This window comes from Paracoccus sp. 08 (assembly GCF_024105395.1).
GTDB lineage: Bacteria > Pseudomonadota > Alphaproteobacteria > Rhodobacterales > Rhodobacteraceae > Paracoccus > Paracoccus marcusii.
In genome coordinates, this window is the sequence record NZ_WEKR01000074.1 from 1 (window position 1) to 56805 (window position 56805).

Genomic DNA, 56805 nt, shown 5'->3' on the forward strand with positions numbered 1-56805 from the left:
AGCCTTTGGGCATCGGACACGTCCATGCCGCCATACTTGGCCTTGAGCTTGTAGAACGTCGCCCGGCTGAGACCATGCCGACGACAGACATCCGCCGTCGCCATTCCGTCGACGCAGTACGTCGACCCTGCTCCTTGATCATCCCAATGATCTGCGCCTCGGTGAAGCGGCTTTTTCTCATGTCGTCTGCTCCTTCGTGATGAAGCAAACTCTACATTAAACCGAGGGACGTTCCGGGGGGGCAGGTCACCGTGTTCTTTATGATCTTCCAGTTGTCATCCGAAATCTTGAGGAGTTTCTTCGACTCGCTGGGTCAAGGGGCTGGAAAATCCTGCTGCTGTTACTCATTCCGCGCAAGGAAGCCCGCGAGGGAATGCCGGCATACTATGAGGCCGCGATCCGCGTTTTCAAACACTACGGCCTAAGCGTGATTGAGCCCGACCAGGAATTTCGCTGTTCATCTGTTAGGGTTGACGAAACACATTATTCCGATCCAGCGCATTTTCATCGGAGACACGATATCACCGGCCTTATTGGCAGGATGACTGCCGAACGACTAGATACTGCTGCCAACCCAGAAGCTCACACCCATCTTGTATCGTCAGGAAAGCTCGAACTGATTGAACTTCCCTTGAACTCTACGTTTAAAAACTCGATCATGACGATACCGCTATCTGGAATGCCTCTTCGTATTCGCTTGCGTGGACACGGCGAAATTCGGTCGCATGTAACCCTGTGTCGGCCTGATACTTCGACTGGCATCCGAATGCGTCTGACACGAGGCGGCGACGTCAAGGCCGACACGCGGATATCTACAACTTGCAAACGGGACAAAACGCTGTTGAAGGCGCTGAATCTAGACGCTCGAACTGAATAGCCCCGATTTTCTTAGACGGCTTCGCGTCTCCTCATCTGCCGCCGTTCGAAGTCGGCAGGCGACAGCATCCCGTTCCTCGCATGCTTTCGCTTCGGATTGTAGAACATCTCGATGTAGTCGAACACGTCCTGTCTTGCGTCTTTGCGTGTCCGGTAGGTCCTGCGCCTGATCCTTTCGCGTTTGAGCAGATGGAAGAAGCTCTCGGCGACTGCGTTGTCATGACAGTTGCCGCGGCGGCTCATCGAATGCTCAAGATTGTGAGCACGCAGGAATGTGGCCCAATCCATGCTGGTGAATTGACAGCCTTGATCCGAATGGATTAGCACCTTGTTCTTCGGCTTTCGTCGCCAGACGGCTATCATCAGGGCCTGCAGAACGACATCTGTCGTCTGACCGCTCTGCATGGACCAGCTGACCACGCGCCGGGAGTAAAGATCGATGACCACCGCGAGGTAGACGAACCCTTCTTGCGTCCGGATATAGGTAATATCGGTCACCCAGACCTTGTCCGGGGCCTCGACGTCGAACTTCCGGTCAAGAGTATTATCGACCACGACCGATGGCTTGCCACCAAAGCTGCCGGGGCGGCGCCTGTAGCCGATCTGCGCCTTGATACCTGCAAGCTGAGCCAATCTGGCTACCCGGTTCGGACAGATGCTCTCGCCCTGTTCAACCAGATCGTCATGGAGCTTGCGATAGCCATAGATCTTGCCGCTCTCCGCCCAAGCCTTCTGCAGCAGCTCGGTCTGGCGCCTGTCTTCCTGCGCCCGTGCGCTCAGCGGTGCCTTCAGCCATGCATAGAACCCGCTCGGCTGGACGCGCAGGCAACGACACATCGTCCGCACAGAAGACTGTCCCCGATGCTCGGCCACGAACGCCGTCGCCAGCGGGCTTGAACCGATGGCGCCTCGCTGGCTCCACTCACCTTGCATCCCGAGCGAAATATGCGGTGGCTTTTTTTAAGATGTCACACTCCTCCGACACCCGGACCAGTTCACGCTTCAGCCGCCGGATCTCTGCATCCTTCTCCGTGTCACCCGACACTGCCTTCGTGAACTTGCGCTTCCACGCATAGAGCGAATGCGTGCTGACGCCGAGCCGAGCCGAAACCTCCTCGGCCGGATAGCCCCGCTCCGTGATCTGCGCTACCGCATCGCGCTTGAACTCGTCCATGAAATTACCTGCGCCCATCATGGCCTCCTTGCCTCAAAGTTAGCGAAGAAAGCGTCCAGGAAACATGAGGCTATTCACTCCGTTAAGCGTATAGTTTCCCGGACTATTTTCAGAACCTCCTCATTCCGCGAAAATGGGATCTTTGTTGAAAGGACGAAGAAATTCGACGTCGAGGAGTGACAGGGAACGATCCGTTGGTTCATTTCCCCGACGAGGGGCCGACAGCGACCACACGTTCAACATCGTGCCGAACCAAGCTCGGGACCGTGACCTTACTGCAGATCGACCGAACCAGAAATGGGCGGGCGATATCAGCTACGCCTGGTCCCCCGAGGGCTGGTTGTATTATCTTTGAGCTCTGCCAAGGAACTGCACACCGCATCGGCGACGTGCTGAACATGCGCTGGAGCAGTACTAACGGCGATGGGATTCTGGTGCACCAGAGCAGGACCGGCGCCGCGTTGTGGGTTCCGATGACCCTGCGATTGCAGGCGGCCTTGGACGCCACGCCACGCCCCGGGCTGGCGGAACGATCTGTGCCCATGGCAGCGACAGCTGACCACTGAAATGCTCGGCGGCATCAAAGGCTGTGCGGGATGCGATCGGCGCACAGGCCTATGACATTCACTGGCTTCGCTATCAGAGACCACGGAGCTGGCTGATGCCGGGTGCAGCGATGAACTGATCGCTTCGATAACCGGCCACAAATCTACGCCGATGATCGCGAAATATGAGGGCCCGGCGCGTCAGATCGCGCGGGTGAAAAAAAGGCCCAAATGGTGAGCGGAACGAATTAAGAGCAAACGAAAAATGTTGCGAGCGCCGTTGAAAAACAAAATGACAGTGATTCGTCAGACGTTCAGAATGGATACTTTATCCAGCAGAAAGGGCGTGGTAGGGGCGGCCGGACTCGAACCGGCACTCATTGCTGAAACGGATTTTGAATCCGTCGCGTCTACCATTCCGCCACGCCCCCGGACTGGTCCCGGCGCCCTTTCGGCGGCGGTCCGTTCGGACCGTTGGGCTTGGCGTAAATCCAGTCGCGACGATTTGCAAGGGGCGGCGTGCGCCCCCTGCCCCGCGGCCTCAGGCGCGACCCAACTTGACCAGTCGTGCGTCTCGAAGCTGCGCGAAGTCATCGCCCGCATGATACGACGACCGGGTCAGTGGCGTCGCCGACACCATCAGGAAACCCTTGCCATAGGCGGCCTTCTCATAGCCCGCAAATTCTTCGGGCGTGACGAAGCGGTCAACGCGATGGTGCTTGGGGCTGGGCTGCAGATACTGGCCGATGGTGATGAAGTCGATGTCAGCCGCGCGCATGTCGTCCATGACCTGCAGCACGCCTTGACGATCCTCTCCCAATCCGACCATGATGCCGGATTTGGTGAACATCGACGGGTCCAGTTCCTTGACCCGCTGCAGCAGACGCAGCGAATGGAAATAGCGGGCGCCGGGACGGACCTCCGGGTACAGGCCCGGCACCGTTTCAAGGTTGTGGTTGAACACATCGGGACGCGCCTCGACCACGGTCTCCAAGGCGCCAGGCTTTGACTTCAGAAAGTCGGGCACCAGCACTTCGATCGTGGAGGTCGGAGAGCGGTGGCGGATAGCCCGGATGGTCTGGGCAAAATGCTCGGCCCCGCCATCGTCCAGGTCGTCGCGATCGACGCTGGTGATCACGACGTGGTTCAGGCCCAGCTTCTGCACCGCATGGGCGACGCGGCCGGGTTCGAACGTGTCCAGCGCCTGCGGCTTACCCGTCGCGACGTTGCAGAAGGTGCAGCCGCGGGTACAGATCTCGCCCATGATCATCATGGTGGCGTGGCCCTGGCTCCAGCATTCGCCGACATTGGGACAGCCGGCCTCCTCGCAGACGGTCGACAGGCGGTTCTCGCGCAGCAGGTCGCGCGTCTGCTTGTACCCCGCAGAGGTGGGCGCCTTGACGCGAATCCAGTCCGGCTTCTTGGGCTGGGCCTGATCGGGTCGGTGCGCCTTTTCCGGGTGGCGCTGATCCGGGATCCTGAGGTCGCGCAAGGTCATGGTCCTTTCGGTCGCGGTTCGGGCAGAAATAGGGGCTTTGCAACGATTTGGCAACGCATCCCCTGCCCCTGCGTCCACATGGCTGCCTTGCGGTCAGCCCAGATCCAGCAGCGGTCGCGCCGCCGCGGTCAGCAGGCGGGCCAGATCGTCGAACCAGCCCTGCCCCGGAGTCGATGCGCGGCGCATCAGCATGACCTGCCGCGCGGGCTGGGGGTCGGGAAACCTGACGGCCGTCAGGCCGGGTGCCGCGGCCAGCTCCTGCCGGCGGGCGATCTCGGGCAGGAAGGTCAGGCCCATGCCCTGCGCGGCAAGGCGGCACAGGGTCGACAGCGACGCGGCCCCCAGGTCCAGCCGCGCCGCGCGACGGTTCAGCCCGCAGACCTCCAGGGCCTGGTCGCCAAGGCAATGCCCCTCGTCCAGCAACAGAAGCTGGCCGGGATCCAGCGCGTCCGGGGACAGCGGTCGGCTGCGCAGATCGGCGATTCGCGCCGCGCTGCCGGCTAGCAGAAAGCGGTCGGCGAACAGCGGTATGGCCTGCAGGCCCGGCCCTTCGGGCGGGCTGGCGACGACGATGGCATCGAGCCGCCCCGCCTGCAGTTCGTCCAGCAGGCGGTCGGTCTGCGCCTCGCGCAGATGCAGGTCGCGCCCGATGTCGCGCGCCCGCAAAAGGGGCAGCGCCTCGGGCAGCAGATAGGGCGCGACGGTGGGGATCATGCCCAGCATCAACCGGCCGCCCTGCCCCGGCTGCCGCAAGTCCTGTTCCAGATCGGTCATCGCGGCCATGACCCGTTGGGCGTGGTCCTGCAGCGCGCGGCCCTGCGGGGTCAGGAGGACACCCTGCGGGGTGCGTTCGACCAGACGGGCGCCGATCTCCTCCTCCAGCACTCGGATCTGCATGGACAGCGCGGGTTGCGTGACGTTGATCGATTCGGCAGCGCGTGTGAAATGGGTGTGCTGCGCCAAGGACAGGAAATAGCGCAGCTGGCGCAGGGTGATATTCATAAGGGGGCCTGATCAACGACGCGCGGTCAACGCCCACCATCTTATCGACCAGCCCCTGTCTGCGGCAATGACCTTCAGCCGATCAGCCGCGATCCCTTGCCGTAGGTTTCCTCATAGTGCCGCTCCAGCCGCATCAGGGCCAGCCGCAGGACGATCTTTCCAGACCGTGCGGACCAGCCAAGACGCCGTTCCGTCATCTCGATCCCCTCCAGAAAGCAGCACACCCGCAGGACGATGTCGCCCATGCCCGGGCCAAGGTCGCGCAGCGCGACGGCCACCCGGTCGCGCGCCGATTCCGATCCGCCGCGATAACCGCCGCCGCCGCGCGACACGTCGATCCCCGAGGTCATGAAGCCGTCCCAGTTCTGGGTGACGCGCGGACCCATCTGGGCCAGCTCGAAATCCTCGCGCAGGCGTTCACCCGCGGTGACCATGCCCGGCGTCAGGAAAGCCTGCCCGTCATGGTCACGCCGCCGCGCCAGCACCAGAAGCGGGCTTTCCGCGATGTTCACCCGGGTCTGGCGGCGGCGGCCATCCTCGGGATCGTCGATGACGCGATCCTCCCACACCCGGTGACGGTCACCGTGGTCGAAGGCCGCCTGGGCCTCGGCCATGCCGTGGACGGGCCGGGCGTCCTTGTGGACCGGGTGGGCGTCCGCAAACGACGATGGCCCCGGCACGGCGCTGCGCTGGCGGGGCGACCGCAGCATCTGGCGCAGGGCCTCGCGCCCTGCCGGTGCGATGACATAGCGCTGGATGCGCCCGCCGCCCCGCGTCTGCACGACCCATCCCTTCAGCGCCATCATCTCTGCCAGGGCGCGTTCCAGAACGGCGGTACGGATGTCGTCGCGCGTGACGATCGCCTTGTCCATGCCGGGGGCCGATGCCATGCACGCACCCGGCYCTGCCAGCCGGCGCAGCACGCGCAGGGCCTGACGCTCATCAGGCGCATTGGCCCCCTCGGGCCGCGGTGCCAGCGCGGCATCCACCAGCGGATCGTCGCGGCGCGCCTCGAACCGGCGGATACGGCGGAGGATGGTCGAGGCATGAACACCGGCCTCGCGCGCCAGGGCACGGATCGTCACCCCCTGGTCGACATGGCGCAGGTAAAGGCGCGCGTCCTCGCTCAGGTCGTCTTGCGCGCAGGTCTGCCCTTGCACCTGCGCACGGTGCTCCGCGATGCCCGTGTGGATTGCGAAATCACCGGTCAATATGGTCATGTCAGGTCCCTTGTCGTCCTCGGGCAGCCCGGCAGTAGACTACCCTGGGTTGAAATCTTTCCCTGTGGTTAACAGGGTGTTTCTGCACATAGCCGCAACATTCCCTAACAATTCCTAAAGAAACCTTGCTCCACCGCGCGCTGCGGCAGGGCTTTTGGCAACACACCTCAAGGTTGTGTGAAGGTGACCCCGTGGCAAACGCAAAGGATCAGCCCCATGACCGCAGTCTCGAACGTGATCGTTTTTCGCCCCCGCCCGACGAATCAGGGCCTGCGCCGTCCCGGAACGCTGATCCGGGCCGCCCGCGAAGGTCAGAAGACCTGGAAGCGCGATCGCGACCTGCCCCGCCTGCTGCGAAGCGACCGCTGCCCCGCGCCGGGCGCCGTCCTGTCCCGCCTGCGGGCCGAGGAGCAGATCCAGAACGACATGCGCGTGACCCAGGCCGCCGAATACGACCTGCGCCGCCACGTCCTGCTGGTCATCGCCATCCTGGCAGAGATGCGTGCCGCGATCGACGCCGCGCCGATGCCGGCCACGGCCATCGCGCTGTGACCATCAGCGCTTCTTGATCAGGGAACCCAGAACGCCCCGGACCAGCGCCTGCCCGGTCCGGGTCCCCAACTGCCGGGCAAGGCTCTTGCCAAAGGTCTGCACGATGCTGTCGGACCGCCCGCGCGGCGCAGCCTTCTCGCGTGCCGGCGCCTGATATGGTCGCCCCCGTCCCGCACCGGCGGGCATGTCGAACAACCCGTCGTCATCCTTCTTCACACTGGCCGCCTGGGCTGCGGCCTGGGTCTTGCGTGCCAGCATCTCGTGCGCGGAATCGCGATCCAGGGCGGTGTCGTATTTCGGCCCCATCGGGGACGTGGCCCTGATCGCCGCGCGCTCCTGGTCCGTGATCGGGCCGACCTGACTGAACGGCGGCCGGATCAGCGTCCGCTGCGCGATGCCCGGCACACCCTTCGGCTGCAAGAACGAGGTCACGGCCTCGCCCGTCCCCACCTGCTGGATCGTCTCGGCGATGTCGAAATCGGGGTTGGTTCGATAGTTCTGCGCCGCATCGCGCAAGGCTTTCTGATCCTTGGCGGTGAACGCCCGCAGCGCGTGCTGAACCCGGTTTCCCAATTGGCCAAGCACCGATTCGGGAATGTCGGCGGGGTTCTGGGTGACGAACCAGATGCTGACGCCTTTCGACCGGATCAATCGTGCCACCCGCTCGACCTTTTCGATCAGGGCCTTCGGCGCGTCGTCGAACAGCAGATGCGCCTCGTCAAAGAAGAACGCGACGCGGGGCTTGTCCGGATCGCCCACCTCGGGCAACTGCTCGAACAGCTCCGACAACAGCCACAGCAGGAATGTCGCGTACAGGCGAGGTGCGTTCATCAGGCGCTCTGCCGACAGGATGCTGATGACGCCGCGCCCGTCCGCGTCCTGACGGATGATATCGGTCAGGGCCAGCGCCGGCTCTCCGAACAGGTTCGCGCCGCCCTCGGTCTCCAGCACCATCAGCGCGCGCTGGATCGCACCTACGCTGGTGGTGCTGACATTGCCATAGCGCGTCGACAGGTCGGCGGCGTTCTGTCCGACCCAGACAAGCATCGACTGCAGGTCCTTGAGGTCCAGAAGCGGCAGCCCCTCCTCGTCGGCGACGCGGAAGGCGATCGCCATGACGCCCTCCTGCGCTTCCGTCAGGTCCAGCAGGCGCGACAGCAGCAGCGGTCCCATCTCGGCCGGCGTGGTGCGGACGGGATGGCCCTGTTGGCCCCAGACATCCCAGAACGTCACCGGATAGGATGCATAGGTCAGATCGATCCCGATCTGACCGGCCCTGGCAAGGAAAGGCTCGTGCAGCTTGCCTTGATCCGATCCTGCCTTGGCCAGCCCCGCCAGATCCCCCTTCACATCCGCCAGGAACACCGGAACGCCCGCCGCCGACAGGCTTTCGGCCAGGGTCTGCAGGGTGACGGTCTTGCCCGTCCCCGTCGCACCCGCGACCAGCCCGTGTCGGTTTGCCAGCTTCAGCAGCATCGTCTCGGGGGTCGCGTATTCGGCGCCGGCGCCGCCCACGAAGATCGTTCCCGCATCCAGGTCCAGAACCGAGGCCATCGCATCCCCCACGAACAAATTGCGCAACGCACGCCTTGAAAAGACAATTTTAACGCTTTCATGGCAAGGTGAAGTTGTCCGGATCGCAGCCGTGACCCGGACCTTCCTCCCTGTTGGACTGCCGCGCCCTCGGGCGCGGCTTTTTTTATGTGATCGGGGGAAAATCCATAGACCGTTGACGGATCACGCCAACGCGATTAGCGTGCGTCTCAATGATGACCGGCCAGTCCGGCAGGGAGAATAACGCAACGCGTCGGAGGCCGTGGTGGAAGCCACGGCCTTTCGCGTCAATTCATGATGCGTGTCCGGCCGGTTCGGTTCCCACGCAACTTCTTCAATGCGCAATCCTGTGCAATGTCCCGACCTCAAGGGTTGGTGACAACGCGTGTCGTGGCAGGGGACTGACAAGGCCCCGGCGCCGTGCTAGATCAGCCGCAATGCGTTGAGCAAAAGAAAGAAAGATTGATGTTCATCAGACATTCGCACGCGCTGTTGGCCGCCCTCGCCCTGATCACCGGGCCCGCATTCGCCCAGGACACCCCGGCGCCGGCCACGCCCGAAACCCCCGCGGCGGAAGCCCCCGCCGCCGATGCGCCCGCGACCGCCGCACCGGCCGCAGATGCCCCTGCCGCAGACGCGCCGGCCACCACACCTGCCGATGCAGAGACGCCAGCCGCGCCCGCCGATGCCCCCGCGGCCGAGAACGCGCCCGCGGGTCAGCCCGCGCGCGATCCGAACGGACCTGGTAGCTATTATGCCAAGTCTGAGCATGGCGATTGGACCATCCGCTGCATCCGCGCCGATCAGGGCAAGGATCCGTGCGAGATGTACAAGCTGCTGACCGATGCCGACGACAACCCGGTTGCCGAACTGACCATGGTTCCCCTGTCGAACGGCGACGTCGCCGCCGGCGCTACCCTTGTCGCACCGCTGGAGACGGATCTGATCGACGGCCTGGGCTTCCAGATCGGATCGGGCGAGATGCGCGGCTATCCGTTCAGCTTCTGCGCGCCGGTCGGCTGCGTCGCGCGTCTTGGCTTCACCAATCAGGAACTGGCAAGCATGAAGGCCGGCAGCACCGCGGCCGTGCAGTTGCTGCCCTTCGGCGGCGACCCGGATTCGCCGGTCCAGCTGAGCATGTCGCTGACCGGCTTCACCGCCGCGTTCGATGAACTGGCCGCCTATGCCGCCGCACCCGCGCCCGCCCCGGCCGCCGATGCCGANCCGGCAGAGGATGCCCCCGCCGAGGACGCTCCGGCCGAGTGATCGCCTCTGCCATCGCATGAACGGAAAAGGCCGCGTCCCCTGGACGCGGCCTTTTTCATGTGTCCCGCATGACGATCAGACGCGGCGCAGGGCGATGACCGCGTTCAGTCCGCCAAAGGCGAAGGCATTGGACAGCACGGCATCGACCCGCGCCTCACGGGCCTCGTTGGGAACGACGTCCAGCGCGCATTCCGGGTCGGCCTCCTGATAGCCGATCGTGGGCGCGATCACTCCGTCGCGCAGCGCCATGATGCAGGCCAGCAGTTCGACCGCGCCGGTGCCGCCGATCAGATGGCCGTGCATCGACTTGGTCGACGACATCATCAACCGGTCCGCGTGATGGCCAAAGGCATGGGCCACCGCCGCACATTCCGTCTTGTCATTCGCGGCAGTGCCCGTTCCGTGGGCATTGATATAGCCGATATCCTCGCGGTTCAGGCCGGCATCGACCATCGCCCCGGTGATCGCGCGCTCGGCGCCCTGGGCCGATGGCATGACGATGTCCTGCGCATCCGACGACATGGCAAAGCCCACGACCTCGGCCAGAATCTCGGCGCCACGCGCCCGGGCGTGTTCGAAATCCTCGAAGACGAAGACGCCCGCGCCTTCGCCCTGGACCATGCCGTTGCGGTTGGCGCTGAAGGGGCGGCAGGCGTCCTTGGACATCACGCGCAGCCCCTCCCATGCCTTGACGCCGCCAAAGCACAGCATTGCATCGGACCCGCCCGACAGCATGACGTCGGCCGCGCCCGACCGCACCATCTGGAACGCCAGGCCCATCGCGTGATTGCTGCTGGCGCAGGCGGTGGCGACGGTGAAGGCGGGGCCGCGCAGGCCGAACTCCATGCTGACATGGCTGGCCGCGGCATTGTTCATCAGCTTGGGGACCACGAAGGGATGGACGCGGTTCTTCCCCTCCTCATAGACGGCGCGATAGTTCTCGTCCCAGGTGTTCAGCCCACCGCCGGCCGTGCCCAGGATGACCCCCGACCGCAGGCCAAGCGCGCCCTGAAAGTGCAGGCCCGACTGCTCGACCGCCTGCTTGGCGGCCAGCAGGGTGAACTGGGTGAACTTGTCATAGAGCAGGATCTGCTGGCGGTTGAAATAGGTCTCGGGCGTCCAGTCGTGGACCTGTCCGCCGATCTGGATCGACAGGCGATCGACATCGCGAAAATCCAGCTGCGTGATCCCGCAGCGGCCCTCGCGGAACGCCTCCAGGGTGGTGGCGACATCGTGGCCAAGCGCGTTGATCGTGCCGGCGCCGGTGATCACCACACGGCGCAGCCCGCCGCGGCCGGTCGTCTCGGCCGCAGGCCGGATCGCGGGTGCCGCGCGGCCTGCGTCGATCAGCGCTTCGTCCACGGGGGCGGTCATTCCGCCTTTTCCGCGACCAGCCGATGCACCGCGGCGATGATCGTGCCCATGTTCGAGATGTCGAAGTCGGACTTCTCGGGCTCGTTCGCGTTGAACGGGATCGAAATGTCGAACTCTTCCTCGATGGCAAAGATTGATTCGACCAGGCCCAGGCTGTCGATGCCCAGTTCGGCGGGGGTCGCGTCATCGGTGATCTGGTCGGGTTCCAGCATCGCCTGCTCCGCGATGATGGCCCGAATGCGCTGCGTGATGTCGTCTGTCATGTCGCCTCCTGTTCAGCCCTTTTCCAACAGGCGTGTAACGGTTTCCTGAAGCTTGGACAGCTGTTGTGCGAAACGCGGCAGCCGCCGCATGGCCTTCTGGATCTCCAGCTGGGTCTCCATCTTGACCGCGGGGTTGCCCAGGATCACCCGGCCTGCCGGCACGCGGGTGAAGATCTTGGCGGCACCGCCCGCAATGACGTCGTCCCCGATCTGGATGTTGTCGTTGACGCCCACCTGCCCGGCCAGCACGACCCTGTCGCCGATCACCGATGATCCGGCCACGCCCACCTGGCTGCACAGCAGGCAGTCACGGCCCACGACGACGTTGTGGCCCAGCATCACCAGGTTGTCGATCTTGGTGCCGTCGCCCACGCGGGTCGACCGGATCGTGCCGCGGTCGATGGTGGCGTTCGCGCCGATCTCGACGTCATGACCCAGCTCGACCGCGCCAAGCGAATGGATGCGCGTCCAGTGCTGCTGGTTGACCGCGGCACGGGCGCCCAGGGTGCGGCGGATCTCCTCGATCCCCGACTCCTCGGGGGTGACGAAGGAAAACCCATCTCCGCCGATCGACGCGCCCGGCTGCACGATCAGACGGTCGCCGGCGGTCACGTCATGGCCGATCCGCACGCCCGGATGGATCAATGCCTGATCGCCGATGCGGGCGCCGCGACCGATGCTGACATGCGCCCCGATGCGGGCGCCCTGTCCGATCCGCGCATGCGCGCCGATGACGACAAAGGGCGCGATGGCCGCGCCGTCGCCGATCGTGGCCGTGGGGTCGATGACCGCGGTCGGATGGATGCCCGGCGCAATGTCCGGGCCGCGGTCGAAAGCCCGCGTCAGACCGGCCATGACCAGCCGCGGGCGGGGGGCAAAGATGGCGGCCTTCAGGCCATAAGCCTCGGGGTCCATCCCTTCGGCAAGGATGGCGATGCTGCCGGGCTTCAACGCCTCGGCGTATTTGGGCGCCATGGCCATGGCCAGCGTGCCGCCACCCGCGTCGACCGGACCGACCGCCGCGGGTTCCGCCGCACCCGTCACGCGGATCGACTGGTCGCCCCAGCATTGCGCGTCCAGAGCCCGCGCCAGCTCACCCATCGTCAGGACCATGGCCCCCCCTTTCGCGCAAGGACTTAGCCTGTTTGCAAGGCTGCTTCCAGTGCCCGCGTTCCGGGGCGGGTCACAACCCCGGGTTCAGGTCCGCGACCATGGCGGGCGCCGCCGCGCCAAAGCCCTGGGCCTGCAGCGCCTCCCAGATGCGGGCGTCGCGGCCATAGATGTCGTCGAACAGCCGGATGCGCCCATCCGGGCCAGGCCAGGCAGTGAAATAGACCAGATGCACGGGAACCGGCGGCGTCAGCTTCAGCCAGGTCTCGCGTTCCCGGTCGCGGGCGCGCTGGAACATCGCCGCCGGATCATCGGTCTGGCGCGACAGCAACGCACGGGCCAGATCGACCGGATCGCCGATGCGGATGCAGCCATTCGATTCCGCCCGCACCCGGTTCGCAAACAGGTGCTTGGACGGCGTGTCGTGCAGATAGATGTTCCAGGGGTTGGGGAAGATGAACTTGACCACGCCAAGGGCATTGTCGTCGCTTGGCTTCTGGCGCAGCCTGAACGGAAAGCTGGCGGCGCTATAGCGGCCAAAGTCGATGCCGTCCCGTGCCAGCACCCGCCCCGCGCCATCCACCACGTCCAGATGCGACAGCGCATGACGGTTTGCCTGCAGGCGGGGCAGATAGTCTCGAACGGCGATGGACCGCGGCACGTTCCAGCTGGGATTGACAACGACATTGGCCATCATCTCGGAAAATTCGGGCGTGCGCATCTCGGGCGTGTCCTTGCCCATGACGCTGCGGGTGCGGAACACCTCGGCCCCGTCTTCCACGATGGTCGTGCTGAATTCCGGGATGTTCACCCAGACATGGCGGTTGTCCAGATCCTCGGACGCCATCCAGCGCATCCGCTCCATCGCCACCAGGATCGCGCGCTGCCGCGCGTCCTGTCCGGTGCCGCCATCGCCGTTCAGCGCCGCGATGGTCCGCGGGCCCGCGACGCCGTCATCCGGCAGGCCGGCCGCACGCTGATAATCGGCGACCGCACGCGCAAGGGCATCGTCATACAGCGTGGCATCCGGCGCATCGGCGGCAAACCCGATGGCCACCAGGCGCGTGCGCAGGTCGGCGATCGCCGCGGCCCTTTGGCCGGGCCGCCAGACACCGGTCGCGATACGCGGCAGGCCTTGTGGGACCGCTAGGTCGGCCGGCCCGGACAGCGCCTGTTGCAGCGCAAGATAGGCCGGATGGTCCGGTCCGGCCCCGGCAAGGACCGCCGCAGGATCCGCCGCCGCCTCGAACCGCGCCAGCAGCGGGACCACCGCTGTCCGCACGGGCTGTCGCTTGATCTCGGGGTCGACGCGCGTCGGGTTCAGCACGCCGCCTGTCAGATCGCGCAGCAGGCGCGACAGGGCATGGGCATGGGCGATCTCGGCCGCAAGTCCTTCGGTCGCCGTCAGGCGATCGGGCTGGTATCGGGCAACGGGGATGCCATGGCGCGGGGCGTTCCCGATCGCGTCCCGCAAAGCGAGTCGCCGGGCCTCTCCCTCGGGGCCAAGGAAGATCGGGCGCAACCCGTTGCTGCCATAGAACGAGGCAAGATCGGCGTCGTCCGACACTGCCAGCGCCAAGGCCATCTGTTGCGGCGTGAAATCCAGCCGTGGCGCCGCGGCCACGCTCACGGCAGTGAGAGGTTCGCGTGCGCCGGACATAACAGGAAGCCAGCCGACGACCCCCGCCAGTGTCAGCGCCAGCACGCCCCGGACCATTCGAACCGCCATCTGAACCTCCGAAATTCTGCCCGTATTGTCCCACGACCGCCGTGCGCGCGCCACACCCCACGCATCTGTTTGTGCAGTGGAAAAGCAGTGGTTGCCAAAACGCCACAGCGCCGCCGCCGATGTGCAACATTACCCGTTTTAGGCGAAATCTTGCCGAAATTCGGGTTAGGATCGGCCATCCCGGCAGAATCCGTTTCGTCGCGCACGCGCTTTTGACATATTGTTAATCAGGTCGGGGATAAACCACGACAGGCCGCGACGTGTCGCCGGCTTAAAAAAACGAAGCAGGACAGGCGATCTGACATGACAATGGACATTATCTCCCGTCGCGGCATCTTGGGTGTGTTCGCGGCAACCAGCGTTGCGGCGACCCCGGTGATGGCGAATGCCTTCGGATTTTTGCGCGGCAACGCGGGCGACATGCGGCGGGTCAAGATGTACAACGGCCGGACCGGCGAGAGCATCGACACGGTCTATTGGGTCGACGGAAAATACATCCGCGAGGCCCTGAACGAGATCAACGTGTTCATGCGCGACTGGCGCACCGGCGAGGTGATCGGCATCGATCCGCGGATGATCGACGTTGCGGCCGCATCCTCGCGCCTGCTGCAGACCAACGAACCGTACATGATGCTGTCGGGATACCGCTCGCCCCGCACCAACGCGATGCTGCGGCGCCAGTCCAGCGGCGTGGCGCAGAACTCGCTGCACCTGACGGGCAAGGCGGCCGACCTGCGGCTGAAGTCGCGCTCGGTCGGGCAGATGTACCAGGCTGCCGTGGCCTGCCGCGCCGGTGGCGTTGGACGCTACAGCCGGTCGAACTTCGTGCACATGGATTGCGGTCCCGTCCGCACCTGGGGCAGCTGATTTCAGACGACCTTTTCGCAAGGCGCAAACGCCCTCTGCCACCCGCAGACGGCGTTTTCCGCATTTTTCGGGCTTGCCGCCGCAACGCTGGCTTGCGACGCTGGCCGGAACAACAAGACAAGATCGGACCTGCATGAGCCCCCTCGAGACGCGCCGTTTCAAAACCGCCAAGAAAATCCAGGCCGCAGCCATCGAACTGGCCGTCCGCGACGGTCTTCCCAATGTCACGACCGAGGCGATCGCCCGCCACGCGGGCATCAGCACGCGGACCTTCTTCAACTACTACCCCTACAAGGAGGCGGCCCTGATGGGTCCGCCGCCCGACTATCCGCCCGAGGCATCCGAGATCTTCATCGCCGGCAAGGGTCGCCTGATCGAGGATCTGGGCCTGCTGATCGAGGCGCATCTGGCCCGATATCTGAACGAACGAGAGCTGATCGGCGCGATGTTGGCCCTGTCCGACAAGGACCCCAAGCTGGAGGCGCTGCGCAACAGCGCCATGCTGGCGCGCCGCGCGCAGATGCGTACGCTGCTGCATCGGCGGATGCCCGGCTCGGACGAACGCGTGATAGAGATCCTGGCCGCCGCCATCATCGCCGCGACGAACGCCGCGACCAAGGATTGGGTGTCGGGCGCGCGCGAGGATTTCATCGCCGCAGCGCATGAGAACCTGTCGCTGATCCTGACGGCGGCGGAAATGCTGGACAAGCCCAGCTAGGGCGTTAGCAGCTTTCGGTACAGATCGTCCAGGAATGCCGCGCCCTCGGCCACGGGGTCGCGGCCGTCGCCTAGGACGGCGCGGACCTGCGTCTCGAAATCGGCATAGTGCTGGGTCATCGACCAGATCGAGAAGATCAGGTGGCGCGGCTCGACCCGCGCCAGCAGCCCTTGGTCCATCCAGCCTTCCAGAACCGCGACCGTCCGGTCGACGATCTGTCGCAGATCGCCGCCCAGAATTTCGGTCAGGTGCGGCGCACCCTGCAGGATCTCATGGGCGAACAGGCGGCTTTCACGGGGATAGTCCTGCGACATCGACAGCTTGGCCTGCACATAGCGCAGCACCTCGGCCAGCGGCTCTCCGTCGGGGTCGATCTGGCGCATCGGCGCAAGCCACATCTCCAGCAGGGTCGTCAGCAGCGCCTTGTGGATTTCGTCCTTGGAGCCGAAATAGTACAGCACGTTCGGCTTGGACAGGCCCGCCGCCCGCGCGATCTGGTCGATGGTCGCACCGCGCAGTCCGTTGGCCGAAAACGCCTCCAACGCCCCGTTCAGGATCAGCTCCCTGTTTTTCTGCTGAATCCGGGTCATCTGGGGCATGCTGGTCTCTGTCATCGAAGCTCCGGCTCTGGCATGATCCGATTTTGGGCAGATCGGTCGGAATTGTCATCCGGCTTGTCAGGACGCTTGACTGCCCCCTGCCCCGTGCTAGCCTGATCCTGACCGTTTGGTCAATAATCCGTGAGGACGATGCCCATGCCGCTTGACCGCAAGCCCGCCCCGAATGACCTGCGCGCCTTCTGGATGCCCTATACCGCGAACCGTCAGTTCAAGTCGGCGCCGCGGATGTTGGTTGCGTCCAAGGACATGCATTACACGGCCGCAGACGGTCGCCAGATCCTGGACGGGACGGCAGGCCTGTGGTGCTGCAACGCCGGCCACTGCCGCCCCAGGATCACCGAGGCCGTGCGGGCCCAGGTCGGAGAGCTGGATTATGCCCCCGCCTTCCAGATGGGCCATCCGCTGGCGTTCGAGCTGGCCAACCGCATCGTGGACATCGCGCCCGACGGGATGGACCATGTCTTCTACACGAATTCGGGCAGCGAGGCCGTCGATACCGCGCTGAAGATCGCGCTGGCCTATCACCGGGCGCGGGGCGACGCGGCCCGCACGCGGTTGATCGGGCGCGAGCGGGGCTATCACGGCGTGGGCTTCGGCGGAATCTCGGTCGGGGGCATCGTGAACAACCGCCGCCATTTCGGCACCTTGCTGGCGGGCGTCGACCACATGCCCCACACCCATCTGCCCGAGAACGTCTTCACCAAGGGGCAGCCGGAGCATGGCGCCAACCTGGCCGACGAGCTGGAGCGCATCGTGGCCCTGCACGGGGCCGAGACGATCGCCGCCGTCATCGTCGAGCCGATGGCCGGGTCGACCGGCGTCCTGATGCCGCCCAAGGGCTATCTGGAAAAGCTGCGCGCGATCACGAAAAAGCACGGCATCCTGCTGATCTTCGACGAGGTGATCACGGGTTTCGGGCGCCTGGGCAGCCCCTTCGCGGCCCAGCATTTCGGCGTTGTCCCCGACATGATCACCTGCGCCAAGGGCCTGACCAACGGCGTGATCCCGATGGGCGCGGTCCTGGCCACCGCGGAGATCTATGACGCGTTCATGCAGGGCCCCGAGCACATCATCGAACTGTTCCACGGCTATACCTATTCCGGGAACCCGATCAGCTGCGCGGCGGCCATCGCAACTCTGGATACCTACGCCGAAGAAGGTCTGTTGACGCGCGCCGCGTCGCTGGAAACCTATTGGCAAGAGGCGATCCACGGGCTGCGGGACCATCCGAACGTGATCGACATCCGCAACATGGGCCTGATCGGCGCCGTGGAGCTGGCGCCGATCGAGGGTCAGCCGGGCAAGCGCGCCTTCGACATCTTTGTGCGCGCGTTCGAGGCCGGCATCCTGATCCGCGTGACGGGCGACATCATCGCCATGTCGCCGCCCCTGATCATCAGCGAGGCGCAGATCGATCATCTGATCGGCACGCTTGGCGAGGTGCTGAAGACCGCCGCGTAAGCGGCCAAACCCATCCAGCCGACCCCGCGACAGAACGGGGCGGCCCGACAGGAAGGACTGCGAATGAGCGACGCAAGTGGCGTGATGACGGCTGCGAACATGACCGTCGATGGCGATCGGCTGTGGGATAGTCTGGACCAGATGGCCCAGATCGGCCCCGGCATCGCGGGGGGCTGCAATCGCCAGACCCTGACCGATGCCGATGCCGAGGGACGTAGCCTTTTCCAGCGCTGGTGCGAAGAAGCCGGCATGACGATGGGCGTCGACCGGATGGGCAGCATGTTCATGCGCCATGAGGGGGTCGAGCCCGATCTGGACCCCGTCTATATCGGCAGCCACCTGGACACGCAGCCGACCGGCGGGCGTTATGACGGGGTACTGGGCGTCCTTGCCGGGCTGGAGGTCATCCGGTCGATCCGGGACCTGGGCATCCGCACGCGCCGCCCCATCGTGGTGACGAACTGGACCAACGAGGAAGGCGCGCGTTTCGCGCCCGCCATGTTGGCGTCGGGCGTCTTTGCGGGCGTCTTGACAGAGGATTACGCCAACAGCCGGCAGGATGCCGATGGCAAGCGTTTCGGCGACGAGTTGGACAGGATCGGCTGGCGCGGAACCGAAGCGCCGGGCGACCGCAAGATCCACGCGATGTTCGAACTGCATATCGAACAGGGCCCGATCCTTGAGGCAGAGGGCAAGCAGATCGGCGTGGTCACCCATGGCCAGGGACTGTGGTGGCTGCAGGTGACGCTGACCGGCAAGGACGCCCATACGGGCAGCACGCCCATGGCGATGCGCGTGAATGCGGGCCTTGGCATGGCGCGGATCATAGAGGCGGTGCATTGCATCGCGATGGACCACCAGCCGGATGCGGTCGGTGCCGTCGGCCAAGCCAACCTTTTCCCGAACAGCCGCAATGTCATTCCGGGAAAGGCGGTGTTCTGCATTGATTTCCGGTCGCCCGATCTGGAGAAGCTGACGTCGATGCGGTCGAGGTTGGAAGCGGAGGCTGCTGAAATTGCCGCGGAACTGGGGCTGGGGATCGAGATCGAGCCGGTCGGGCATTTCGACCCGGTGACCTTTGATCCCGACCTGGTCGGCAAGGTGCGCGGCGCGGCCGAGAAGCTTGGCTATAGCCACATGGATATCGTGTCGGGCGCGGGGCATGACGCCTGCTGGATCGCCAAGGTTGCGCCGACAGTGATGATCATGTGCCCCTGCGAAGGCGGGCTGAGCCACAACGAGGCCGAGGCGATCACGCCGGACTGGGCGCGTGCGGGATGCGACGTGCTGCTGCACGCGGTGCTGGACGCCGCCGAGATCGTCCGCTGACGCGGACAGCGGCCGGGGGTTTCACCCCCGGACCCCCAGGGTATTTGGACAAAGAAGAAGAGGGATGCCATGAGCACGGTCATCAGGGGCGGAACCATCGTCACGGCGGATCTGAGCTATCAGGCCGACGTGCTGATCGAGGGGGGGCGTATTGCCGCGATCGGTCAGGGGCTGGTCGGTGACACCGTCCTGGACGCGGGCGGCTGCCTGGTCATGCCGGGCGGGATCGACCCGCACACGCATCTGGAGATGCCCTTCATGGGCACCTATTCGGCCGACGATTTCGAGAGCGGGACGCGGGCGGCACTGGCGGGAGGCACGACGATGGTCGTGGATTTCGCGCTGCCGTCGCCGGGCCAAGGACTGCTGGATGCGCTGCAGATGTGGGACAACAAGTCCGGGCGCGCGCATTGCGATTACAGCTATCACATGGCGGTCACGTGGTGGGGCCAGCAGGTGTTCGACGAGATGCAGGCGGTCGTGGACCGCGGCATCACCAGCTTCAAGCATTTCATGGCCTACAAGGGCGCGCTGATGGTGAATGACGACGAGTTGTTCGCGTCGTTCCGCCGGGTTGGAGATCTGGGCGGCGTGGCGATGGTCCATGCCGAGAACGGCGACGTGGTAGCCGAGCTGTCGGCGCGTCTGCTCGCCGAGGGGAACACCGGCCCGGAGGCCCACGCCTATTCCCGCCCGCCCCAGGTCGAGGGCGAGGCCACGAACCGCGCGATCATGGTGGCCGACATGGCAGGCGTGCCGCTGTACGTGGTCCATGTCAGCTGCGAGGACAGCCATGAGGCGATCCGCCGGGCGCGCGCCCAAGGCAAGCGGGTCTGGGGCGAGCCGCTGATCCAGCACCTGACGCTGGACGAATCCGAGTATTTCAACGCGGATTGGGATCATGCCGCACGCCGGGTCATGTCGCCGCCGTTCCGCAACAAGCAGCATCAGGACAGCCTGTGGGCCGGTCTGCAGTCGGGCAGCCTGTCGGTCGTGGCGACCGACCATTGCGCCTTCACAACCGATCAGAAACGTACCGGCATCGGCGATTTCACCAGGATCCCGAACGGCACCGGGGGTCTTGAGGATCGGATGCCGATGCTGTGGACGCATGGGGTCGGCACGGGGCGGCTGACGCCGAACGAGTTCGTGGCCGTCACCTCGACCAACATCGCCAAGATCCTGGGGATGTACCCGAAAAAGGGCGCGGTCCTGGTCGGCAGCGACGCGGACCTGGTGGTCTGGGACCCCGAGGCGACCAAGACGATCACCGCCTGCGCCCAGCAATCCGCGATTGATTACAACGTGTTCGAGGGGCAGACCGTCAAGGGCCTGCCGCGGTTCACCCTGACCCGCGGCGTCGTTGCCGTGACCGAGGGCAAGGTCGACAGCCGCGAGGGGCACGGCGAATTCGTGGCCCGCGAGCCGCGCGGTCAGGTGAACCGCGCGCTGTCCGCCTGGAAGGACCTGACCGCGCCGCGCCCGGTCCAGCGCGGCGGCATTCCCGCAAGCGGGGTGTGACTTGACCGTCATCGAGGCAAGCGGCGTCAGCCTGACCTTCCAGACCGCCGACGGGCCGGTGCACGCCCTCAAGGACGTGGACCTGTCCATCGCGCCCGGCGAATTCGTCAGCTTCATCGGGCCGTCGGGATGCGGCAAGACCACGTTCCTGCGCAGCATCGCCGCGCTGGAGACGCCCACCGACGGCACCCTGCGCGTCAACGGGATGGAGCCGGACGCGGCCCGACGGGCGCGCGCCTATGGGTACGTGTTCCAGGCGCCGGGGCTTTACCCGTGGCGGACGATCGCGGGGAACATCTCTCTGCCGCTGGAGATCATGGGGTTTTCAAAAGCTGATCGCGCGGAACGCATCGCCCGGGTCATGGACCTGGTCGAACTTTCGGGCTTTGGCGGCAAGTTTCCGTGGCAGCTGTCGGGCGGCATGCAGCAGCGCGCCAGCATCGCCCGCGCGCTGGCCTTCGACGCCGACATCCTGCTGATGGACGAACCCTTCGGCGCCTTGGACGAGATCGTGCGCGACCGCCTGAACGAGGCGCTGCTGGCCCTGTGGCGCAAGACCGGCAAGACCATCGGCTTTGTCACGCATTCGATCCCCGAGGCGGTCTATCTGTCGACCAAGATCGTCGTCATGTCGCCGCGTCCGGGCCGCATCACCCGCGTGATCGAAAGCACCCTGCCCCCGGACCGTCCGCTGGACATCCGCGACACCCCCAAATTCATCGCCCTGGCCCATGAGGTCCGCGAGGGGCTGCGCGACGGACACAGCCATGACTAGGGGACGGCTTGTGCCCGTGATGACGGTGCTGCTGGCCATCGTCGCCGTCTGGTACCTGGCCGCGATCCGCATGAACGCCCAGTGGGAGCGTGACCAGGCCGCCCGGGCCGAGGTGACGCTGACCCTGCCCGACCTTGTCGCGCGCACCCTGGTGCAGGAACGCCCCGTGCTGCCCGCCCCCCACCAGGTGGCTGTCGGCCTGTGGGAGGGGCTGGCCGGTCAGGCCATCACCTCGCGCCGCAGCCTGGTCTGGCATGCTTGGGTGACCCTGTCCGCGACGCTGGCAGGCTTTGCCATCGGCACCGGCGCGGGCATCCTGCTGGCGGTCGGCATCGTCCACAGCCGCAGCATGGACCAGTCGGTCATGCCCTGGGCCGTGGCCAGCCAGACCGTTCCGATCCTGGCCATCGCGCCGATGGTCATCGTGGTCCTGTCCAGCATGGGTGTCACGGGTCTTTTGCCCAAGGCGATCATCGCCGCATGGCTGTCGTTCTTTCCGGTGCTGGTCGGCATGGTCAAGGGCCTGCGCACCCCCGATGCGATGCAGCTGGACCAGATGCGCAGCTGGAGCGCCAGCAACGCCCAGGTCTTCTGGCGGCTGCGGCTGCCGTCGTCGCTGCCCTACCTGTTCGCCAGCCTCAAGGTCGCGATCGCCGCGGCGCTGGTCGGAACCATCGTGGGCGAACTGCCCGCCGGAGCGACCGCAGGGCTTGGCGCGCGCCTGCTGTCAGGCAGCTATTACGGCCAGACCGTCCAGATCTGGTCGGCGCTGTTCGTCGCGGCCCTGCTTGCCGCGGGCCTTGTGGCCATCGTCGGATGGCTGGAGCGACGCACCCTCAGCCGCATGGGGTTGGCACGATGACAGAGCTGCGCCTTGGTCGGACCTATTGGTTCCTGCAGAACATCCAGGTGGTCGCGGGGGGCATCGTCGCCTTGGTCGCCGCGCATTGGCTGGCGCCGACGGCCGCGCCGCTGGTGGCGGTATGGCTGATCGCGTGGCTGTTCAACACGTGGCTGGCCGGGTTCGACACGCCCGCCACGCGCGCCGTCGTGCCGATCATCTTTGGCGGCACGATCATCCTGCTGTGGGAGATGGCGGTCCGCGCCTATGCGATCCCGACCGTGATCCTGCCCGCACCCAGCCAGATCGCGGCCAGTTTCGCGGCCAATACCGGCATTCTGTGGACCGACTTCGTCCAGACGATCCTCAAGGGGGCGCTGACCGGATGGTTGATCGGGGCGGCGGCGGCGGTCCTCACCGCCATCGCCATCGACCGCAGCCCCTTCCTGCAGCGCGGGCTGCTGCCCATCGGCAATTTCGTCGCCGCCCTGCCCATCGTCGGCATCGCCCCGATCCTGGTGATGTGGTTCGGCTTCGACTGGCAGTCCAAGGCCGCGGTCGTGGTGGTGATGGTCTTCTTCCCGATTCTGGTGAACATGGTCGCGGGCCTGCGCGCCACCGATGCGATGCAGCGCGACCTGATGGCCAGCTGGGCCGCCCCCTATGGCGCGGCGCTGTGGAAGCTGCGCCTGCCCGCCGCGATGCCCTTTCTGTTCAACGGGTTGAAGATCACCACCACGCTGGCCCTGATCGGGGCGATCGTTGCCGAATTCTTCGGCAGCCCGACGCGCGGCATGGGTTTCCGCATCTCGACCGCGGTGGGGCGTCTGGACCTGCCGCTGGTCTGGGCCGAAATTGTCGTGGCGGCGCTGGCGGGAACGCTGTTCTATGGCATCGTTGCGCTGATCGAAAAGAAGGTGACGTTCTGGCACCCGTCGCAGCGCAACTAACCGGGGCCGCATCCCCATCCGGGGCGGATCCCACCAACAGGAGAGACGGGAAATGACACGACTGATGACCGGGGCTGCGGCCCTTGCGCTGATGGCCGGGGGCGCACAGGCGGGCGATCTGACGCTGCAGCTGAAATGGGTCACGCAGGCCCAGTTCGCGGGCTATTACGTCGCGCAGGAGAAGGGTTTCTACGAGGAAGAGGGCGTCAACCTGACGATCCTGCCGGGCGGTCCCGACATCGCCCCGACCCAGGTCCTGGCCGGCGGCGGCGCGGACGTTATCGTCGAGTGGATGCCCGCAGCGCTGGCCGCGCGCGAAAAGGGCCTGCCGATGGTGAACATCGCCCAGCCCTTCAAGGCGTCGGGCATGATGCTGACCTGTCTGAAGGAAAGCGGCATCAGCGATCCGGCGACCGATTTCGCGGGCAAGACCCTGGGCGTCTGGTTCGCGGGCAACGAATATCCGTTCCTGTCCTGGATGAACACGCTTGGCCTGTCGACCGAGGGCGGCCCCGAGGGTGTGACCGTGCTGAAGCAGGGCTTCAACGTCGATCCCCTGCTGCAGAAACAGGCGGCCTGCATCAGCACGATGACCTACAACGAGTACTGGCAGGTGATCGACGCCGGCATCGCCGAGGACGACCTGGTGACCTTCAAGTACGAGGACCAGGGCGTGGCCACCCTTGAGGACGGCCTCTATGTGCTGGAGGAGACGCTGGAGGACAGTGAGAAGGTGACCGACCTGGTGGGCTTTGTCCGCGCCAGCATGCGCGGCTGGCAATACGCGGCCGAGAACCCCGAGGAGGCCGCCCAGATCGTCCTGGACAACGACGAGACCGGCGCCCAGACCCTGGAGCATCAGACCCGCATGATGACCGAGATCGCCAAGCTGCTGGAAGGTTCGGACGGCACCCTGGCCGAGGCCGACTACCAGCGCACCGTCGATATCCTGCTGTCGGGCGGGTCCGACCCGGTGATCCAAGCCGCCCCCGAAGGGGCGTGGGTGTCGACCATCACGGACCGTGCTTTCGACTGAACGACGGGCGGGCTGCCCCATTTGGGCGGCCCGTCTTATTCCGCTGGCTGCGCCGCCGCGCGTCGCGCCTGTCTGCGGACGCGCCTGCGTCCGTCCCATGCCAGCAGTGTCGGCGTCAGGATCAGCGTGACCGCAGTCGCCACCACCAGCCCCCCTGCGATCCCCGTCGACAGCTGGATCCAGAACTGGCCCGAAGGCGCGCCCAGGAACAGGTCGCGGCCGGTGAAATCGATGGTCATGCCCAGCACCATCGGCACAAGGCCGATGACCGTCGTGCCGGCCGTCAACAGCACCGGACGCACCCGTTCCGACGCCGCACGCCGCGCCGCGCGGTCCGGGTCGTCGCCGGCCCCGCGATATTCGTTGTAGGCGTCGATCAGCACGATGTTGTTGTTCACCACGACGCCAGCCAGGGCCATGATGCCGATGCCGCTCATCACGATCGAGAACGCTTCCTGCCGGACCATCAGCCCCAGGAACACCCCCGAGATCGAGAACACGATCGCTGTCAGCACCAGCAGCGCCTGATAAAAGCTGTTCATCTGGATCAGCAGGATGGTGAACATCAGGAAGATCGCCGCGACGAACGCCCCCATCAGGAAGGTCATCGCCTCCTGCTGGTCCTCGATCTCTCCTCCGAACGTGACCTCGACGTCGTCGGGCAGATCGGCCTGATCGATGCTGGCCTGGATGAGCGCCAGCTCGGCCTGCAGCGTGGCGCCCGGGGCCAGGTCCGCGGTCAGGGTCTGGGTCTCTCTGGCGGCGATGCGGGTGATGGCAGAGGGTGCAGGCGCCGGGATCATCTGCACCATGTTGGAGATGGGCACCTGCGCGCCGGACGGACCGGCGACGCGCAGCGACGACAGGTTCTCCAGATTGCGCTGATCGGACGGATAGCGCAGGGCGATGTCGACCTCGTCATCGGCGAAATCGGGCAGGTAGGTGCCCAGGTTCACGCCGGTCGTCAGCAGCTGGACCGCGGTGCCGATGGTGTTCATGTCGATGCCGAAGCGCGCCGATTCCTCTCGGTCGACGACCAGCCGAATCTCGGGGTTGGGGCGGGGCGTGTCGTTGGCGATGTCCACAAACCGGCCCTGCGCCTGCATCAGCTGTTCGATCTTGGCCGAAGCCTGCTGCAGCGCCGGGCGGTTGGAGGCCGATATCTCGATCTGGACCGGGCGGGACGCACCGGGCCCGGATGCCGCGGCCTCGATCTGGATGCCCAGGCCCGGCACCTCCGCCGTGGCGGCGCGCAGCTGGTCGATCACCTCGGTCGAGGGGGCGCGGGTGCGCCAGTCGGTGAACTCGACCTGGATCTGGCCGATCACGTCGCTGGACAGGCTGGAGCGGACACGCTCCTCGACGCTGCCGATGGTGCGGGAATAGACGCGCTCGATGCCCTCGAAACCCAGGACCTGTTCCTCGATCAGGCGCACCAGTCGGTCGCTCTCCTGGACGGAGAGGTTGCCGTTCGCGGTGATCTGGACCTGCGCGCGCTCGGCGTCGGTCTCGGGAAAGAACTCGACCCCGCGGTTCAGGTGCGAATAGGCATAGAGGATCACCAGCACCGTCAGGATCGACAGCCCCAACGTGGCGCCGGGCCGTGCGATGGTCCAGATCGACAGGCGCGCCATCGCGCCCGACGTGTCGTCGGCATGTGGTTCGGGCGGCAGCGCCTGGCCCCCGCCCACCACGCTGCCCGTCACAGGCACGAAGACCAGCGCCATCAGCAGCGACATCAGCAGCGTGGCGATCATCGTGGCGGGCAGATAGAACATGAACTGTCCAGCCAGCCCCGGCCAGAACAGCAGCGGAAAGAACACCGCCAGCGTGGTCGCGGTGGACGAGGTGATCGGCCATGCCATCCGCTGCGCCGCCAGCAGGTAGGCCTCGGCCTTGCCATGACCCTTGGCGATTAGGCGTTCGCCCATCTCGACCACCACGATGGCGCCGTCGACCAGCATGCCGACCACGAGAATCAACGCGAACAGCACGATCACGTTCAGCGTGAAGCCAAGCGCCCAGATGATCAGGATGCCGCCCAGGAACGATCCCGGGATGGCCACCGCCACCAGCAGCGATGCACGCAAGCCCAGAAACAGCACGGTGACCAGCATCACCAACACCACCGCCGCGATCACGTTGTTCTGCAGGTCCGACAGAAGGGTGCGCATCTCCTTGGACTGGTCGTTCATGAAGACGACGCCAACCTGTTCGGGCCAGTCGGCGCGGGTCTGCGCCACCACGTCGCGGACCGCGGCGACGGTGTCGATCACGTTCGCGCCCACTGTCTTGCGCACGTCGATGGCCAGGGCGGGCTGTCCGTCGATGCGGGCAAAGCTGACCGGGTCTTTAAAGGTCTGACGCACCTCGGCCACGTCCTGGACGCGCAGCACGGTGGCCCCGTCGACCAGCACCGGGATCGACATGATCTCGTCCAGGCGGACGACAGTGCCGGGGATCGACACCCCGATGCGGCCCGCCCCGGTATCGAAGGACCCCGCCGCGATCAGCTGGTTGTTGGCCTGGATCGCCTGCGACAGCTGCCCCGGAGAGATGCCATAGGTCTCCAGCGCCAGCGGATCGATCAGGATCTCCAGCTGGTCCTCGCGCTCTCCGGTCAGGTCGGCCTGCAGGACGCCGCTGACGGTCTCGATCTCGTCGCTCAACGCGCGGCCAAGGCGGATCAGCTCGCGTTCCGGGACGGGGCCGGACAGCGCCACCGTCAGGATCGGGAACAGCGCCATGTCGATCTCGCGCACGAAGGGGCCGTCGGCCTCGGGCGGAATGTCCGGGCCCGCGTCGTCGACGGCATCCTTGACCGACTGCAACGCCTGCGCCTGATCGAAGCCGGGGCGGAACTCCAGCGTGACCGAGGCGAAACCCTCGCTGGCCACGGTCTCCATCCGCCGCAGCCCCTCCAGCGCGTTCACCTGCCGCTCGATCGGTTCGGCCAGCAGGGTGGCGGCATCCTCGGCGCTGACGCCGCTATAGGTGACGTTCACGATGAAGATCGGGATGTCGACTTCGGGCATCGATTCCTTGGGAATGGTGACATAGGCCGTAAAGCCCGCCAGCAGCAGGCCCACCATCACCATCATCACCGTGCGGGCGCGGGAAAAACCCGCCGCGATGATCCCGTTCATGGCCCGGCCACGGCGTCAGATGCCTGGGCCGTGTCCAGCAGCGCCGCCGCATTGGTCGCCCCGTCGCCCACGACATCGCGATAGGGTTCGGGCGTGTCGCTGACGCGGGCCTGCTGCCCGTCGCTCAGCGCGCCTTGAGAAATGGTGACGACCCGCGCGCGGTCCTCCAGCCCGGTAACCCAGATCGCCTCGGCGCGGGCCTGCACGATCTGGACCGGCGCGAAACGCAGGGTCTGGCCGTCTTCGGCCACAACGAACACGCCGATCCGCCCGGCGTCATCCAGCCGGATCAGCGCCGGCGACAGCCGATGCGCGCGCACCGCGTCCATCGCCAGCGATATCTGCGCGCTGAGGCCCGCGGGCACGGCATTGTCGGGGTTCGGAACCTCGACCTCGACGCGGAAGGTGCGCGTCTCGGCCGTGGCGACCGGCGCGATGAAGCGCACGCGGCCCTCGGCCTCGCGGCCGCCCTGGAACACGACCTGTGCGGACTGGCCAAGCGCGACCGAGGTGATCTCGGACTGGCGGACCTCGATCTGGGCGATCAGGGGATCGTTGCGCACGATCTCAAGGACCTCTCCGCCGGCATCCACGAAGCTGCCCAGTTCGGCCATGACGTTGCTGACGGTGCCGCTGATCGGGGCGGTCAGACGGGTGTTCTGCAGTTCCAACTGGGCCGCGCGCAGTTCGGCCCGGGCCGATTCCAGCTGTGCGAAGCGCGACTGCAGCYCCGCCTCCGAGGTCACGCCCCGTTCCCGCAACTGCCGCGCGGCGTCATAGTCGCGCTCGGCCGATCCCACGGCCGCCTCGGCGCGCGCCACGCCGGCTTCGCGGTCGTCGGCCGACAGCAGCGCCAATTGCTCGCCCTGTTCGGCAACGTGGCCCTGGCGCACGACCTCCTCGACGATCCCTGCGGTGCGCGCCCGCAGGATCGACGTCTGGTCCGGGACGACATTCCCGAACAGCACCGTCCGCGGCACGATCTCCTCGGCGACGGACATGCTGGCCGCGACATGGGGAACCGCCACCTCGACCGGGGCGGCCTCGGCGGGGGGTTCACGGTTCAGCATGCCGCCACCGATCCAGAAGGCCAGAAAGCCCAGGATCGCCAGAAAGGCGAGCGTCGAGGAGGACAGGTACCGCGTCATCGTCAATCCATGTCAGGGGCCCCGCCCCGGCCATGGCACCGGGCGGTCTTGTCATCCTAGATGGTTTCTTGGGACGCGCAGGTCAACAGTCGTGACCCTTGTCCCCTGCGTCAAGGCGTCCGCCCTTGGCCAAGACTCATGCCCGCCCCCGCGCGTTCCCCTGCCGGAACCACGGTCGGAGAGGATTGATGACACGATGCGCCGGAGTGATCCTGATCGCCTTGGCGCACCCTGCCTGGGCGGGCTGACCACCTTCTACACCACGAACGATCCGGCACCTGATTGCCGCGTGATCGACCGGTCGCCGCCGGACGAGGGCAGTTGGGCCGATCTCTCCTGCCCCGGCGTCGCCGGGTAGTCCTATCTGCTGCACCGGACCGACGGCTGCGAGGCAGTGACCTATGGCCATTGCCGATGGGCCGGGCATGCCGACATTCGGTGCCTTCAATCATGCGGGTCCCACCGTCAAATGGCGCATGGCACAGGTCGGCAGCCGGTCAGTCCCCGTCGCGGCCATCCAGCACTTTCACGTGGCCGATGCCGATGGCGGGNGGAGCACGCGATCCTGGTCGTCTCCAAGGTCGGTCAGCCGGACGACCGCGGCGCATGCATGATGGGCTGCGTGCCCGACCATGATGGTGCCGCAGCGAACAGACGCGCCCGCCGGATCGCCGATGGCACCGCGACCCATGATTGCGCCCATGACCGCACGGTGGTGGAGCCGTCTGCCGCCAAAGTTCCGCCGCGCTGACGGTTTCGGCCAAGGTCTGCACAAAACAGGTGACAGGGCATGCCTTATGCGTGTCAAATGGCACATAATGCAATCATGACGGGAGCTCCTGATGTCGGCATCTGGTCCCTACGGTCGTTGCGGGGTGCTGACCTTGGCGCTGCTGACGGCTGCCTGTGCATCGGCCCCGACCGGGCCGGCATCGACGATCGACGTCCAAGCCTCGGCGCCCGGTCCCGCCACCTGCCCTGCCACGACGGCGGACCAGCAGGCGGCCGGGGTGCGGGCGACCAACGCGCTCCGGCAGCGATCCGGCCTGCCCCCGGTGCAGGCGAACGATCTGCTGGCGCGCGCCGCGGCGCGGCATGCCTGCGACATGGCGCAACGCGGCCGCATGACCCATGCGGGCAGCCGCAGCTCGGGCCCGTCGCAGCGGGTCAAGGCGCTTGGCTATGCGCCCACCGTCACGGCAGAAAACATCGCCGCGGGGCCGTTCGGCCTGGATCGGGTGCTGGCGGAATGGAACGCCTCTGCGGGCCATGTCTCGAACATCATGATCCCGCAGGTCAGCAACTTCGGCATCGGGCAGGCGCTTGGCGCGGATGGGCGCACGCGTTACTGGGCGGCGGTCTATGCGGCGCCACGCGGCAGATAGGGGCGATGCCTGTCCTGACCGGAAAGACAGGTTAGCAAATTGAACAAATGACCTATATAAGGCTACGATAGTATCGGAGTCAGTATCATGTTTCGCCTGTCCCTCTGCGCCATCCTGGCGCTGTCCGCCTGCGCCGCCCCGAAGGACCCTTGCGCCGATCTGTGCATGAGCGCCTTTGTCGAGTACGAGCCAGGCTTCGAGCCCTGATCACCCCGAAACGGCGGTGATGCCGCCGACGTGTCTGTCTTTTTTCCTGCAAAGGCGTATCGTTTCCACCCGCCGGTCCCCGGCGGCTATTGGAGAAACGAACATGGCCAAGGGCATGGACAAACGCAAACGCGACGAAAAGAAGCCGAAGAAGCAGAAGCCCAAGACGAACGCTTCGGCGCCCAGCACCAAGGATGTCGTCTCGGCGGCCGTTGCTGCCAAGGGCAAATGACCATTGCAGTGTGTCTGACGGTGTCGGTGGCTGATCATAAACGCGCGTGACGCATGGGCACGCCCGTGATTCGGGATGGGGATCAGCGGAGCTGCACCCATCTCCGGTGGTCCATGTTCGCCGACCCCTGCCCCCTCATAGCGCCTCATCCCGCGACGATATCAATCGCCAGACGCGTAGGGCTGTGCCGATCATGAACAAAAGGCGGCCCAGATGGACCGCCTTTTTCACTCATGATCGCCTGCAGACCGCTTCAGATCATCCGCATTTGGAATGACCGCAGCTGGGGCAGGTCATGCAGCCCTCGACCATTCGCATCCCGTACTGACCGCAGCTGGAGCAGGCGGGGCCGCGCGGCGCCTCGCCCACGGCCATCACTTCGGCCTGCGGGTCGGACTTGAGGCCCAGCCCTTCGCCCGCCAGGAAGCCCGTCTCGATCAGGTGGCGTTCGATCACGCCGCCAATGGCCGCCAGGATCGAGGGGACATAGCGGCCCTGCATCCAGGCCCCGCCGCGCGGATCGAAGACCGCCTTCAGCTCCTCGACCACGAAGGACACGTCGCCCCCGCGGCGGAACACGGCCGAGACCATGCGCGTCAGCGCGACCGTCCAGGCATAATGCTCCATGTTCTTGGAGTTGATGAAGATCTCGAACGGGCGGCGGTGGTTGCCGTGGATGATGTCGTTGATCGTGATGTAGATCGCGTGCTCCGACCCCGGCCACTTCAGCTTGTATGTCGCGCCTTCCAGCGCCGCGGGACGGTCCAGCGGCTCGGTCAGATAGACGACATCCGCGCCCTTGTCGGCCTCCGGCGCCTTTTCGGTCGTCTCGCTGACAGACAGCACCGAGCCGGTCACATCGTTCGGACGATAGGTGGTGCAGCCTTTGCAGCCCAGATCCCAGGCCGCCATGTAGACGTCCTTGAACGCCTCGAAGCTGATATCCTCGGGGCAGTTGATGGTCTTCGAGATCGAGCTGTCGACCCATTCCTGCGCCGCGGCCTGCATGGCGACGTGGTCCTTGGGTGCCAGCGTCTGCGCGTTCACGAAGTAATCGGGCAGCGCCGCGTCGCCCTTCAGGTCGCGCCACATCTGCACGGCGTAATCGACGACCTCCTCCTCGGTCCGCGAACCGTCCTTCTGCAGGACCTTGCGCTTGTAGGCATAGGCGAAGACCGGCTCGATCCCCGACGACACGTTGCCCGCATAGAGGCTGATCGTGCCCGTCGGCGCGATCGAGGTCAGCAGGGCGTTGCGGATGCCGTGCTTGACGATCGCGTCGCGGACGTCGGCGTCCATCTTGGACATGAAGCCCGAGGCCAGGTATTTCTTGGCGTCGAACAGCGGGAAGGCGCCCTTCTCCTTGGCCAGATCGACGGATGCCAGATAGGCCGACCGTGCGATGGCCTTCATCCACACACGGGTCTGCGCGACCGCGTCATCGGCGCCGTAGCGCAGGCCCAGCATCAGCAGCGCGTCCGCCAGACCGGTCACGCCCAAGCCGATGCGACGCTTGTTGCGAGCCTCCTCGGCCTGTGCGTCCAGCGGGAATTTCGATGCGTCGACCACGTTGTCCATCATCCGGACCGCCGTGCGGACCAGATCGTCCAGGCCTTCGGGGTCCAGTTCGGCCGTTTCGGTGAACGGGTTCTTGACCAGCCGGGCCAGGTTGATCGAGCCCAGCAGGCAGGCGCCATAGGGCGGCAGGGGCTGCTCGCCGCAGGGATTGGTGGCCGCGATCGTCTCGACATAGGACAAGTTGTTAGCCTTGTTGATCCGGTCGATGAAGATCACGCCCGGCTCGGCGAAATCATAGGTCGCCTTCATGATCCGGTTCCACAGGTCCAGCGCCTGGACGGTGCTGTAGACCCGGCCCTCGAACTTCAGGTCCCAAGGCGCATCGGCGCGCACGGCATCCATGAAATCGTCGGTGATAAGCACCGACAGGTTGAACATGCGCAGGCGCGCGCTGTCCTGCTTGGCCACGATGAACTGTTCCACATCCGGGTGGTCGCAGCGCATCGTCGCCATCATCGCGCCACGGCGCGAGCCGGCCGACATGATGGTGCGACACATCGCGTCCCAGACATCCATGAAGGACAGCGGACCCGACGCATCGGCCGCCACGCCCTTGACCACCGCGCCCCGCGGGCGGATCGTGCTGAAGTCGTAGCCGATGCCGCCGCCCTGCTGCATGGTCAGCGCGGCCTCCTTCAGCATGTCGAAGATGCCGCCCATGCTGTCGGGGATGGTGCCCATGACGAAGCAGTTGAACAGCGTAACCGACCGGCCCGTTCCGGCACCGGCCAGGATGCGGCCCGCGGGCAGGTACTTGAAGTCCTCCAGCGCGGAATAGAACTTGTCCTCCCACTTGGCCGGGTCGCTTTCCACGCGCGCCAGGTCGCGCGCGACGCGACGCCAGCTGTCCTCGACCGACCCGTCGACGGCCTGCCCCTCGGAATCCTTCATCCGGTACTTCATGTCCCAGATCTGTTCTGCGATGGGGGCGGCAAAGCGGGTCATACGCTCATTCCTTGGTGGTTTGTTCAGGGTTGGACACCAGATATAGCGTCAAAACGCGGCTGGCAAGGTCTTGACAGGGGTCGGCCCGTCGGTTTCAGGCAGGTGTGACAAGACCACGAAAATCGGCTTCTATCGCAGAATAGCATGCTGCCGAAAGGGTCTTGCGGTCGTTTCCTGCGACGGGAATCGGGGGGTGCAGCCGGACGGTCACATGCCCGTGGCGTCTTGCCGCAAGAATCGACAGCAGGTGCGGCCCCAGATCCATGTCCGCCCACCATCCATAGAATCGCGGGTCCTGCCCCGGCGGCGCGTGATAGGCCGCGCTGACCGGCTGGATCGCCAGACCGGCGGGCAGGTCGTCGGCCAGAAACCCCTGGAACAGGGTCGGCTTGAACGGCAGGACGCGGCGTCCGTCGCTGGACGTGCCTTCGGGGAAAAACAGCAGGCGATGCCCGGCGCGGATGCGTTCGGCGAATTCCAGCGCCTGCGCACGAGCCAGTTTCGGGTCGCGTGTCACGAAATGCGTGTCGGTCACGCGGGTCAGGATGTTGATGCCGGGCCAGCGGGCGACCTCGGCCTTACTGACGAAGAAGACCGGCAGGGCGGCGTTCAGCGTCAGGATGTCCAGCCAACTGGAATGGTTCGCCACGACCGCGCCGGGGCCTCGCAGGGGCGTCCCCTCGCGCCGCCAGCGCAGGCCGATGCAGGCCAGGACCAGGCGGCAGACGATCTGGACATGCGGTCCGGACCAGGGACGGCGGCGGCCATGCACCATACGCTCGATCCCGCGCAGCGGCAGGATCAGCAGCACGCCCAGCATGAGCACCAGAACTGCCGGCACGCCGCGGCGGATCACCCGCAGCCAGTCGCGCAGCCCGCGCGGGGGGGCCGGCACAGGCGGTTCGGCATCGCGCCAGGTCGGGCTCATGTCGGCTGCCAGCGGCTTTCGTAGAACTGCTTGTGCTTGGCGGACATCGCGCCCGTGTCCATCAGCAGGAACACGTCAGTCGTGTTGAAGGCACGGTCGATGAACGCCCCCTCGCCCACCAGACCACCAAGGCGCAGATAGGCCTTGATCAGCGCGGGCATCCCGACCAGCGCCTCGCGCCGGTCCAGGCGGTCGGGGGCGATCAGGTCCATCGTCTGGAACCCGTCGGCCCGCGCCCGCGGGCGCAGCTCCGGCGGGGCCAGGTGATGGTGGTGCAGCCAGGACAGCGATGGCGCCAGCAGCGTCGGGTCTGTGCCGTGAAAGCTGGCCACGCCGAACAGGATCTGGATGCCGTGGTCCAGCACATAGTCGGCCAGCGCGTTCCACATCAGGAACATCGCCGCCCCGCCCCGGTGATCGGGATCGACACAGGATCGCCCCAGTTCCAGCAGCGGTCGGCCGCTGTCGCGCAGCGGGGCCAGGTCGTATTCGCCGTCGCAGTAGAACCGCCCGAAATCGGCCGCCACATCGCTGCGCAGCAGGCGATAGACGCCGACCACGTGATCCAGCGCCTCCGCATCGCGGCGCGTGTCGATTAGGCACAGGTGGTCGACGACGGGGTCGAACTCGTCCCGTTCCAGCCGGGCGTCGTGATCGACCAGCGGGCCTGTGCCGCCCAGCTCCTCGACGAACACGCGATAGCGCAGGCGCTGCGCGGCCATCAGGTCGCGGGGCGTCGTGGCAAGGCGGATCTGGAAAAAGGCAGGGTCGGCGCGGTTCACGATGGCCTCGGTGCTTGGGCTGCGGCCTGTCTAGGAAAGCCGCGCGGCCAATGCAACACGTGCGGCCCAAGTTCCGCTTGCATCGCGCAACCTTCAGTTGCATCGTCGCGCAAGCAATATCAGGAGTTTACATGTCGCCCATGCGCAGGATCTGCAACGCCACGCGGCGTCCGTCGATGACCTGCTTGCCGGCATCGGTAAAATTCACGGTGATGCGGTCGCCGATCCGGGACTGGACCTGCCCCTCGCCCCATTCGGGCGCGCCGGGATGACGCACGATCATGCCGGGTTCCAGGATATCGTTCACCGCGAAAACTCCATTTCTCTGCACTTTGGAAGGTAATCATACATGACGGTCGATACAACGCGGATCGCTGCGGGCGATCTGGCCGCCCTGCTGGGATCGCGGCTGTGCCATGATCTGGTGTCGCCCCTGGGGGCCATCGGCAACGGGGTCGAACTGCTGGAGATGTCGCCCGATTTTCCGGGCCTGGCCCAATCCCCTGAACTGCGCCTGATCTCCGAAGCGGTGGGCGCGGCACGCGCGCGCATCCAGGCCTATCGCATGGCGTTCGGCATGGCGCAGGGCGAACAGCGGATCGGCCTGGCCGAGTTGCGCCGTCTGCTGGACGGGATCGCCGCACAGGGCCGCCTGACAATCACCCTGGACGCCGCAGGCGATTTCGCGCGGCCCGAGATCCGCATGCTGGTGTTGGCGGTGATGTGCATGGAAAGCGCGATGCCCTGGGGCGGCCGGGTGATCGTGCTGCGTGACGGTCCGCAATGGCGGCTGGTCGCGGAATGCGACCGCAGCAAGGTCGATCCGACCCTGTGGGGCTGGCTGGACGGTCCGCAACCCCGCACCCTGGCCCCGTCCGAGGTGCATTTCGCCCTGCTGGCCGAGGCCGCGCGGGCCGAGAACCGCCCCCTGCGCCATGAATTCGACGACACCGGGGGCGAGATCGCGTTCTAGGCGCGGACCGTCCCGTCACCCGTGACCAGATATTTGAAGCTGGTCAACTGTTCCGCCCCCACCGGCCCGCGGGCATGCATCTTGCCCGTGGCGATGCCGATCTCGGCGCCCATGCCGAACTCTCCACCGTCCGCGAACTGGGTCGAGGCGTTGCGCATCAGGATCGCGCTGTCCAGCCCGGCAAAGAACCGCTCCGCGGTCGCGTCATCCTCGGTCAGGATCGATTCGGTGTGCTGGCTGCCATGGCGGCGGATATGGGCGATGGCCTCCTCGACCCCGTCCACCAGCTTGGCGGCGATGATCATGTCCAGGAACTCGCGCCCGAAATCGTCGGGCTTGGCCGGCACGGTGCCGGGGATGCGCGCCAGATCGCCATCGGCACGCACCTCGACCCCCGCCTCCAGCAGGTCGCGGATCAGGACGTCGCCATGGCGGTCATGGAACGCCCTGTCGATCAGCAGGCATTCGGCCGACCCGCAGACGCCTGTGCGCCGCGTCTTGGCGTTCAGCACCACGCGCCGCGCCTTTTCCAGATCGGCCGCGGCGTCGGCGTAGATGTGGCAGATCCCCTCCAGATGCGCAAAGACCGGCACGCGGGCCTGGTCCTGCACCAGCCCGACCAGCCCCTTGCCGCCGCGCGGGATGATCACGTCGATCAGCCCCTGCGCGCCCAGCATGGCGCTGACCGCCGCGCGGTCGCGCGTGGGCACCATCTGGATGGCGGTTTCCGGCAGGCCCGCCGCGCGAAGACCCTCGACCATGCAGGCATGGATCGCGCTGCTGGAATGCAGGCTTTCCGAACCGCCGCGCAGGATCACCGCATTTCCGGACTTCAACGCCAGCGCCCCCGCATCGGCGGTCACGTTCGGCCGGCTTTCATAGATGACCCCGATCACGCCGATGGGCGTGCGCACGCGGCGGATATGCAGCCCCGTGGGCCGGTCCCATTCCGCGATGACCTGCCCCACCGGATCATCCTGTTCGGCGACCTCGCGCAGGCTTTGCGCGATCGCGGCGATGCGTGCGCCGTCCAGACGCAGCCGGTCCAGCATCGCATCCGACAGCCCCTTTTCGCGCGCGAAGTCCAGATCACGGGCGTTGGCCGCCAGGATATCAGGGGTACGGGCGGTGATGGCGTCGGCGGCGGACAGCAGGGCCATGCGTTTCGGTCCGGCTGGCGTCTGCGCCAGAACCACCGCGGCCTCTCGGGCGGCGGCGCCAAGGGCGTCGATCAGTTGCCGGGCTTGGACCATGTCCGTCATCGCTTCCTCCGATACGCAAAATCGACGCCGTCTTAGCGTGATCCTGCCGAGAAGGGGAAGGGAAGAAATGGCGCGGTTGACGGGGCTCGAACCCGCGACCCCCGGCGTGACAGGCCGGTACTCTAACCAACTGAGCTACAACCGCACATTTCCTTCGGGCGAATGATGAGTTATGGCGCGGTTGACGGGGCTCGAACCCGCGACCCCCGGCGTGACAGGCCGGTACTCTAACCAACTGAGCTACAACCGCCCAACTCATCCCCCGGACGATCGCCCGCCGGAGTAGGCCGGGGTTTACGCAGACCGCCGCGCGGCGTCAAGGGCGCGTTGAACGAATTTTGCCACATTCGGGCAAATCTTTGAAATTACGGTGCAAAGAACGCGAAAGGGGCGCCCGATGGGCGCCCCGATGAACCAAGCAACTTGTAAACAAACCGGGTGGGATCAGTCGCGGACGGTTTCCATGTCGAATTCCGGCAGCGCTTCCAGTTCTTCTTGGCTGTAGTTGGTCGCCAGAACCGTGTCGTCGCCGAACATCGCCATGTGCAGGACATCGCGGTCCAGCAGCACGGTGTGCGTGCCCATGCCCAGGAAGCCGCCGATGTCGGCAATGTAGCCCATGACCTGACCATCCGGCGACATCACGATGTCGGACACAGTCGCGATCTCGTTCCAGTCACCCGGAACCGCATCGCCCGTTGCATCGGTCCATTCGGTGGTCGACGGCTGGTTGGTCGTATAGATCGCGCGGCCCTGCAGCCACGATGCGGTGATGCCGGGATTCTCTGCCGACAGCGTCACTTCCATGTCGCTCATGTCGGTCGCCATCTCGTCGGCGGGCATCGTCTCGGCAGGCATGGCATCCGCCGGCATGGTCTCTGCGGGCATCGTTTCTGCGGGCATCGTCTCGGCCGGCATGGCGTCGGTGGCCGGGGGCGTCGTCGCGTCCTGTGCGAACACCGGAGCCGCAAATGCCAGAGCAGCAGCCGTCGTCATCATGAGGGTTTTCATTCTAGATCTCCGCATCAATTCTTTGTTTCGATGACGTCTTTTCGTCATCTTCACGGCATCAACGCGGGCATTTCAAAGACCGTTCCCTAAACATTTGTCTGATCTAGTCACGTGATCGTGGGTGACTGATCCGTCCTCCGCGGACCGGTGCCGGAACTCCCGTGGTCATCGGCCCCGATATGGGCAGCCCCCGCAGCACGCGCACCGCCAGCCAGCCGAAGGCCTGCGCCTCCAGCATGTCGCCGTTCAGACCGATCGCCTCGACCGGCCGGACGGGCACGGGCAACGCTGCTGTCAGCGCATCCATGATGGCCGAATTGTGGCGCCCCCCGCCGCAGACCAGAACCTGCGCAGGCAGCGCGGGCAGCCACGCCATGCCTGCCGCAACCGATCCGGCCAGTGCCGACACCAGCGTCGCCGCCGCATCGGCATCGGACAGCGGGGCAACCGCGCGGGTCAGGCCAGCGAACTGATCGCGATCCAAGGATTTAGGGGCGGGTCGCCGGAACCACGGATCATCCAGGAACGCCGCGACGATGTCCTGATCGGCGGTGCCGCTGGCCGCCAGTGCGCCGCCTTCGTCCCGCGACTGACGGCGGCGCCGGCGCATCAGGTCGTTCAAGGGCGCGTTGGCAGGCCCCGTGTCGAAGGCGACGCAGGCACCGGCGGTCTCGGGTGCGGGGGCCGCGGGGTCCACCCAGCTGATGTTGCCGACGCCGCCCAGGNTCAGGAACGCCACGGGGGCCGCGGGCAGGCACCCCTGCCCCACGGCCCAGTTCGCGCAGGCCCAATGAAAGAACGGCACCAAAGGGGCGCCCTCGCCTCCCTGACGCACATCCTCGGACCGGAAATCCCAGACCACGGGGCGATCCGTCATGCGCGCCAGCGCCGCGCCGTCACCCGCCTGATGCGTGCCGCGCCCGCGCGGATCGTGGGCCAGCGTCTGGCCGTGAAACCCGATCAGCTGCGCATCTGGAAACTGCCGTGCCAAGTCGGCATGGGCCGCCTGGACCAGTTGCGCCAGCTCCGCCACCTCCGGCGCGTCGGGCCACAGGCCCAGCCCCGCATGAAGCACGGCCGATTCGTTGTCGCCGAACGCACGAAAGGCGCTGTCCCCAAAGCCGCCGATCCGCACCCCGTCGGTTTCGATCATCGCCGCGTCGACACCGTCCAGCGACGTGCCCGACATCATCCCCAAAGCCCGGATCATCGCTTTTCCTTCGCTGCTCCTGCCTGTATATCGCGCGGATACACAAGGATGAAGCCCATGACATACCAGCCCAAATCCGACTTCCTGCGCATCATGTCCGAACGCGGCTATCTGGCCGATTGCACGGATTACGCCGGGCTGGATCAGGCGCTGCTGGCGGGACCGATCACGGCCTATATCGGTTATGACGCGACGGCGGCCAGCCTGCATGTCGGGCACCTGCTGAACATCATGATGCTGCGCTGGTTCCAGAAGACCGGCAACAAGCCCCTGACCCTGATGGGCGGCGGCACGACCAAGGTCGGCGATCCGTCCTTCCGCAGCGACGAGCGCCCGCTTCTGGACGATGCCGCGATCCAGGCCAATATCGACGGGATGGGCCGGGTCTTCGCCCGCTATCTGGATTACGGCCCCGACGGGGCGGTCATGCTGAACAACGCCGAATGGCTGGACGGCCTGAACTACCTGACCTTCCTGCGCGACATCGGCCGGCATTTCAGCGTCAACCGAATGCTGTCCTTCGAATCGGTCAAGTCCCGGCTGGACCGGGAACAGTCGCTGAGCTTCCTGGAATTCAACTACATGATCCTGCAGGCCTACGACTTCCTGGAGCTGAACCGCCGCCACGGCTGTGTTCTGCAGATGGGCGGGTCGGACCAGTGGGGCAACATCGTCAACGGGATCGACCTGACGCGGCGGGTGGACGACCGGCAGGTCTGGGGCCTGACCTCTCCGCTGCTGACGACCAGCGACGGGCGCAAGATGGGCAAGTCGGCGGGCGGAGCGACCTGGCTGTCGGCGGACATGCTGTCGCCCTATGAGTTCTGGCAGTTCTGGCGCAACACAACCGATGCCGATGTGGGCCGGTTCCTGAAGCTGTACACCGAACTGCCGGTGGACGAATGCGACCGCATGGGCGCGCTGCAGGGGTCCGAGATCAACGAGGCCAAGGTCCGTCTGGCCAACGAAGTGACGACCCTGTTGCATGGCGCCGATGCCGCCGCCAGCGCCGAGGCGACCGCGCGCAGCGTCTTTCAGGACGGCGGCGCGGGCGGCGATCTGGAGGTCGCGGTGCTGCCCGCCGATCAGGCGCAAGGCGTCACCATCGCGCAGGCCCTAGTCCAGTCGGGCATCGTCGCCAGCGGCAAGGAGGTCAAGCGTCTGGTAGCCGAAGGCGGCCTGCGCGCCGACAACGCGCCTGTCACCGATCCGCAGATGCCGTTGGACCAGGCTGCACTGGAGCGCGGCATCAAGATCTCGGTCGGCAAGAAAAAGCATCGGATACTGCGCATCGGCTGAGTTGTCCGCATTGCATGGCTGCCCTGCACCCGCCCTGACCTTGCGTCAGGGCGGTTTCATTTTGATTGGGCAGACAATATCTGACGGTCACGGGAGGAAACGCCCTGATCGGAGAATGACAATGTCGAACCAGACCCAGAAGCCGCTGAGCATCGCGGACCGCAAGCGCAGCCAGCAGGCCGATGCCGCACTGGATCAGATGTACGGATACTATGCCCGCGAAGACGGCACCCGTCCCGTTGTCAGCGAACTGGACGCCCAGAAAGCTGCATAACACCGGAAAGATCGCCGAAAGCAAGGGGCCTAGGTGGCCCCTTTTTTCATGTCCGAAGCGCGAAAGAACCGAGGACATTGCTTCGGAAGCCCGCGCCACGTTGCTTCGTAAATAAAATAGTTCCTGCGCATCGCGATTTCTCTGCAAATTGAAAGTGCGAACTGACGACCCGAAAAGCTGTCAACATGACAACGGCACGTTGAAGATTTTCACTGAGTGACAATCCGATGCCACGACTCCCGCATAATACATCGTCTGGTAAGGTGATTGTTTGCGTCAGGCCCGTACTCAGCTCGGCGTCCCTTAAGGCAAATGGGTCAGCGGTACTAGCTGGATAGCCCGGCTCAAAGGACAATCAGGTCAGCATGAACATCCCAGCAACAGATTGGCAGCAACGTCTGGTCTGCAGTACATACTGGTCGCTCCGGCATTCCATCGTACAAAGACAACGTAACGTGCGCCGTCTCTTTGGAGCACCAGCTTTTGGGTACCCTGCAAGGCGTGGTCTACCTACGTTTTCTGGACCGCCTGACGCTGGAGTTTTCGGCCTTGGTCATGACGGCGGGCTGGTGACGCCGCCGGGAAAGTATAACGCGCTTGGGACATTGTATCCAATGGCGCTGTGGGGTTGATCGTCATTGTAGTTTCTAAGCCAATCCTCCAAGTTTTTGGTCGCGTCCGCAAGGCTCATGAACCAGTGTACGTTCAGGCATTCAGCCCTGAGTTTGCTGTTGAAAGCCTCGATGAAGCCGTTGTCTGTCAGCTTTCCTGGCCGGGAGAAGTCGAACATTACGCCCGGGCATAGGCCCAGGCCTCTAGGCTCCAGTCTCGTTAATTTTCAAAGCCAGAAGATGACAGTTGCGGCGAGAGCGATGGCGGAGAGAAAGCCCTTCGGGCACTTGTCGTGGCAGGTCGCGACGCGGCGCCCGTCCTTGAGCGTGCCGGACATGATCTCGATACGATTGCGCCGCTGGTAGCGGCGTTCGCGTCCGTGACGGCATGCAACTGGTGTTCATGCCACCCTTCGTCCGCCCAATCAGCCTGCCACGCCCCCCTTTTTTCAACCGCAGGCTTGAAGCTGTGCGGTGCGCCTTGAGATAGGTGGCGTCAATCATCACTGTCTTCCGGTCGGCGGCTTCGGAACCTCCATCATCCGGGCGAAAACACCGATGTCGCTCCAGCGCTTCCATCGGTTGTAGAGGGTCTTCGGTGGACCACACTCTGGCGGCGCATCGGACCAACGCAAGCCATTACGATTGATGAAGATTATCCCGCTCAAGACCCGCCGATCATCGACCCGTGGGCGGCCATGGCTCTTTGGAAAGAACGGCCGCAGCCGCGCCATCTGCTCGTCACTCAGCCAAAAAAGATTGCTCAGCATGCCCCCATCAGTTCGGGAGCGTGAAACACGCCGGCAAGGGGGTCGCAACCCGATTAATGGGTCATGACCATAGGCGTCATGGTTCTGATGGTCACGCAGGCCAATGCGGCCCCGTTGGCGGCCTATGTGATGGACGCGCGCACAGGCAAGGCGATCTATCAGCAGAATGCGGACACTAGGCTGCACCCCGCGTCCTTGACCAAGATGATGTCGCTCTACATGACGTTCAGCGCCGTCGAACGCGGCGATGTCCGGCTGGACAGCAAGTTCAAGATTTCCAGAAATGCCGCGAACGAGCCGCCGTCCAAGCTGGGTCTGCGCCCTGGCCAAGAGATCGAGTTGCGGTATCTGATCCGCGCGGCAGCGGTCAAATCGGCCAATGACGTCGCAACAGCGATCGGTGAGAACCTGGCCGGGTCGGAGGAGGCGTTTACCCAGCAGATGACCCAGATGGCGCGCGCGCTCGGCATGAACAACACCCAGTTCCGCAACGCACACGGCCTGACCAGCGAGGGGCATTACTCCACCGCCCATGACATGAGCATTCTGGGGCGGCACCTGTTCTACGATTTTCCGCAATACTACAATCTGTTCTCGCGCCGCTCTGCCGATGCAGGCATTGCGCGGGTCTCGGCCACCAATCGGCGTTTTCTGGATGCCTATGACGGGGCCGACGGGATCAAGACCGGATACACCCGCGCGGCTGGCTTCAATCTGACCGCCTCGGCCCGACGCGGAAACAAGCGGTTGATCGCGACCGTCGTCGGCGGAACCTCCACTGCGCAGCGCAATCAGACTGTTGCCAAGCTGCTGGACGACAACTTTCCCCGCATTCCCGATCGTGTGCGTGAAACCCCTCCGCAAGCTCCCCTGGTTCGGACTGTCTCACGCCGCGCACAGGTGACCGCCAGCTCCGCCGCGACCCGGCCTGAGCCGCACCGGATGGTCCTTCAGGCATCCCAAGCGCCGATTGCCCGTCCGGTCGGTCTCGCAGGCGCGCCTGAAAAAGATGTGAAGTCTCGCTCTGAGTGGCTGACCCTGGGCAGCAGTCCGCGACCTGACAGCCGCGCAGATGTCGGAACGGTCGCAGCGAATACGACCTCCGCTGCAGATATGCAGGCAAAGGGGCGACCTTCGGCGCTGGCCTTGGCCGCATCGTCCCGCCCGGGTGCGAACCCGCGGGCGCAGAGCGCGGTCCTCGCATCGGCGAATGACGGCGACGGCTGATCGCAGGGATCGTCAGAAATCCGCTTTGAGTTTTCTGCTGATCCCCAGGCAGAGCAACGTGATGGCTCCGCACCAAAGCCCCAAAAACAGGCTTTGAGTTGGAAAGTCGATGCCCGCATCGATCAGGACGTCTGTGATGCCGGGCCCGATGGCAGTCGAGATGACCATGATCGTGGTGGCCATAGACCGGATCGCGCCCAGATGCGCAGTGCCATAGAGCACCGGAAACAGCACTCCCCAGAGCGAGCTGGCCATGCCTTGGGCGATGCCCACCACCCCAAGAGCCACATACCAGACCCACACCTCATCGGCAGGCCCGATCAGGGCGACGCCAAGCCCCATGGGCACCACCAAAAGCGGCAATAGGCGCAGAGGACCGAACCGGTCTGCTAGCCAACCCGAGGTGAACGCGGCGATAACAGTGGCCACACCGAACGCGGTAAAGCCTTGGGCCATTTCCGGCAGGGTCCACCCCTTCACGTCCGCGATATGCGCCTGGTGGAAAAAGATGACCGTCGAAATGAAGCCGGGTGTCAGCAACACCGGCAGCAGAGCCGGAAGCAGCCAGTGCCGCGCGGCATCCCGGCGGCGCCATTGGCGGCCCATGAGGCCGGGTCGGGCAATCTGGGCCTGATGTCCCACTGGGTTCCGTCCCTCGGTCAGCAGCAAAAGCAGCAAGGGGATCACGATCAGGCACAGGACGCCGGCGACGACCAACCAAGTGCTGCGCCAGCCGATGCCGCCGATCAGCATCACCACCAGCAGGGGAACGAAGATCTCTCCGGCGGGGTGGCCCAGATTCGTCAGGGACACGGCCTGGCCGCGGCGGGCCTCGAGCCAGCGCCCCATCGCCGTCATCGCCATGTGGCTGAACATTCCCTGCCCGCAGAACCGCAGCAGGAAGAGGGCGACGACCAGAACCGCGACCGATGGAGCCCAGGCAAGAGCGACGGCGGCGACGGCGAACATCAGCGTAACGGCCGGGGCCAGCCGCGACAGGGGCACCGTATCAGCCAGTGAACCGCGCCAGAACATCAGCGCCGCCGCCGACAAGGTGGCAACGGTGTAGAGGCCGCCCCAACTGCCATCCGTCAGACCGTGACGATCCTTGATGAAGTCTGCAAACAGCGAGATGAACCACGTCTGCCCGAACGCCGACGTGAAGGTCAGAAGAAAGCCCGCAGCCAACCACCGCGCATTGTCGCGCACAAACTGGATCATTCTGCCTCTGCCTTCTTTGTCGAATTTGCATGACCTGCAAGAGTGGCTTCTGTCACGGCCTGTCTTGAGAATGCAATTGGCCATGCGATCCTTACTGGCGGCAGGGTCGATCCGTTAGGAACGTCCGGGATGATGCGGCAGCCTATCGGCTCATCCGCCGGATCATCCTCTGATAAACTCTGTATAACAGTCGGACCGTCTCTATCGAGACCCTTCGGTGCAGGGCATTGGACCGCGTATGATCTCAATAGCCGAGTGCCAGAACCGGCGGGTTCTCAAGGTCCGTAGCGATATGCCCCGGCGGCCATGGCCACTTGCGGTCTGGTGCCGTCCGCAGACCGATCTGAAACGCGCAGTGATCCCACCCGTCGTGGCGGCCGCCGCAGATACATCATACATTCTATGAACAAAAAGGAGCCTTGCTTGCCTGGCACGCCACGCATGGTCAAAATCGTCTACGTCACCGACCGCACCTTTCTGAAACCAACCCTCGTGTTCATCTGGAGCCTGCTGCAGCACCTCCAGGGACCTGCCGAACTGCACCTCTGGGGCGATGGCCTCACGCCTGAAGACTGGGCGAATGTCGAGGCGGTCACTGCCGGACACACGGATCTTACTCTGGTCTGCAAGGATATCGGCGACGGATACCTGGAAGGCGCACACGGACCGACGGATTACATCTCTGCGGCTACGATGGGCCGCCTGTTCATCCCGCGGCTGATCGACGGCTATGTCCTCTATATCGACGGCGATACGCTGGTCACGGGCGACGTTAGCCCCTTGTTCCAGGTTGATCTGAAAGACGCCTATGCTGGCGCGGTTCGTGATTATCACATCACGCATTGGCTTTTCGAGCCGGAAAAAACGACGGTGGACAGGGCTGCACGGCTGATGGAGATACGGCAGTTCATGGATCCGGCGCGTGTCGAGGACTATTTCAACGCGGGCATCCTTCTCCTGAATTGCGATGCGCTTCGGGCGCATCCCGCTCTGTTGGCACGGATAGAAGACGTCATCGCGGCATCAGCCTGCACGCATGGAGATCAGGATCACCTGAATGCCCTGTTCGCGACCGATTTGCTGCAACTCGATCCGGCGTGGAACGCCTCTTGGGGGCGCATCCGCCGGCACCGGGAGCTTATCACCCGATCCGGATTGGCCATTGAAGGAGCGGTCCCGGGTCGCCCTGTCATTCTGCATTATCATGGCCCGAAAAAACCGTGGCGCGACCGTCGATGGGACGTCTGGTCGTCGCGCGGCCGTGCAACGCTGCTTTATCGGCGTGCCATGCAACACTTTGTGCGGCAGTATCCCCACCTGAAGCCACACTGATGACTGTTGGAATGGGTCGCCACCCTGCAGGAGCAGATTATTCCGGGAGTTCTACTGACATGTCCGAGCACCATCAGACTAAGGTCGAGTCGAACCAACGCGCGCTTCTGGTCGGACATTTCTCGACCGTCGGCGACGTGGAGGTCCTGCGACAGACGGAACGTCAGTTGCAGGAATTGGGGATGGCCTATGACGTCACGCCCTATACTGACGCTCGGCAGTCGGTCGACAGCACCTGGCTGAACCGCTTTACCCTTGACCCCGCGCGTTACACACACCTCTTCGTCATATGTGGTCCGTTTACCCCGGCTATGGCCGTGCAACACGAAAGCATCTTCGGTCGCTTCAAGCACTGCGTGCATGTTGGCGTGAACCTGACGATGGTCGAACCATTATCCGCCTTCAACCCGTTCGAGGTCCTGCTGGAGCGGGACAGCGACAGAACCGTGCGCGCCGACCTGAGTTTCCGCGAGGCGCCGGCCCGCATTGCCGTTGTCGGCCTGTGCCTGACCGGATTCCAGCGAGAGTATGGCGATCGCCACCGGGGCGCATTGGCCGAGGAAAAACTGCGCCGGCTTATCGAGAAATCGGGCGTGGCGGTCATCGAGATGGACACGTCCGTTCCGGCTGCCACGAACCGGTTCGGCCTGTCGAACGCGGCGCAGTTCGAATCCATCTGCAGTCGGCTGGACGTCATGCTGACCACACGGCTGCACGGCATGGTGCTAGCCCTGAAAAACGGTATCCCGACCATCGCAATCGATCCTGTTTCCGGCGGCGACAAGGTGACCAGCCAAGCGCATAAGCTGGGGTGGCACGCGGTATTCGATCCGGATCAGGTCACCGATACAAAACTGCAATCGACGCTCGAGTGGTGCCTGTCGGAAACTGGACGGGCAGACGCACGGCTCGTGCGCGACAGGGCCATCGCATCATTGGACGGCTTCGACGATGAATTTGCTGCTGCGCTTGAGGCTCGTCCCGATCCCGGTCTGCGCCATGACCTGATACCGAAAGTCGGGCGAGTGCGCGCCCTGCGAAAGCGGTTCAAGGCGTGGAAGCGGCGCAGACGGGCGCGGAGTGGCAGGTGAGAAGTCACTTGTCTGGCAGGTTGGCCCTTCATCAAGAAGTATAGCCGGTTTGCCTCGGTAGTTTCTGCTCAGCCTTGTCTGAACGGCGACTATCGGTCGACAACCTGTGCTGCACCTGCATTCGCTGCGGTAGTTATGACCGACGGATATGGGCTCTTCACGTCGATGCTGCCTGGCAGTCCAGAGGCTGCTTTTCAGAGATATGGTGATCGCGGGCACCGCGATCGCTGATCCAGTGGACAGCCGCGCCTCCGCTTCACTCTGGCACGGCTGACGATCTTTCATTTCTTTTTCCGCCTGCCATCCGGCCGGCGATCTGAACACGGGCTCTGGTGCCGCTGCGCGTCAGCCTCCACGGAGAAATCCGGTTCCTCCCACGCGCGAGGCGCGCGGGTCCCTCCCAATTTCACCGCTCCGGCCCCGTGTTCAGATCACCGTCCGGCCGCAGGTCGGGCTGCGCCCACCCTGCCTTGCCCTTCGGATGACATGAGGTCATCCAAAGCGAAAAGCAGAGATAGCTTCGCCACTGGCGGAACAGGAAGGAGCGCGCGGAGATATGGGGCCACCAAAAAGGCAAAGCCGTGACGAAAACGGCAATTTTGCCTAGTGTTCACAAAAAAGGAAAAATGGTGCACCCGGAGCGATTCGAACGCCCGACCCCCAGATTCGTAGTCTGGTGCTCTATCCAGCTGAGCTACGGGTGCAACATGCGGTGGGAATTAGCGGCCACGCCGGGGGGATGCAAGGGCGAAAAGACAAAAAGATGACTCCTTTTTGGCAAATCGTCCTTCAGCGCGCCGCAGCATCGGCGCGGGCCGACAGATCGGCCATCCCGCGGGGGATGTGGATGCAGAACTGGCTGCCCTCGGCATCGCTGCGCAGCAGGATCAGCCGGCCCCCGTGCCCACGCACCAGATCGGCCGCGATCGTCAGACCCAAACCCGTGCCCCCGCGGCGCGTGCTGCCTGTGAAGGGCTTGAACAGGTATTCGCGCGCCTTGTCCGGCAGGCCCGGTCCCGAATCGCACACCTTGATCCACCAATCGCTCTCTGCCTCGCCGGCGCCGATCTCGACCGTGCCGGGGCCGCCGGTCGCCTCGATCGCCTGGCGGGCATTGCGGGCCAGGTTGGCCAGCACGCGGTACAGCTGGTCGCGATCGGCGCGGATCACCAGGCTGGGGGGAATGTCGGTCAGGAACTCGACCCGCCCTGCCGCCTCCCCTGCCAGGGTTTCGGCCTCGATCACCTCGGCAGCCAGCTGCGCCAGGTTGAAGCGTGACAGCGTCGGCGCAGGCTCCTCGGCCTTGCCGAAGGCCAGCGTCGTCTCGCACAGGTTCACGGCGCGGGTGATCGAATTGACCAGCTTGGGCGCGGCTCGGCGCACCTTGGGGTCGGCGCTGTCCTCCAGACGGTCGGCAAAGATCTGCGCCGTGGTCAGGATGTTGCGCAGGTCGTGGCTGATCTTTGCGATCGCCTGGCCCAGCTGTGCCATCCGCTCCTTCTGCTTGAGGGAGGACGTCACGGTCTGCTGCATCGACTGCAGGGCGGTCTCGGCCTCGCGGAGTTCCGCCAGGCGCGCGTCGGGGATGATGATGTGGCGGCTGTCCTCGGGCGCGCTGGCATAGGCGGACATGTGGGTGATCACGCGGCGGATCGGCACGAGGATCATCCGTTGCGCGGCTGTGAACAGCAGGACCGCCGTCAGGATCGAGAACGCGGCCGATACCGCCAGCAGGCGCAGGCCGTAGTCGATCATCGCCTGACGCAGCGGCGCGGTCTCCATGGTGATCTCGATCAGCTGGCCCGCCTGGTTCACCGGTGCGCCGATGACGCGGATCACGCGATTCTGTCGGTCGGCCAACGCCCGCAGCGAATCGCCGATCGTGTGCAGCACACCTTCGGACCGCAGATCATACGTCGCGGCGATCGGGCCCGGGATGGGCGACGACAGGACCAACTGGCGCACGTCGTTGCGCCGCAGCACGACGTTGAAGACGCCGGCCGTCTGCAGCAGCTCGGCCTCCAGATCCAGAGCGATCGATTCGTCGGTGGCCAGCAGGGCCAGACTGGCGATCTGCGCCCTTTCCAGCCGGCTCTCCAGATAGTCCAGCCGGAAGCCCGCCAAGGATGGCAGCAGGATGAACAGCTCTGCCAAGATGACGAACATGGTTGTCAGCGCGGCGAATCGGCCAGAGATCGTGTTCAGTCGCATCGTGTCCGGGTTATGGTGTCGCGGGCCGGACTTGTCAGCCAAGCGATTGCGGGTTTGCACATCAAACGAATGTGATCGTGACCCGGTTCCCGGACCGATTGGCCCGTGATTTACCGGTTTAGATGGTTGACGTGGGCCTGCGGGTCCACTATCCAGCGGGCTTCGAACAACCGGCGTCGTGGCGCAGGGCAGTCTTCTGCAATCTGCCCCGTCCCGATCCGCCCCGCAAGAACCGACCCGGAGACTGATCATGAAGCGCACCTTCCAACCGTCGAACCTCGTTCGTGCGCGCCGTCACGGCTTCCGCGCCCGCATGGCCACCAAAGGCGGCCGTCTGGTGCTGAACCGCCGCCGCGCCAAGGGCCGCAAGCGTCTGTCGGCCTGATCATTCGTGATCCTGCCGGCGGTCACGACCGCCACGTAAAGGCTTTCGACATGCCGCCTCTGCCCCATCCTGCTGAAGTTCAGCCCAAGGATGTCGGCACGGCGGCATTTCGCATGCCGCCCGTCCTGCAGAAACGCGCCGATTTCCTGGCCGCTGCCCGTGCGCGGCGTCAGGGAATGCCGGGCTTCCTGTTGCAAGCCCGCAGGCGGGACGATGACGGCCCGGCACGGATCGGTTTCACCTGCTCCAAGAAGATCGGCAATGCCGTAGCCCGCAATCGCGCCAAGCGGCGCCTGCGCGAGGTCGCCCGCCTTGGGTTGGGCTATCTGGGCCACGCCGGATGGGACTATGTCTTGGTCGGTCGCCCCGAAGCGACCATCGCCCGAGCCTTTGCCGATCTGCAGGGCGATTTCGCCCGCGCCATGGCCAAGATCCACGCATGAGCCCGCTGGCGCGCCTTGTCGCGCTGCCGGTGCGCGGCTATCGGCTGCTGGTCTCTCCTTGGGTCGGGCATGGCTGTCGGTTCCAACCGACCTGTTCGGCCTATGCGCTGGATGCGCTGGCCCGCCACGGCGCCCTGCGCGGCAGCTGGCTGGCCCTGCGGCGCATCGGGCGCTGTCATCCCTGGGGCGGGCACGGCTATGACCCGGTGCCCGGCGCCGATCCCGACCATGAAAGGGCCCGCGATGCTGGACGACGCTGACACCACCGAGATTCACCCCCTGTTCGCGGGCGCCCCCCAGGGGACCGAGTTCCGCAAGCTGCGCAAGCGGCTGGTCCGCGAGACCCGCGCCGCGATCGAGGATTACGCGATGGTCCGCCCCGGCGACCGTTGGCTGGTGTGCCTGTCGGGCGGCAAGGACAGCTATACCCTGCTGGCGATCCTGCACGAGCTGCAGTGGCGCGGGCTGCTGCCGGTCGAGCTGCTGGCCTGCAACCTTGACCAGGGACAGCCCAACTTTCCGGCCACGGTGCTGCCCGAGTTCCTCAAGGCGCGCGGCGTGCCGCACCGGATCGAATACCAGGACACCTATTCCATCGTGAAGGAGAAGGTCCCGGCCGGCCGCACCTATTGCGCGCTGTGTTCGCGTCTGCGCCGAGGCAACCTGTACCGCATCGCGCGCGAGGAGGGCTGTTCCGCCGTCGTGTTGGGCCATCACCGCGACGACATGCTGGAGACGTTCTTCATGAACCTGTTCCATGGCGGCCGCCTGGCCACCATGCCGCCGAAGCTGCTGAACGAGGATGGCGACCTGACCGTCCTGCGCCCGCTGGCCTATGTGGCCGAGGACGATTGCGACCGCTTTTCGCGGGCGATGAACTATCCCATCATCCCCTGCGATCTGTGCGGAAGCCAGGAGGGGCTGCAGCGCGTCCAGGTTAAACGCATGCTGGACGAATGGGAGGCGCGGACGCCCGGGCGACGGCAGGTGATGTTCCGGTCGCTGATGAATGTCCGGCCGTCGCACCTGCTGGATACTGAACTATTCGATTTTTCCGCGATTTTCCCGCCCGAACAGGGTGATAAGCCCGCCCTTCCGCCGATCCTGCGCGATCTGGCCGGGGAACATTAACGGTACGACAAGCAATTTGATCTATTCCTGACCCCGGTGATTCCGTGAAAGGTCCGGTATGTCAAAGAATGCGAACCGCTTGTTCTCGCCCCTCCGCAGGCTGCTTGGCGGCGCCAAGCGGGGTCAGGACCTGTCCCGCAGCCTGCTGCTGATGCGGCTGGAGAACACCGAAGCCCTGGGCAACATCCTGGACAAGGCCGCGATGGGGCATCTTATGGTGCAGCTGTCGATGACCCTGGGTGGCGCGGTGCGTCCCTATGATCCGGTGCAGGTGCTGGCGCCGGGCCTGTTCGCCTTCGTGCTGCGCGACCGGACCGACCGCGACGCGCTGCAGGTCGCGCGCAGGCTGCACCAGCAGGGACAGACGCCCGTCGCCCTGTCGGGCCAGCAGGTCACCCCGGTGATGACCGGCGTTCTGATCCATGCAACGACCCCCGACCTGCCCTCGATCACCGCGCTGGTCGACAATGCCCGCCAGCGGATGAACCTGGTCGAGGATTGCGCCCTGGGCCAGCTGCGCCTCTATCCCTACGACCCTGCCCTGTCCGGGCCGGGGCTGATCGCGACCGTCAGCGACGCGGTGGTCGCGGCGCAGATGGAGGCATGGTTCCAGCCGCAGGTGTGCTGCAATTCCGGCCAGATCACCGGGTTCGAGGCACTGGCCCGCTGGAACCACCCGACCCGCGGCATCCTTGCCCCGGGGGTGTTCCTGCCGCACATGTCGCCTGCCGATCACAACACCCTGACGCTGTTCATGCTGGCGCAGTCCATGGCCGCGCTGAAGACCTGGGACAAGGCCGGGTTCGACGTGCCGACCGTGTCGATCAACATCTCGAACTGCGAACTGTCGGACCGCGGTTTTGCCGACTGCCTGCTGTGGGAGCTGGATCGCCACGAGATCTCTCCACGCCGCCTGGTGGTCGAGGTGCTGGAAAGCGTCGGTCCCGTCACCAGCAGCGGAGAGACCCGCGAGAACCTGCGCAAGCTGGCCGAGGCCGGCTGCCAGATCGACCTAGACGATTTCGGCACTGGCTATGCCAGCCTGGACGCGATCCGACAGTTCGGCATCAATCGCATCAAGATCGACCGCAGCTTTGTCACTGCCTGCGACATCGACAACGGCCAGCAGCGGATGATCCTGGCGATCCTGGCCCTGGCCGAGCGGTTGGGCATCGCGGCCCTGGCCGAAGGGGTTGAAACCCGCGAGGAATATGCGTTCCTAGCGCAGATGGGCTGCGACGAAGTCCAGGGCTATGCCATCGCCCGGCCCATGCCGCTGACGAAAAGTCTCGACTTCCTGGCCGGCCACGCGGACGCCGCGGCGCGCCTTCCCACGATCGGCCTGCGCGGCTGACACCCGCCCCATGGACCCGCGCCCCGCGGTCGCACGCGCGGGGCGTTTCGGCGAATTCCCTTGCATTCCTGCGTCAAATGGCAAATCCGCTTGACCTTTGGGGGTGCGTTCTGTTGAACCGCCCAGACTGACGCGATGACGGTGGTGACGGAATGGAAGACAACAACCGCAATTTGATCCTGGCAACGGTCCTGTCGTTTCTGGTGATCCTGGTATGGTATACGGTCTTCGCCCCCGAACCCGTCTCCGACCAGCCCTCGGGGCAGCCGCTGACGGAACAGGTCGTGGGCGACCAGCCGCTGGCCACCCCCGGAACGGGAGCGGCCACGACGGCCCCCGCCGACCTGGCGGCCGAGCCGGATGCCGCAGAACCCGCCGGCCGGGTCGCGATCCAGTCGTCGGCGCTGTCGGGGTCCATCTCGCTGGCCGGCGGTCGCATCGACGACCTTTTGCTGACGCGCTATCAGGAAACCCGCGACGAGGGGTCTCCGGACGTGCGGCTGCTGACGCCGTCCAGCGCGACGGCCGATGACAGCATTCCCGTCGACAGCGCCCAGTACAAACCCTATTACGCCGTCTATGGCTGGACCCCCGGTCCGGGCGTGGATGCAAGCCTGGTTCCGAACCCCGCGACCGTCTGGACGCTGGAATCGGGCGAGACGCTGTCCCCCGGTCAGCCGGTGACGCTGGCATGGGACAACGGCGCGGGCCAGATCTTCCGCCGGACCTTCGCGCTGGACGACAACTACCTGTTCACCGTCGGCCAGAGCCTGCAGAACAACGGCGATGCCGCGTTCTCGGCCGCGCCCTACGGCATCATCGCGCGCCATGGCCGCCCCGACACCCAGAACAACTTCATCCTGCACGAGGGCGTTGTCGGCATGGTCGACGGCACCCTGGTCGAGATGAAATACGACGACGTCGCCGAACTGGACCCGATCGACCGCGAAGGCCGGGCCGAGGTCTATAACGTCACCGGCAACGGCTGGATCGGCTTCACCGACAAGTACTGGATGTCCTCGCTGGCCCCCGCGCCCGGCCAGGCCTTCACCGCGGTCGTGAAATACGCCGACGGCGCCGACATCTATCAGACCGAGGCCCGCTTCCCGATGCAGACCGTGGAGCCCGGCACCCAGCTGAGCGCGGACAGCTACCTGTTCGCCGGCGCCAAGGTCTGGGAGGTCATCCGCGGCTATGAGGAGACCCCCGGCATCCAGCGCTTCGTCGATTCGATCGACTGGGGCTGGTTCTACTTCCTGACCAAGCCGATCTTCCAGCTGCTGCACTGGCTGCACGGCATAATCGGCAACATGGGCTGGGCGATCATCGCGCTAACCTTCGTGCTGAAGACGCTGGTCTTCCCGCTGGCCCGCAAGTCCTACATCTCGATGGCGAAGATGAAGGAACTGCAGCCGCAGATGGAGGAGATCAAGAACCGCACCGGCGACGACCGGATGAAGTTTCAGAAGGAAGTGATGGAGCTGTATAAGCGGGAAAAGGTGAACCCGGCCGCGGGCTGCCTGCCGATCCTGCTGCAGATCCCGATCTTCTTCTCGCTCTATAAGGTGATCTTCGTCACCATCGAACTGCGCCATGCGCCGTGGTTCGGCTGGATCCAGGATCTGTCCGCGCCCGACCCGTCCAGCCTGCTGAACCTCTATGGCCTGCTGCCGTACGGCGTGCCGGCGCAGGGGACGCTGCTGCACTCGGTCACGCTGCCCGCGCTGGCGATCGCCCTGGGCATCAGCATGTGGATGCAGCAGCGTCTGAACCCGGCCCCCACGGACGCCGCGCAGAAGATGATCTTTGCTTGGATGCCGTGGATCTTCATGTTCATGCTGGGCGGCTTCGCCTCGGGTCTGGTGCTGTACTGGATCACCAACAACGTGATCACGATCCTGCAGCAGTACACGATCATGTCGATGCACGGGCACCGTCCGGACCTGTTCGGCAACATCAAGTCGTCGATGCCCACGCGCAAGCGTCCCGGCAACAAGCCCGGCGCAGGAAAGTGACCGCGCATCTGGCCCTGATCCGCCGCCATCCGATCAAGTCGGTCGGCGGAGAGGGGCTGGAGCAGGTCACCCTGCAGGCCGGCCATCGCCTGCCCGGCGATCGTGAATGGGCGGTGCTGACAGAGGCGGGGGAACGCCACGCTTTGGCCCACCAGACCGACGGGCAGCCGGATCGCTGGCTGCCCAAATCCTGCTTCCTGCGCGGCGTCGTCTCGGCCGATCTGCAGGCCATCGTTGGCGGGTGGCGGGACGGCATGCTGCACCTGTCCCATCCGCGGGCTGGCACGCTGGTGCTGGACCCCGCCACGCGGGGACAGCAGTTGATCGACTGGTTGCGCCCGCTTTGGCCGACCGATGCCCCTGCCCCCACCCGGCTGGTGCATGGTGCGGCCGTCTGGACCGACCAGAAGCGGCCCCTTTTGTCCATCCTGTCCCTGTCCAGCCTGGCCCATCTGGAGGCCCAATGCGGCCAGGCCCTCGGCACGCATCGGTGGCGCGGCAACCTGTGGGTCGATGGCTGGGCGCCCCTTGCGGAACGCGACCTGATCGGCCGCACCATCCGCATCGGCGCGGCAGAACTGCGGGTGACCGACCATGTCGGCCGCTGCGACGCCACCAGCGCTGATACCGACAGCGGGACGCGCGACATCGACATGGTCCAGACGCTGGACCGGCTTTACGGCCACACCGATTTCGGCATCTTCGCCGAGGTTGTCACCGGCGGTCCGGTCCGCCTGCAAGATCAGGTCCACGCATGAAAGTCGCCTTTCCCACCGCCCCCGATCCCGAAGCCTCCAAGGCAGAGCAGGCTCGCCTGCTGTTTGCGGGGCCGGTCGATTTCGTCAAGGGCGTCGTCCACATGGACGGCCTGCCGCCACCGAACCGTCCCGAAGTCTGCTTTGCGGGCCGATCGAACGTGGGCAAGTCCAGCCTGATCAACGCGCTGACCGGCCGCAAGGGGCTGGCCCGCGCGTCGAACACGCCGGGCCGCACGCAAGAGATCAACTATTTCGCCTTGGGCGAGCACTCCTATCTGGTCGACCTTCCGGGTTATGGCTTTGCCAAGGCCCCCGTCGCCGTCGTCGCGAAATGGCAGGCGCTGCTGAAATCCTATCTGGCCGGGCGTCAGACCCTGCGCCGCGCGTTCTGCCTGATCGATTCGCGCCATGGCGTGAAGGATGTCGACCACGAGATCATGACCCTGCTGGACCGGTCCGCGGTGCCGTTCCAGGTGGTGATGACCAAGACCGACAAGCTGGGCCCGAACGCCCTGGCCCCGGTCCTGGACCAGGTGCGCGAAGCGTTGCAGAAACACCCTGCCGCCTATCCGGAACTGGTCGTCACCAGCTCCGAAAAGAACCAGGGCATCGCCACGCTGCGCGCGATCATCGCCGGGCTGGACTGATCGGCGCATGCGTCCTAGGGTCCGCCCCGTCAGATCGGGGCCCCAAGGATGAGAACACAGAACATGAACCGTGACTGGATCGCCACCGCACGCACCCTATCCGAAGCCCTGCCCTACCTGCAGCGCTATTCCGGGGCGGTCGTCGTGGTCAAGTTCGGCGGAAACGCCATGGGCGACGACGAGGCGATGGCCGAATTCGCCCGCGACGTCGTGCTGATGAAGCAGGTCGGCATGAACCCGGTCGTCTGCCATGGCGGCGGGCCGATGATCAACGACCTGCTGGGTCGCCTTGGCATCGAGAGCCGCTTTGTCCGCGGCAAGCGCGTCACCACCAAGGAGACCGTCGAGGTTGTCGAGATGGTGCTGTCCGGCTTGGTCAACAAGCGCATCGTCCAGGCGATCAATGACGCAGGGGGCCGCGCGGTCGGCATCTCGGGCAAGGACGACGACATGATGGTGTGCGAGGCCGACGACCCGGAACTGGGTTTCGTCGGTCGCCCGGTCGAGATGAACGTCCAGATCATTCGCGACCTGTATACCGCCGGGATGATCCCGGTCATCGCCCCCGTCGCCACCGGCATGGAGGATAACGAGACCTTCAACGTCAACGGCGACACCGCGGCGGGGGCCATCGCCGGCGCGCTCAAGGCCGACCGCCTGCTGCTTTTGACCGATGTCGCGGGCGTCAAGGACGCGACCGGCCAGGTGGTCACGCAGCTGCATCCCGACCAGGTCCGCGCGATGATCGCCGACGGCCAGATCGCCGGCGGCATGATCCCCAAGACCGAGACCGCGCTGAAGGCGTTGGACGACGGGGTGCGTGCGGTGGTGATCCTGGACGGACGCGTGCCCAACGCCTGCCTGCTGGAGCTGTTCACCGAACACGGCGCCGGATCGCTGATCCGGACCACCGAACCGCGCGTGACCCCGCGCGGCCTGCGTCAGGTC

The 56805-nt window shown here is 65.4% G+C and carries 49 protein-coding genes, 4 tRNA genes and 5 pseudogenes (1 of these 58 only partly in view); 30 read left to right on the forward strand and 28 right to left on the reverse strand.

From position 1 onward, the window contains the following. Both GBO37_RS19815 and GBO37_RS19820 read right to left on the reverse strand, forming a co-directional pair. A pseudogene (locus tag GBO37_RS19815) lies at window positions 1–181 on the reverse strand (transposase); the annotation flags it as partial. A 707-nt stretch (window positions 182–888) separates the two neighbouring features. After that, window positions 889–2068, reverse strand: a pseudogene (locus tag GBO37_RS19820) (IS3 family transposase). A 202-nt stretch (window positions 2069–2270) separates the two neighbouring features. On the opposite strand from GBO37_RS19820, the pseudogene GBO37_RS19825 reads away from it, so the two are divergent. Next, window positions 2271–2396: pseudogene (locus GBO37_RS19825) on the forward strand (IS3 family transposase); the annotation flags it as partial. A gap of 546 nt (window positions 2397–2942) precedes the next feature. Here GBO37_RS19825 and GBO37_RS19830 read toward each other — a convergent pair. From GBO37_RS19830 to GBO37_RS19845, 4 genes are all read right to left on the reverse strand, one after another. Continuing rightward, window positions 2943–3026: transfer RNA gene (locus GBO37_RS19830), tRNA-Leu, on the reverse strand. Window positions 3027–3136: 110 nt separating this feature from the next. After that, the gene (gene lipA / locus GBO37_RS19835) at window positions 3137–4093 is read right to left on the reverse strand and encodes a lipoyl synthase (protein ID WP_252930562.1); all 957 of its coding nucleotides are present in this window, start codon (window positions 4091–4093) and stop codon (window positions 3137–3139) included. A gap of 93 nt (window positions 4094–4186) precedes the next feature. After that, entirely contained in the window at window positions 4187–5095 is a 909-nt protein-coding gene (locus tag GBO37_RS19840) for a hydrogen peroxide-inducible genes activator (RefSeq protein WP_252930563.1), read from the reverse strand. 74 nt (window positions 5096–5169) lie between these two features. Then, window positions 5170–6315: a DUF6456 domain-containing protein gene (locus GBO37_RS19845; RefSeq protein ID WP_252930564.1), complete on the reverse strand. Its 1146-nt coding sequence runs from the start codon at window positions 6313–6315 to the stop codon at window positions 5170–5172. A 216-nt stretch (window positions 6316–6531) separates the two neighbouring features. On the opposite strand from GBO37_RS19845, the gene GBO37_RS19850 reads away from it, so the two are divergent. Beyond that, window positions 6532–6867 (forward strand): DUF6477 family protein, encoded by a 336-nt coding sequence (locus tag GBO37_RS19850; RefSeq protein ID WP_045980859.1) that lies wholly within the window; start codon window positions 6532–6534, stop codon window positions 6865–6867. Window positions 6868–6870: 3 nt separating this feature from the next. Here the strand turns inward: GBO37_RS19850 and GBO37_RS19855 are convergent, their stop codons facing one another. Beyond that, window positions 6871–8421 (reverse strand): helicase HerA-like domain-containing protein, encoded by a 1551-nt coding sequence (locus GBO37_RS19855; protein WP_252930592.1) that lies wholly within the window; start codon window positions 8419–8421, stop codon window positions 6871–6873. A 465-nt stretch (window positions 8422–8886) separates the two neighbouring features. Between GBO37_RS19855 and GBO37_RS19860 the strand changes: the two genes are divergently transcribed. Beyond that, window positions 8887–9687, forward strand: coding sequence for an invasion associated locus B family protein (locus tag GBO37_RS19860; protein ID WP_252930565.1), 801 nt, complete (start codon window positions 8887–8889; stop codon window positions 9685–9687). A gap of 75 nt (window positions 9688–9762) precedes the next feature. Here GBO37_RS19860 and GBO37_RS19865 read toward each other — a convergent pair whose 3' ends face one another. The 4 genes from GBO37_RS19865 to GBO37_RS19880 all read right to left on the reverse strand — a co-directional run bounded on the left by GBO37_RS19865 (window position 9763) and on the right by GBO37_RS19880 (window position 14163). After that, window positions 9763–10971: a beta-ketoacyl synthase gene (locus GBO37_RS19865; protein WP_045980892.1), complete on the reverse strand. Its 1209-nt coding sequence runs from the start codon at window positions 10969–10971 to the stop codon at window positions 9763–9765. An 86-nt stretch (window positions 10972–11057) separates the two neighbouring features. Beyond that, complete coding sequence (locus GBO37_RS19870) at window positions 11058–11324, reverse strand: acyl carrier protein (RefSeq protein WP_045980857.1); 267 nt, start codon at window positions 11322–11324, stop codon at window positions 11058–11060. 12 nt (window positions 11325–11336) lie between these two features. Next, window positions 11337–12437 (reverse strand): UDP-3-O-(3-hydroxymyristoyl)glucosamine N-acyltransferase, encoded by a 1101-nt coding sequence (gene lpxD, locus GBO37_RS19875; RefSeq protein ID WP_252930566.1) that lies wholly within the window; start codon window positions 12435–12437, stop codon window positions 11337–11339. Between the two features lie 70 nt (window positions 12438–12507). Further along, the gene (locus tag GBO37_RS19880) at window positions 12508–14163 is read right to left on the reverse strand and encodes a murein L,D-transpeptidase (protein ID WP_252930567.1); all 1656 of its coding nucleotides are present in this window, start codon (window positions 14161–14163) and stop codon (window positions 12508–12510) included. A gap of 303 nt (window positions 14164–14466) precedes the next feature. Between GBO37_RS19880 and GBO37_RS19885 the strand changes: the two genes are divergently transcribed. Beyond that, window positions 14467–15030 carry a DUF882 domain-containing protein gene (locus GBO37_RS19885; RefSeq protein WP_045980855.1) on the forward strand — a complete coding sequence of 188 codons (564 nt, stop codon included), beginning with the start codon at window positions 14467–14469 and terminating at the stop codon, window positions 15028–15030. A 133-nt stretch (window positions 15031–15163) separates the two neighbouring features. After that, window positions 15164–15748, forward strand: coding sequence for a TetR/AcrR family transcriptional regulator (locus GBO37_RS19890; RefSeq protein WP_052714525.1), 585 nt, complete (start codon window positions 15164–15166; stop codon window positions 15746–15748). On the opposite strand, the gene GBO37_RS19895 is transcribed toward GBO37_RS19890, so the two are convergent. Continuing rightward, the gene (locus GBO37_RS19895; RefSeq protein WP_232303252.1) at window positions 15745–16362 is read right to left on the reverse strand and encodes a TetR family transcriptional regulator C-terminal domain-containing protein; all 618 of its coding nucleotides are present in this window, start codon (window positions 16360–16362) and stop codon (window positions 15745–15747) included. The genes GBO37_RS19890 and GBO37_RS19895 overlap by 4 nt on opposite strands. Window positions 16363–16503: 141 nt before the next feature. Between GBO37_RS19895 and GBO37_RS19900 the strand changes: the two genes are divergently transcribed. From GBO37_RS19900 to GBO37_RS19930, 7 genes are all read left to right on the forward strand, one after another. Beyond that, window positions 16504–17829 (forward strand): aspartate aminotransferase family protein, encoded by a 1326-nt coding sequence (locus GBO37_RS19900; RefSeq protein ID WP_252930568.1) that lies wholly within the window; start codon window positions 16504–16506, stop codon window positions 17827–17829. A 63-nt stretch (window positions 17830–17892) separates the two neighbouring features. Then, window positions 17893–19158, forward strand: a complete 1266-nt coding sequence (locus tag GBO37_RS19905; protein ID WP_371705367.1) for a Zn-dependent hydrolase — start codon at window positions 17893–17895, stop codon at window positions 19156–19158. Between the two features lie 69 nt (window positions 19159–19227). Beyond that, window positions 19228–20679 (forward strand): dihydropyrimidinase, encoded by a 1452-nt coding sequence (gene hydA / locus GBO37_RS19910; protein ID WP_252930569.1) that lies wholly within the window; start codon window positions 19228–19230, stop codon window positions 20677–20679. Between the two features lies 1 nt (window position 20680). Continuing rightward, the gene (locus GBO37_RS19915) at window positions 20681–21454 is read left to right on the forward strand and encodes an ABC transporter ATP-binding protein (RefSeq protein ID WP_252930570.1); all 774 of its coding nucleotides are present in this window, start codon (window positions 20681–20683) and stop codon (window positions 21452–21454) included. Beyond that, entirely contained in the window at window positions 21447–22316 is an 870-nt protein-coding gene (locus GBO37_RS19920) for an ABC transporter permease (RefSeq protein ID WP_127898412.1), read from the forward strand. Before GBO37_RS19915 ends, GBO37_RS19920 begins: the two co-directional genes overlap by 8 nt. After that, window positions 22313–23245, forward strand: coding sequence for an ABC transporter permease (locus tag GBO37_RS19925; RefSeq protein ID WP_252930571.1), 933 nt, complete (start codon window positions 22313–22315; stop codon window positions 23243–23245). The genes GBO37_RS19920 and GBO37_RS19925 overlap by 4 nt, the downstream gene beginning before the upstream one ends. 52 nt (window positions 23246–23297) lie before the next feature. Beyond that, window positions 23298–24281, forward strand: a complete 984-nt coding sequence (locus GBO37_RS19930; RefSeq protein ID WP_127898410.1) for an ABC transporter substrate-binding protein — start codon at window positions 23298–23300, stop codon at window positions 24279–24281. A gap of 35 nt (window positions 24282–24316) precedes the next feature. Here GBO37_RS19930 and GBO37_RS19935 read toward each other — a convergent pair whose 3' ends face one another. Together GBO37_RS19935 and GBO37_RS19940 are read right to left on the reverse strand one after the other, a co-directional pair. Further along, entirely contained in the window at window positions 24317–27427 is a 3111-nt protein-coding gene (locus GBO37_RS19935; RefSeq protein WP_252930572.1) for an efflux RND transporter permease subunit, read from the reverse strand. Next, complete coding sequence (locus GBO37_RS19940) at window positions 27424–28575, reverse strand: efflux RND transporter periplasmic adaptor subunit (protein WP_252930573.1); 1152 nt, start codon at window positions 28573–28575, stop codon at window positions 27424–27426. The genes GBO37_RS19935 and GBO37_RS19940 overlap by 4 nt, the downstream gene beginning before the upstream one ends. Before the next feature lie 196 nt (window positions 28576–28771). Here GBO37_RS19940 and GBO37_RS19945 point away from each other — a divergent pair, with 196 nt between their 5' ends. The 3 genes from GBO37_RS19945 to GBO37_RS21515 all read left to right on the forward strand — a co-directional run bounded on the left by GBO37_RS19945 (window position 28772) and on the right by GBO37_RS21515 (window position 30399). After that, window positions 28772–28933 (forward strand): hypothetical protein, encoded by a 162-nt coding sequence (locus tag GBO37_RS19945; RefSeq protein WP_252930574.1) that lies wholly within the window; start codon window positions 28772–28774, stop codon window positions 28931–28933. A gap of 484 nt (window positions 28934–29417) precedes the next feature. Beyond that, the gene (locus GBO37_RS19950; RefSeq protein ID WP_127898406.1) at window positions 29418–29960 is read left to right on the forward strand and encodes a CAP domain-containing protein; all 543 of its coding nucleotides are present in this window, start codon (window positions 29418–29420) and stop codon (window positions 29958–29960) included. Between the two features lie 310 nt (window positions 29961–30270). Then, entirely contained in the window at window positions 30271–30399 is a 129-nt protein-coding gene (locus tag GBO37_RS21515) for a hypothetical protein (RefSeq protein ID WP_255352761.1), read from the forward strand. A 258-nt stretch (window positions 30400–30657) separates the two neighbouring features. Here the strand turns inward: GBO37_RS21515 and GBO37_RS19955 are convergent, their stop codons facing one another. From GBO37_RS19955 to GBO37_RS19970, 4 genes are all read right to left on the reverse strand, one after another. After that, window positions 30658–32922 (reverse strand): adenosylcobalamin-dependent ribonucleoside-diphosphate reductase, encoded by a 2265-nt coding sequence (locus tag GBO37_RS19955; protein WP_252930575.1) that lies wholly within the window; start codon window positions 32920–32922, stop codon window positions 30658–30660. Window positions 32923–33016: 94 nt separating this feature from the next. Beyond that, on the reverse strand, window positions 33017–33850 hold the full coding sequence (locus GBO37_RS19960; protein ID WP_252930576.1) for a 1-acyl-sn-glycerol-3-phosphate acyltransferase: 834 nt from the start codon (window positions 33848–33850) through the stop codon (window positions 33017–33019). Next, window positions 33847–34572, reverse strand: coding sequence for a GNAT family N-acetyltransferase (locus tag GBO37_RS19965; RefSeq protein ID WP_252930593.1), 726 nt, complete (start codon window positions 34570–34572; stop codon window positions 33847–33849). The genes GBO37_RS19960 and GBO37_RS19965 overlap by 4 nt, the downstream gene beginning before the upstream one ends. 187 nt (window positions 34573–34759) lie before the next feature. After that, window positions 34760–34939, reverse strand: a complete 180-nt coding sequence (locus GBO37_RS19970) for a DUF3553 domain-containing protein (protein WP_252930577.1) — start codon at window positions 34937–34939, stop codon at window positions 34760–34762. A gap of 42 nt (window positions 34940–34981) precedes the next feature. On the opposite strand from GBO37_RS19970, the gene GBO37_RS19975 reads away from it, so the two are divergent. Beyond that, a complete protein-coding gene (locus GBO37_RS19975) occupies window positions 34982–35605 on the forward strand; it encodes a histidine phosphotransferase family protein (RefSeq protein ID WP_045980844.1) in 624 nt (207 codons plus the stop codon). Here GBO37_RS19975 and GBO37_RS19980 read toward each other — a convergent pair. From GBO37_RS19980 to GBO37_RS20000, 5 genes are all read right to left on the reverse strand, one after another. Then, entirely contained in the window at window positions 35602–36858 is a 1257-nt protein-coding gene (locus GBO37_RS19980; protein WP_369799395.1) for a glutamate-5-semialdehyde dehydrogenase, read from the reverse strand. The two genes, GBO37_RS19975 and GBO37_RS19980, sit on opposite strands and share 4 nt — an antisense overlap. A 77-nt stretch (window positions 36859–36935) precedes the next feature. Continuing rightward, window positions 36936–37012, reverse strand: a tRNA-Asp gene (locus GBO37_RS19985). 28 nt (window positions 37013–37040) lie between these two features. Continuing rightward, window positions 37041–37117: transfer RNA gene (locus GBO37_RS19990), tRNA-Asp, on the reverse strand. A gap of 194 nt (window positions 37118–37311) precedes the next feature. Further along, window positions 37312–37866 carry a PRC-barrel domain-containing protein gene (locus GBO37_RS19995; protein ID WP_252930578.1) on the reverse strand — a complete coding sequence of 185 codons (555 nt, stop codon included), beginning with the start codon at window positions 37864–37866 and terminating at the stop codon, window positions 37312–37314. 115 nt (window positions 37867–37981) lie between these two features. After that, window positions 37982–39088: an anhydro-N-acetylmuramic acid kinase gene (locus GBO37_RS20000; RefSeq protein WP_252930579.1), complete on the reverse strand. Its 1107-nt coding sequence runs from the start codon at window positions 39086–39088 to the stop codon at window positions 37982–37984. 57 nt (window positions 39089–39145) lie between these two features. On the opposite strand from GBO37_RS20000, the gene tyrS reads away from it, so the two are divergent. Together tyrS and GBO37_RS20010 are read left to right on the forward strand one after the other, a co-directional pair. After that, complete coding sequence (gene tyrS / locus GBO37_RS20005; RefSeq protein ID WP_252930580.1) at window positions 39146–40387, forward strand: tyrosine--tRNA ligase; 1242 nt, start codon at window positions 39146–39148, stop codon at window positions 40385–40387. A gap of 121 nt (window positions 40388–40508) precedes the next feature. Continuing rightward, a complete protein-coding gene (locus GBO37_RS20010; RefSeq protein WP_157001283.1) occupies window positions 40509–40661 on the forward strand; it encodes a hypothetical protein in 153 nt (50 codons plus the stop codon). 553 nt (window positions 40662–41214) lie between these two features. Here the strand turns inward: GBO37_RS20010 and GBO37_RS20015 are convergent. Both GBO37_RS20015 and GBO37_RS20020 read right to left on the reverse strand, forming a co-directional pair. Beyond that, window positions 41215–41480 (reverse strand): annotated as a pseudogene (locus GBO37_RS20015) (transposase); the annotation flags it as partial. 19 nt (window positions 41481–41499) lie between these two features. After that, window positions 41500–42039 (reverse strand): annotated as a pseudogene (locus GBO37_RS20020) (IS5 family transposase). Between the two features lie 81 nt (window positions 42040–42120). On the opposite strand from GBO37_RS20020, the gene GBO37_RS21755 reads away from it, so the two are divergent. Then, entirely contained in the window at window positions 42121–43269 is a 1149-nt protein-coding gene (locus GBO37_RS21755) for a D-alanyl-D-alanine carboxypeptidase family protein (RefSeq protein WP_371927654.1), read from the forward strand. A 12-nt stretch (window positions 43270–43281) separates the two neighbouring features. Here GBO37_RS21755 and GBO37_RS20030 read toward each other — a convergent pair whose 3' ends face one another. Beyond that, the gene (locus tag GBO37_RS20030) at window positions 43282–44490 is read right to left on the reverse strand and encodes an MFS transporter (RefSeq protein WP_252930581.1); all 1209 of its coding nucleotides are present in this window, start codon (window positions 44488–44490) and stop codon (window positions 43282–43284) included. Window positions 44491–44913: 423 nt separating this feature from the next. Here GBO37_RS20030 and GBO37_RS20035 point away from each other — a divergent pair, with 423 nt between their 5' ends. Further along, complete coding sequence (locus tag GBO37_RS20035) at window positions 44914–45822, forward strand: glycosyltransferase family 8 protein (RefSeq protein WP_252930582.1); 909 nt, start codon at window positions 44914–44916, stop codon at window positions 45820–45822. Window positions 45823–45881: 59 nt separating this feature from the next. Next, the gene (locus GBO37_RS20040; RefSeq protein ID WP_252930583.1) at window positions 45882–46913 is read left to right on the forward strand and encodes a polysaccharide pyruvyl transferase family protein; all 1032 of its coding nucleotides are present in this window, start codon (window positions 45882–45884) and stop codon (window positions 46911–46913) included. 627 nt (window positions 46914–47540) lie between these two features. Here GBO37_RS20040 and GBO37_RS20045 read toward each other — a convergent pair. Further along, window positions 47541–47617, reverse strand: a tRNA-Arg gene (locus GBO37_RS20045). A gap of 85 nt (window positions 47618–47702) precedes the next feature. Next, a complete protein-coding gene (locus GBO37_RS20050; RefSeq protein WP_046000117.1) occupies window positions 47703–49124 on the reverse strand; it encodes a HAMP domain-containing sensor histidine kinase in 1422 nt (473 codons plus the stop codon). Between the two features lie 250 nt (window positions 49125–49374). Between GBO37_RS20050 and rpmH the strand changes: the two genes are divergently transcribed. The 9 genes from rpmH to argB all read left to right on the forward strand — a co-directional run. Further along, the gene (rpmH, locus tag GBO37_RS20055; protein ID WP_042247969.1) at window positions 49375–49509 is read left to right on the forward strand and encodes a 50S ribosomal protein L34; all 135 of its coding nucleotides are present in this window, start codon (window positions 49375–49377) and stop codon (window positions 49507–49509) included. Between the two features lie 50 nt (window positions 49510–49559). Beyond that, complete coding sequence (gene rnpA / locus GBO37_RS20060; protein WP_371927656.1) at window positions 49560–49952, forward strand: ribonuclease P protein component; 393 nt, start codon at window positions 49560–49562, stop codon at window positions 49950–49952. After that, window positions 49949–50212 (forward strand): membrane protein insertion efficiency factor YidD, encoded by a 264-nt coding sequence (gene yidD / locus GBO37_RS20065; RefSeq protein ID WP_252930584.1) that lies wholly within the window; start codon window positions 49949–49951, stop codon window positions 50210–50212. The genes rnpA and yidD overlap by 4 nt, the downstream gene beginning before the upstream one ends. Next, window positions 50196–51083, forward strand: a complete 888-nt coding sequence (ttcA, locus tag GBO37_RS20070) for a tRNA 2-thiocytidine(32) synthetase TtcA (RefSeq protein WP_045982130.1) — start codon at window positions 50196–50198, stop codon at window positions 51081–51083. The genes yidD and ttcA overlap by 17 nt, the downstream gene beginning before the upstream one ends. A gap of 58 nt (window positions 51084–51141) precedes the next feature. Beyond that, window positions 51142–52437 carry an EAL domain-containing protein gene (locus GBO37_RS20075; protein ID WP_148911428.1) on the forward strand — a complete coding sequence of 432 codons (1296 nt, stop codon included), beginning with the start codon at window positions 51142–51144 and terminating at the stop codon, window positions 52435–52437. A 152-nt stretch (window positions 52438–52589) separates the two neighbouring features. Further along, window positions 52590–54452: a membrane protein insertase YidC gene (gene yidC, locus GBO37_RS20080; RefSeq protein WP_148911427.1), complete on the forward strand. Its 1863-nt coding sequence runs from the start codon at window positions 52590–52592 to the stop codon at window positions 54450–54452. After that, window positions 54449–55210: an MOSC domain-containing protein gene (locus GBO37_RS20085; protein WP_252930585.1), complete on the forward strand. Its 762-nt coding sequence runs from the start codon at window positions 54449–54451 to the stop codon at window positions 55208–55210. The genes yidC and GBO37_RS20085 overlap by 4 nt, the downstream gene beginning before the upstream one ends. Beyond that, window positions 55207–55857, forward strand: coding sequence for a ribosome biogenesis GTP-binding protein YihA/YsxC (yihA, locus tag GBO37_RS20090; protein ID WP_045982133.1), 651 nt, complete (start codon window positions 55207–55209; stop codon window positions 55855–55857). Before GBO37_RS20085 ends, yihA begins: the two co-directional genes overlap by 4 nt. A gap of 63 nt (window positions 55858–55920) precedes the next feature. Further along, window positions 55921–56805, forward strand: partial view of an acetylglutamate kinase gene (gene argB / locus GBO37_RS20095; protein ID WP_045982134.1) — the 5' portion only. It continues 15 nt past the right edge of the window; the window shows 885 of its 900 coding nt (coding positions 1–885); its start codon is at window positions 55921–55923; its stop codon lies off the right edge, out of view.

Bases quoted from the DNA above. Each gene is read 5' to 3' on its own strand.
- GBO37_RS21515 (WP_255352761.1), top strand. From the start codon at position 30,271: ATGGCCAAGGGCATGGACAAACGCAAACGCGACGAAAAGAAGCCGAAG.
- rpmH (WP_042247969.1), top strand. From the start codon at position 49,375: ATGAAGCGCACCTTCCAACCGTCGAACCTCGTTCGTGCGCGCCGTCAC.
- yidD (WP_252930584.1), top strand. From the start codon at position 49,949: ATGAGCCCGCTGGCGCGCCTTGTCGCGCTGCCGGTGCGCGGCTATCGG.
- GBO37_RS21755 (WP_371927654.1), top strand. From the start codon at position 42,121: ATGGTTCTGATGGTCACGCAGGCCAATGCGGCCCCGTTGGCGGCCTAT.
- GBO37_RS19980 (WP_369799395.1), bottom strand. From the start codon at position 36,858: ATGGTCCAAGCCCGGCAACTGATCGACGCCCTTGGCGCCGCCGCCCGA.
- GBO37_RS19920 (WP_127898412.1), top strand. From the start codon at position 21,447: ATGACTAGGGGACGGCTTGTGCCCGTGATGACGGTGCTGCTGGCCATC.
- yihA (WP_045982133.1), top strand. From the start codon at position 55,207: ATGAAAGTCGCCTTTCCCACCGCCCCCGATCCCGAAGCCTCCAAGGCA.
- GBO37_RS19885 (WP_045980855.1), top strand. From the start codon at position 14,467: ATGACAATGGACATTATCTCCCGTCGCGGCATCTTGGGTGTGTTCGCG.
- tyrS (WP_252930580.1), top strand. From the start codon at position 39,146: ATGACATACCAGCCCAAATCCGACTTCCTGCGCATCATGTCCGAACGC.
- rnpA (WP_371927656.1), top strand. From the start codon at position 49,560: ATGCCGCCTCTGCCCCATCCTGCTGAAGTTCAGCCCAAGGATGTCGGC.
- hydA (WP_252930569.1), top strand. From the start codon at position 19,228: ATGAGCACGGTCATCAGGGGCGGAACCATCGTCACGGCGGATCTGAGC.
- GBO37_RS19945 (WP_252930574.1), top strand. From the start codon at position 28,772: ATGCGCCGGAGTGATCCTGATCGCCTTGGCGCACCCTGCCTGGGCGGG.
- GBO37_RS19895 (WP_232303252.1), bottom strand. From the start codon at position 16,362: ATGACAGAGACCAGCATGCCCCAGATGACCCGGATTCAGCAGAAAAAC.
- lipA (WP_252930562.1), bottom strand. From the start codon at position 4,093: ATGACCTTGCGCGACCTCAGGATCCCGGATCAGCGCCACCCGGAAAAG.
- yidC (WP_148911427.1), top strand. From the start codon at position 52,590: ATGGAAGACAACAACCGCAATTTGATCCTGGCAACGGTCCTGTCGTTT.
- GBO37_RS19935 (WP_252930572.1), bottom strand. From the start codon at position 27,427: ATGAACGGGATCATCGCGGCGGGTTTTTCCCGCGCCCGCACGGTGATG.
- GBO37_RS20040 (WP_252930583.1), top strand. From the start codon at position 45,882: ATGTCCGAGCACCATCAGACTAAGGTCGAGTCGAACCAACGCGCGCTT.
- lpxD (WP_252930566.1), bottom strand. From the start codon at position 12,437: ATGGTCCTGACGATGGGTGAGCTGGCGCGGGCTCTGGACGCGCAATGC.
- GBO37_RS20050 (WP_046000117.1), bottom strand. From the start codon at position 49,124: ATGCGACTGAACACGATCTCTGGCCGATTCGCCGCGCTGACAACCATG.
- GBO37_RS19905 (WP_371705367.1), top strand. From the start codon at position 17,893: ATGAGCGACGCAAGTGGCGTGATGACGGCTGCGAACATGACCGTCGAT.
- GBO37_RS19995 (WP_252930578.1), bottom strand. From the start codon at position 37,866: ATGATGACGACGGCTGCTGCTCTGGCATTTGCGGCTCCGGTGTTCGCA.
- GBO37_RS20030 (WP_252930581.1), bottom strand. From the start codon at position 44,490: ATGATCCAGTTTGTGCGCGACAATGCGCGGTGGTTGGCTGCGGGCTTT.
- GBO37_RS19955 (WP_252930575.1), bottom strand. From the start codon at position 32,922: ATGACCCGCTTTGCCGCCCCCATCGCAGAACAGATCTGGGACATGAAG.
- GBO37_RS19880 (WP_252930567.1), bottom strand. From the start codon at position 14,163: ATGGCGGTTCGAATGGTCCGGGGCGTGCTGGCGCTGACACTGGCGGGG.
- GBO37_RS19900 (WP_252930568.1), top strand. From the start codon at position 16,504: ATGCCGCTTGACCGCAAGCCCGCCCCGAATGACCTGCGCGCCTTCTGG.
- GBO37_RS19890 (WP_052714525.1), top strand. From the start codon at position 15,164: ATGAGCCCCCTCGAGACGCGCCGTTTCAAAACCGCCAAGAAAATCCAG.
- GBO37_RS19855 (WP_252930592.1), bottom strand. From the start codon at position 8,421: ATGGCCTCGGTTCTGGACCTGGATGCGGGAACGATCTTCGTGGGCGGC.
- GBO37_RS20075 (WP_148911428.1), top strand. From the start codon at position 51,142: ATGTCAAAGAATGCGAACCGCTTGTTCTCGCCCCTCCGCAGGCTGCTT.
- GBO37_RS19850 (WP_045980859.1), top strand. From the start codon at position 6,532: ATGACCGCAGTCTCGAACGTGATCGTTTTTCGCCCCCGCCCGACGAAT.
- GBO37_RS19960 (WP_252930576.1), bottom strand. From the start codon at position 33,850: ATGAGCCCGACCTGGCGCGATGCCGAACCGCCTGTGCCGGCCCCCCCG.
- GBO37_RS19975 (WP_045980844.1), top strand. From the start codon at position 34,982: ATGACGGTCGATACAACGCGGATCGCTGCGGGCGATCTGGCCGCCCTG.
- GBO37_RS19930 (WP_127898410.1), top strand. From the start codon at position 23,298: ATGACACGACTGATGACCGGGGCTGCGGCCCTTGCGCTGATGGCCGGG.
- GBO37_RS19950 (WP_127898406.1), top strand. From the start codon at position 29,418: ATGTCGGCATCTGGTCCCTACGGTCGTTGCGGGGTGCTGACCTTGGCG.
- GBO37_RS19965 (WP_252930593.1), bottom strand. From the start codon at position 34,572: ATGGCCGCGCAGCGCCTGCGCTATCGCGTGTTCGTCGAGGAGCTGGGC.
- ttcA (WP_045982130.1), top strand. From the start codon at position 50,196: ATGCTGGACGACGCTGACACCACCGAGATTCACCCCCTGTTCGCGGGC.
- GBO37_RS19870 (WP_045980857.1), bottom strand. From the start codon at position 11,324: ATGACAGACGACATCACGCAGCGCATTCGGGCCATCATCGCGGAGCAG.
- GBO37_RS19925 (WP_252930571.1), top strand. From the start codon at position 22,313: ATGACAGAGCTGCGCCTTGGTCGGACCTATTGGTTCCTGCAGAACATC.
- GBO37_RS19840 (WP_252930563.1), bottom strand. From the start codon at position 5,095: ATGAATATCACCCTGCGCCAGCTGCGCTATTTCCTGTCCTTGGCGCAG.
- GBO37_RS20010 (WP_157001283.1), top strand. From the start codon at position 40,509: ATGTCGAACCAGACCCAGAAGCCGCTGAGCATCGCGGACCGCAAGCGC.